The following is a 57671-nucleotide window of genomic DNA, read 5'->3' as shown; positions in this document are numbered from 1 at the left end:
AAACGTGTAATTATCTGGCTGAATTTTAGCTGCATCCCCTTCTTTAGATTCATCAAGAAGCAAGAAACCAAGTTCATTGAAATCAGCTAAAGGAACATCAATATAGGCACCATATTTGCCAAAATTTTCAAAATCAACGCCATCAGGCCAAGCCCCCATACGAGAAGTGATTGAACCGTCTGCACTACCCCATAGCCAAATCGCTAAATTCTTGTAATTACCATCGCTACGATAATAATTAATACGAATTTTTCCTTTTTCAAGTGGAGCATAGTAATTAGCATTGTAATTTTCATCAAACCAAACTTCATTCATGTCCTGGCTAATGAGATTAACTAATTTGTCACCTGAAACATTATCACCCTTGCTATTATTGATCAATAGCCCAACCTTATGACGATTAGCATTTACCAATTTCACATCAAGATAATAACCATAAGCATCACGTTTAGCATTTGAAAAATTAAGAGCTCCGTTTGGCCAAGACTCAGATGGGTGTTCAACATCTTCCCAAGTCCATAAACCAAGATTAGCTAAATCATCTGATGGCAATGTCTTAAAATGAATGCGAAGCGTATTTTCAGCAATTGGTTCTTCTTCTGTCTGAGTAATAAATGCTGATGTAATAGCACCTGTAGAAACTTTTAGAAGCATAGTACCACCTTTAGAAATCGCTGGCGCCTCAATATCAAGATAATATTGACCGTCTTGGCCAAGGACTGCTTGATAAGTGTTTCCTGTGTAATAATCAGTCACACTTGCTGCTTCAGTCAAAAGCAAATGAAGTTTTTGCGATTGGTCTTTGAGATTGTAGAGAATGTAAGCCGCATCTGAGTCATTAGCTCGTTTTGCAAGTAGCCATCCTTGACTGTCATTTACAGCTACAGTACTGTGGCTACCACGCGCTAACAATTCACTGTTATCGCGACGGAAAGCTAATAATTTTTGATAGTGCTCTAAAACTTCATTATCAGTTACATCATTCCAATCAAATTCATAACGATTGTCATAATAAGGCCAATTGTTTGCACCAGATTGTCCCAGTTCCTCACCATAATAAATGACTGGTTGCCCTTTAGCAGTTAACAAAAGCGTTGCTGCTAATTTGAGTTTATTTAAATCACCACCGATACTATACAAGAAACCATCTTCATCATGACTACCAAGAAATTGTGCCAAGGTATAAGCACTAGTCAGCGCATCATTTCTAGCAATTAGTTCATCATTAGCTTCTTTCAAACGACCATTGACTAATAATTTAGCAATGTCTTTAAAGCCAAAGTCAAGCAAACTATCCATGCTACCAGTTCCTAAATCACCTTTGGTATCTTTGTAATTAGCTCCCCAACTTTCTCCAACCAAGTGGAAATCAGCATCTTTTAGCGCTAGCTCATTTTTAAAATATTGCCATGTCGTATCATCAACGTGTTTAACAGTATCAACACGAAAAGCGTAGATACTATTTCCTTTTGCAGTTGTAGATTTTTCAAGCCACGCTGTTTGCCAAGCAACTAATTGCTCACGCACAGCTTTTTCTTCTGTTTTAAAATCAGGTAGGCCAGATTGTGACCCTTGAATATCATCACCCTTATCTTCTTCTGGCGTACGTACCATACCAGCAAATTTATCTTCTGTACCATAACCTGAGTGATTTAGCACCACATCAACAATGATATTAATACCACGCTCTGCTGCCTGATCAATTAATTCATGGAAATCATCAAGTGTTCCAAGATGAGGGTTGAGTTTTTCAAAATCATCAGCCCAATAGCCATGATAAGCATAATACTCTTTACCAGCTTCAGTGCTAACATTTTGTGGAACATTTTCAACAATTGGTGTCACCCAGATACTTGTTACGCCTAATTGTTTGAGGTAGTCAAGTTTTGCTGTAACCCCTTTAAAATCACCACCTTTGTATACCCCCGCTTGATTAACAGCTTTAGCATAATCTTGATGATAAGGATCATCATTGCTTGGATCCCCATTGTAAAAACGGTCAGTTAACATGAAGTAAATCACTTGTTCATCCCAGTCGACTTCATTAGCCTGCTTAACACGCTTGGTTACAGTGACCGAAACCGTCGTATCATAATAACCATTATCTTTATCAAAGACTCGAACAGGAAGACTATAATTTCCGGGTTGAGTATCTGAAGTTGCCGTAATCGTTACACGATTGAGCTCAGGTGAAATTTCAATAATACCACCACCGATTTGAGTCGTATCAACTTGCATGCGCGTGATGTCAACATTTTCCGGATTAGTAACTGTCACATCAATCAAATCTGTTTCATTATAATTAAACGGACGATAACTACTTGCCGATACTGAAACATTGTGTACTCCAGGAGTAGCTTTTGAAAAGTCCTGTCCTGTAACCGTAGCTACATAATAAGGATTCGTATAGACTGTGGCATCGTCATTATGTAAGAAAATCTGACTATGAATCTCTCGATCAGAAAAGGCCATATCAAGAGTTTTATTACCAGACTTGTCAGGATCATTTTGATTAACTAACAAGAAACCAATATTAGAATCTAACAATTTTGACAGAGGAAGGTCAATATAGCGTCCGTAAGCACCTTCTTGTGTGAAATCAAGAGCATCTGTTGGCCATGTGACAAATTGCTCAGCTACATCTCCCCAAGCCCATAAGCCCCATCCATCATAATTACCGTCATCACGCTTGTAATTAATACGAATGATACGGTCATCAGCTAATGGCTTATAGCTATAAGTCGTAAAATCTGAAGTAACCCAAACTTCATTAGCATCCTTAAATAAAGGTTTAATACTTTGGTCTGAATCACTGGTCTTCTCGCCATTCTTTAGTAAAAGGTAGCCAATATCACCGTGACTTGCCGCTTGCTTAAGGTCAATGTAGTAGCCAAACTCATCTTTCTGATTAGCAGAAAATGGTCTTGCTGCTGCAGGCCAATTATTACCATCAGAAGGTTCAGCTACAGCACCCCAAGTCCACAAGCCATACTGCGCATAATTATCATCTGTTACTGCTTGGAAGTGAACTCGAATCGTATTTTCAGCAATCGGAGGATTTGATACTTGACTGTCAGATTGAGGAGAATTTAGAAGATTAATCTGATTAGCAGTCTCAGTAGTGGTTTCACTAGTAGAAGACTCTGGACCTACTGTTCCTGAATTACTTAGCTCATTAACAGCTTGATTAGCTTGAGTTTTTGAAGTAGTTTCTGAAGTTTGTAAATCTTGTTCAACTTCTTGTTCTGTAGCAACTGTTGACTGAGACTCAGTCTCATCAATCGATTTAGTAGGCACGTTAGTTTCTGTGTTTAAAGTTTCATTAGCTACTTCAGTAGACTCAGAAGGTTTTTGCTGTTCAGTCACAGAAAGTGAGTTATCACTTATTAGCTCTTCATCTACTAGTTGAGCATTTACCTGATCTGCAGAAACGCTTGTTATCCCAGCGCCCCAAAAAAGTGCAGTCGCAATTGCAACCGAAGCGACACCAACTTTTAGCTTACGAATCCCAAAGTACTCCCGCTTTTCTGGGAAAGAAAGCCGACTTATCTTTTTCATTGAAGACCTCCGTCTTAAATTAGTAGTATTTTATGCTTTCAGTATACAAAATACTTTATATTTACGCAAGCGTTTTCGTAAAATAAATATTATATTTAAAAATAATTATTATGGTAAATAATTAGATACTAAGAGGAATATAGTGCAATCGATTGCTTTTGGACACAATAAAAAAGGGTAGAACTTTTTCTACCCTTTTTTTAACTTAATAATTTGTAATTTCTGGTCGATCGTGAACGTTGCTTTTTTTGCCTTGACGAGCCTTTAAAACAGCTTCGACATCAGCTGTTGTAACACCAGTTTCAACTAGCATAACTGCCAAATGATATAAAACATCGGCTGTTTCGTTGGCGATTTCATCTTTATCAGCATTTTTAGCTGCGATAACAACTTCAGTTGCTTCTTCACCGACTTTTTTCAAAATCTTATCTAACCCTTTATTATAAAGATAATTCGTATAAGAACCTTCTTTAGGATTTTCCTTACGGTCTAAAGCTTCTTTGTATAATGTTTCTAACATTTTCTAGTCCTTTCTGTCTTTTACAAAATATCATTGAAAAAGCAGCTGTATGCTCCAGTATGGCAAGCAGCACCTTCTTGCTTCACCGAAACAAGTAAAGTATCACAATCACAATCAGCTTTTATTGATTTCACATATTGGAAGTGACCACTAGTTGCTCCTTTATGCCAAAGTTCATTGCGTGAGCGACTCCAATAATGCATCTGTTTTGTCTCTAATGTTAAACGGTAAGCTTCTTCATTCATATAAGCCAGCATCAAGACTTGTCCAGTTTGATAATCAGTGACAATAACTGGAATAAGTCCTCCCTGTTTAGCAAAATCAAGTTTGATATCACTCATTGTCTCACCTCGATTCCCGCTTTTGCCATAGCTGATTTAGTATCTGCAATTGACACTTCACCATAGTGGAAAATAGAAGCAGCAAGCGCCCCCGTAGCTGTTGTTTTTTCAAAAACTTCCACCATATGTTCAATATTTCCAGCACCACCTGAAGCAATAATCGGAACATTAACCACATCAGCAACTGCATTTAACATATCTAAATCAAATCCAGACTTAGTGCCATCTTTATCCATACTTGTGAGAAGAATTTCACCCGCACCAAGACTAACCACTTTTTTGGCCCATTCAATCAAATCAATGCCAGTATCCTTACGACCACCAGCCACATAAACATGCCAAGTGCCATCATCTTCTTTACGAGCATCAATAGCTGAGACAACACATTGATTACCAAATTTTTCAGCGCAATCTTTAATAAGCTGTGGATTAGCGACCGCTGATGAATTAACTGCAACTTTATCAGCGCCTGCTTTGAGCATTTTATTCATATCCTCAACAGAGCGAATACCTCCGCCAACTGTAAACGGAATAAAAACTTGATCCGCAACACGTTTCACCATATCAACCGTTGTATCACGTTTTTCGTGTGTCGCCGTAATGTCTAAGAAAACTAATTCGTCACAACCTGCTTCATAGTAGGCACGCGCTGCATCAACAGGATCACCAACATCTGTTAAATTAACAAAATTAACCCCTTTGACCACACGCCCATCTTTAACATCAAGACAAGGAATAATGCGTTTTTTCAGCATAGACTATCCTCCAAAAGCTTTCAATTCTTCAAGGCTAATATTACCGTTATAGTAAGCTTTACCAACGATTGTGCCAGCAACACCAATTTCTTGTAATTTCACCAAATCATCCTTTTCGGCAATACCACCTGATGCGATGACTTTAGCCGTTGTTAATTCAGCAACCAAGCGCTCATAATGTTCAAAATTAGGTCCTGTTAGTGTCCCATCTCGATCCACATCAGTGTAAACAAAGAGAGTCACCCCAATTTTTTCCATAGCTTTTGCTAGGCTAATATAATCAACATTACTTGTTTCTAACCAACCCTCAGTGGCTACGTAACCATTTTTGGCATCAATACCAACGACAATTTTGTCACTACCGAATTTTTCTAAAGCTGCTTTGACAAAATCTGGGTTCTTCACTGCCATTGAACCGATAATCACACGGTCAATTCCCACAGCCAAATAATCTTCAATCTGTTCAAGCGTGCGGATACCTCCGCCAACTTCAACACCAAGGCCAGATTCTTTTTTTAATTTAGCGATCAAATCACGGTTAGTTGCTCGACCATCAAGAGCACCATCTAAATCCACAACATGAATAAATTCAATCCCTGCCTGCGCAAAAATTTTTGCTTGGCCAAGTACATCAGGATTGACAATCGTCTTTTGATTAAAATCACCTTTAAAAAGACGAACCGCCTGTCCTTCTTTAATATCAATAGCTGGAAGAATCTGCATATTAAACTCCTTTTTCTTTTTAAAAACAGTCCCTAAACAATAAACCTAGGTCTAATAATCTGCTTATTTCTCACAAAGCGCAATAAACTTTTTAAGAATGCCCAAGCCAACATCACCAGATTTTTCTGGGTGGAATTGTGCTCCGTAGACATTATCTTTGTGAATCATAGCTGGTACATCAATCCCATAATCAGCAGTCACATCAATGTATTCTTTCGGAACATCTGTAAAATAACTGTGAACAAAATAGACAGATTGATTTTCTAGTCCTTCTGTTAATGGGCTAGTGTGTTTAATCGTCAAATTATTCCAGCCCATGTGTGGCACTGGTCTATTTTTAGTCGCTTGTATTTCACGACAAACGCCCGGAATAAAACCAAAACCAGCTGTTTCTTGGTGTTCTAAACCAATTTCTGTCAAGACTTGCATGCCAAGACAAATTCCCAACAAAGGCGTTCCTTTAGCAACTGCTTCCTTAATCACAGGAACCAAGCCACGTTTAGTCAACTCAGCCATAGCAGCTGGATAAGCTCCAACCCCTGGCAAAATCAGACCACTAGCAGCTAAAATTTTACTTGGATTGCTGGATAATTCAGCCTGAACACCAATTTTTTTCAAAGCCCGTAAGACATTAGCAGTATTTCCTGCATCATAATCAATAACAATAATCATTAGCTTAGTTATCAAGCCTTGTAAACACCACTATATAAAGGCGTTTTGGCTGATTTTCCTTTCTATTTTCTATTAAAGTGAACCTTTTGTAGAATTAACACCATGAATTTCTGGGTTAATCGTAATAGCTTCGCGAAGTGCACGACCAGTCGCTTTGAACAAGCTTTCTGATTTATGGTGGTTATTTTTACCATGTAAAATCTTCAAGTGCAAATTCATTTGAACATTGAAAGCAAAAGCTTGGAAAAATTCCTCAACAAGTTCTGTATCAAAATTGCCTAGTTTTGGATTATCAAATTCACAATCAAACACAAGATAGCTTCGTCCCGACAAATCAAGACTTGCCATTCCCAATGTTTCATCCATAGGAACAAATGATGTTCCATATCGATTGATACCAGCTTTATCTCCCAAAGCTTCTTTCAAAGCTTGTCCTAAAACAATTCCCACATCTTCAACAGTGTGGTGACTATCGACATAAAGATCTCCATCAGCTTTAACCACAAGAGAAATGCGACTATGTCTTGCAAAAAGGGTTAACATATGGTCAAAGAAACCAACACCAGTATCGATATCAACTGGTTCTTGAGCGTCCAAGTTGAGACTCAATTTAATTTTGGTTTCAAAGGTATTACGTTCAATTTCTGCTTGTCTCATAATAACTCCTTTTCCTTCAATCATTTATAATGAGTTACTTTACTTATCTTGATTATCTAAAATCTCAATAACTTTATATAAATCAGCTTCATTAATTTGGTAAGGGGCTTCTTTTCGAACAATTGGTTTGGCACAAAAAGCAATCCCAATGCCAGCTGTTTTAATCATCGGCAAATCATTAGCACCATCACCCATTGCAATGGTTTGACTTAATTCTAAGTCATTTTCAGCAGCCCATTTAATAAGACTTGCTTTCTTGACATCTTTAGTAACCACATCCCCAAGAACTTTTCCTGTCAAAAAGCCATCTTTGACTTCTAAACGATTAGCTTTGACATAATCAAGACCGATACGCTTAGCCAAAACATCTACAGTTTCATGAAAACCACCTGATACAACAGCCACTTTATAACCACGACGATGAAGCTCAGCTACCAATTTTTCGGCACCATTTGTAAAATGCATGCGAGCAAGCACTTTATCAAAGATACTTTCTGGCAAACCTTTTAATAAACCAACACGTTCATCTAAAGCTTGTTTGAAATCTAGCTCGCCATTCATGGCACGAGCAGTGATGTCAGCGATTTTTTCACCAACTCCTGCCTCTTCACCTAATAAATCAATACCTTCTTCTTGAATGAGGGTTGAATCCACATCCATTACTAACAAACCATTTACTTTAGTCATGACGCACCTCAATTGCTTTAGCGTGAGCTTGCAAACCTTCTGCATAAGCGAGCGTTGTAATATCGTGACTAGCTGCATTAACTGCCGCTTTAGAATACTGCATATATTGGATACGTTTCACAAAATCATGCACTCCAAGCGCTGATGAAAAGCGACTAGTGCTTGTTGTTGGTAAGACGTGGTTTGCACCTGCATAGTAATCTCCAATAGGTTCACTTGTAAAATGACCTAGGAAAATTGAACCTGCATTTTGAACCTTATCAAGGTAGTCATAAGCATTGTCCATTGCTAATTCCAAATGCTCTGGAGCGACCTGATTCATCAAATCAAACATAGCTTCAACAGAATCAGCAATAATAATACGACCATTATTTTCAACTGACGCACGTGCAATTTCTTCACGTGGCAAAGTTTTAAGCTGCTCATCAATCTCTTTTTCAACAGCGTCAGCCAAGTCAGCTGAATCAGTCACCAAAATAGCACGGGCACGCACATCATGTTCTGCTTGAGAAAGCAAATCCGCTGCAACGTATTTAGGATTAGCTGAGCTATCTGCAATTACTCCAATTTCAGAAGGTCCCGCAATCATATCAATGCCTACTAAGCCATAAACCATTTTCTTAGCTGTTGCAACAAAAATATTTCCAGGTCCAGTAATCTTATCTACTCGAGGAATCGTTTCTGTACCATATGCCAAAGCAGCAACACCTTGAGCACCACCAACTTGGTAAATCTTATCAACACCTGCAAGTGATGCAGCGACCAAAATAGCTGGTTCAAAATGTTTTTGCGGTGGCGTAATCATAATGATTTCCTTAACACCAGCAATTTTAGCAGGAATCACATTCATCAAGACTGATGATGGATAGGCAGCTGTTCCTCCAGGAACATAAACACCAGCGCGTTCGATTGGACGAATCAATTGACCACGAAGGACACCGTCTGTTGGTTGATCTTCAAATCCTGATTCTAATTGTTGCTTGTGATAACTTTCAATATTGGCTTTTGCATTTTTAAGAGCTTCTAAAACCTCAGCATCAATCTCTTCAAAAGCTTGATCAATCAAGTCTTGGCTAACTTCAAAATCATCCAAAACAATCTTATCGAATTTTTCTGAGTAAGCTTTAAGAGCTTTATCACCATTTGCTTTGACATCTTCCAAAATGTGACGAACCGCATCATCGACATCAAGGTTTTCTTTGCTTAATTCAAGTTGTTCTTGGTAGAGAATTTTTGAAATTTCTTCTGTCGTTCCTGTTAAACGTTTCATTTAAAAGCTACCTCCTCATTTCCGACGATACTTTCCAATTTTTGGATAAATGGCATAATTTCAGGATTATTTTTCAAAGCCGCTTTGTTCACAATCAAGCGAGCAGAGATACGGCAAATATCTTCGTAAACTTTAAGACCATTTGCCACTAAAGTATTTCCTGTTTCAACAATATCAACAATGGCATCCGCTAAGCCAATAACAGGAGCAATCTCGACACTACCTTGGATAGAGATAATTTCGACGTCTTCTCCTTTTTTATTAAAATAGTCTGTGGCAATTGTTGGGTATTTTGTGGCAATACGTTTACGCTTGTGATCATGTGGCTTATAGTCATCTGTTGAAGCGACTGAAAATTTACACAAACCAAAATTCAAATCTAGCATTTCAAGATAGCCAATTGGGTGTTCAATAAGTAAATCTTTTCCGACTACACCAAGATCAGCTACACCGTGACGAACATAAGTTGTGACATCTGGTGCCTTAACAAGTAAAAAACGGAATTTTTTATCTGGACTTTCAAAAATTAAGTTACGTCCCTTGTCTGCCATAAAAGACATGTCAAATCCAGCTTTTTCCAAAAGTTTTACCGTATCCTTTTCAATACGCCCTTTGGTTAAAGCAATGGTAATTTGATTTTCCATTTAGGCACCTCCTTCTAAACTATCGTGCACTGCTTGGTAAATAGCATCGATATCAACTGCCCAACCAACAGCTGTTAACTTTTTAGCTTCAAAGCGTTCAAAAAGTTTATCGTAACGACCACCTGAAGCAAAGGCATCTGGAACCTTATCACCAAAGACCTTAAACATGACACCAGTGTAATATGGCATTGATGGAATTTGCGCCAAATCAATATTACTTTCTGGTAAAATATCAGAAACTTGTTCAAGAAGTTCTTCCAAATCTGTCAACGCTGCCAAGATTGCCTCATTTTTAACAAGCTTACGAGCTTCGTTGAGGACTTGATGACTTTCACCAAAAAGATATGGTAAATTTTTCAAAAAGTCATCAAATTCACTTGGATACTTCTTAGTCAACTCATTTAGCTGTGTGATATTTTTATCTTTAAGAGCAACATCAAGCTCTTTTTCAGCCGCAGCTGGCAAATTCAAATCTTCAAAAATCGTTTGTAAAATTCCAGCATGTGAAAATTCAAATTGATAAGAGGGAATATCCGCTTTATCAAGCGATGCTTTGGCTGAAGCAATTGCCTCGTAAACCGCTTCTTTAGCAGGATAACCAACAATTTCAATCCCAGCTTGCGTGTGTTCGTTCATCAATCCACGCATTTCTTCATTGTATTTAAAAACTTTGCCAGAATATGAAAACTTGATTGGTGTTTCAACTTGCGTCGAAGCAATGACACGACCAATTTGACTGGTAATATCTGGACGAAGTGTCAACAGTTCACCGCTTTTATCAAAAAAATTGTAATTATTTTTAGTAATGGTATCACTAAAGACTTCGAAATGTTCCAAGGTAGGTGTTTCAATGCGATTAAAACCTTGACTCATCAAAAAGTCACTAATATCTCGTTCAATTTTGTAGGTCACACGTGCTCGTTTGAATAATTTATCGTGCATTCCTACAGGTAATGTTGTCTTCTTCATTCAATCACTCCTCAAATCATTTCACATTAAAGTGCTAAAAAATCCTTAATTGCCTTAAGCACTTCTTCCATTTCATCTTGTCTTCCAATCGAAATACGTAAATGATTTTTAATACGTTCAACTTTTGGGAAATAACGGACATAAATATTTTTCGCTTGCAAGTAGTTAAATAGCTTACCTGCACTATTTTTAGGACATTTCGCTAAAACAAAGTTTGTTTTAGAATCTAAAACCGTAAAATCTAAAAATCTTAATTCTTTGGTAAACCAATCTCTAGTTGTCATGATTTTCTGACAAGTATCTTCGTAATAATCCCAAGACTCAACGGCTGCAAGTGCTAAGTTTTCAGCAATTAAATCAACATTGTAAGGATTCACCGAGTTTTTAACGGCATTGATAACTGCCATTAATTTTGGACTACCCATACCATAACCAACACGAAGACCAGCAAGAGAGGCATCTTTTGAAAATGTACGTGTGATGAAGACATTTTCATATTTTTTAAGCAATGGCAGAGCTGTTTCACCACCAAAGTTGATATAAGCTTCATCAATAACAACCACCACGTCTTGATTTGCACGAATAATCTTTTCTAGCTCATCAAGCGACTTATAAATTCCAGTTGGTGCATTTGGATTAGTAATAATAATGCCACCATTATCTGCGATATAATCGTTTGAATCAATTTCAAAATCACTAGTTAACGGAATTTCATGATAATTGACGTGATATAAATCTGCCCATACCTTGTAAAATCCATAAGTCAAATCAGGAAATAGAACTGGCTCATCGCTATTGAAAAATGCTAAGAATGCCATTGATAAAATATCATCAGAACCATTACCAACAATAATTTGATCTGGATCAAGGCCATGTTGCTTAGCGAGTGCAATACGCAATGATTTTTGATCTAATGTTGAATATTTTCGCAATTGATGGACGTCAAAATGCGCAAAAACTTCTGCTACTTTTGGACTTGGTCCGTAAGCATTTTCGTTTGTATTTAATTTAATTAAATTTTCACCGCTTGGTTGACTTCCGGCAACATAAGGTTCAATCTCTCTCAATCCTTTGATAGTTGTCATAATATGTTCCTTTCTATTTTCTGATATAAAAAAGACGCCCTCGCAAAAAACTTTGCAAGGACGTTAAAAACGTGGTTCCACCTCTGATTCAACAGCCAGTCGCCTAGACTGTTCTCATGAAGTACATGACTTCTATTCCGTAACGTGGAATCACCCGTCGTGCACTACTAACTGATAAAAACAGCATTCGCACACGCACTCAAGAATGTGTCGCCCAAGGATTGCACGCTTTTCTCACCACCAAGCACTCTCTGTCTGTTGTCTCAGGCTTTTTCTATCGTCGCTTTTTTATATTAAAGTTATTTTACAAGAAAATTCTGAAAATAGCAAGCCATATTTTCGGATTTTTTATATTTATTTAAATTCCTGTAAATATTGTATAAATACCAATAAATTATGTATAAAAAAAGACAATCCAAGGATTGTCTTTTTAACTTTATTTAGAAACGAATTTGTTCACGTGTCTTTTCATATGATGATACAAAACGATCAGTAACACCTGGTTCAACTGTTTCAAGAGCATATGAGATTTCATCAAATGATGCTTGATAATCGTTGTCTACTTCAAAAAGATGCAAAGCATGTTCGAAACTACTTTGAACACTTGGCTCAAAGCTACGGTAACGATTTGAGTATTGTAACAGTTGTTCAGTTAATGTTGCGTTTTGGACAACTTGGTAAGTTGATTCTTCAAGATTAGCGATTGCTGCTGTCGCAACATCTGTCAAACGAGAAACAGCTTCAATGTCAATACGTCCACGGCTAAGTTCATCAATCAATACTTCTAACTGTTTGCTTGTTGTAAAGAATGCACTCAAGAAATCTTGAGGAATTCCTGGCAAGTTACGTTTTTCCATATAACGTTTAATTGAATGCAAACGATTAATGTATTGATCCAAGCTTTGACGAGCAACACTTTCAATCTGTTCAATGTTCTTAACTTGTTCAAAGACTTGCATTTGACCTTCTTCAACCGCATCAAGAGTTTTCAATGTGCGATCAAAAATCAATTGAAGCTCTGAGAATGGTTTATCTTGATTATCAAATACTTCAACGATTGGCAAGGTTTCTTGTTCAATTTCATCCAAGTTTTTAGTAAATGAACGAAGGCTAAGATTTTCATTGTCATGCAAGATATATTTGTGAGACAAACGTTTGATTTCGTGTTCCAATTTTTCATTATTGGCTTTAGCATGTGCCAAATAATCTGGAATGATTTTACTGTCTTTAAGCGCAGCTTTGTGAGCAGCAATTTCACGTTCAAACAATTCATACAATGAATCAATTTTTTCTTGAATGTGTTCATTTTCATCACGCGCACGATCCAAGTCCAAAGTTACAAGTTCAGAAGAATTTGCACGAATGGCATCACGAACTTCTTGGAAGCGAGATTCAATATCTTTTTCAGCAAAGTGATAATTTTGTTCAAGCAGACGACGGTAACCTTGTTCCAAATCATCAAGTTGATCTGGAAAATCATCTTCCAATTTAGCAACAATTGCTGGAATTTGCTCTGAAATTTGACCAAGTGCAATAGTGTGTTCTTCAGCACGGTCAAGCACTTCTGAAGCTTCAACTGGGTCACCAGTTGAGTTAAGAGTTACAAATTGAGAAAACTCAGTTTCAATATTCTTCAATTGTTTTTCAACTTCAGGCATTGTTGAACCAAAATTGTCTTCTTTTTCTGAAATAGATGCTTGAAGTGTTTCATACAAGTCCAAAGCATGTTTAACTCGAGCACTGTTCTTTTCTTCTTGTTCTTTCAAAACAGCAAGTGCTTCTCGAATAGCTTTGATATCTTCTTCAACCAAATTCAATTGGCTTTCAACATTATCAATTTCATGTTTAGCACTAATAAATTTGAAACTATCATTAAGATCTTCTGCTTCAAAAATATGATTTTCAATATCTGAAAATGAATTCAATGAAAGGTCAACCCATTTTTGGTTCCATTCACGAAATGTTGTTTGACTTTGCCCGATAAGATGAAGATTTTTAACAGCTTCTACTTCTTCATTGACTGGTAATCCAAATAACGATTGCTTTCTTTCTTCCAAACTTGCAATCAATGAATCATTTCGTTTGCGTACAATAACGCCAACTAAATAAGCAATAATAACTAAAACAACTATTGCTACAAGCAGTAAAATAATTCCGCTCGACATTTAAAACTCCTTATAAATTGTCTTTTTTATCGTAAAAAATAGCTATAACATTACGATTATAACATACTTAGAGGTTGTGTGCAGTATTTTTATGTTAATATTCGATTAAATATCAAGGGTACTATAAACCGCATTTTCTTCGATGAACTCACGACGTGGTTCAACCTTATCTCCCATAAGCATATCAAAAATCTTATCTGCTTCGGCAGCGTCATCAACAGAGACACGCGCCATTAAACGATTTTCTGGATCCATTGTGGTTGCCCAGAGTTGGTGATCATCCATTTCTCCAAGACCTTTGTATCGTTGAACAGATGGTTTTGAACGACCATTGCTATAACGTTCAATCGCTGCTTGTAGTTCAACTTCTTGGTTAGCTCCAGGTTGGATATATTCTTTAATTTCGCTACCAACTTTAACACCATAAATTGGTGGTTGCGCGATGTAAACATAACCTGCCTCCAATACAGGACGCATGAAACGATAAATCAATGTCAAAAGCAACGTGCGAATGTGAGCACCATCGACATCGGCATCGGTCATGATAACAAGTTTATGGTAGCGTGCCTTAGTAACGTCAAAATCAGCTCCGAAACCTGTTCCCATAGCAGTAAACAAACTACGGATTTCTTCGTTAGCAAGAATTTTATCCATACTTGCTTTTTCAACGTTCAAGATTTTACCACGAATTGGTAGAATTGCTTGGTGCTCGCGGTCACGTCCTGATTTTGCAGAACCACCCGCAGAGTCCCCTTCGACGATGAACAATTCATTCATTGTTGCGTCGTTTGAAGAACAGTCAGCCAATTTACCAGGAAGGTTTGAAATTTCAAGTCCTGATTTCTTACGTGTTACTTCACGCGCACGTTTAGCAGCGATACGCGCTTTAGAAGCAAGAATACCTTTTTCAACGATTTTCTTAGCGATTTGAGGATTTTCTAACAAGAAACGTCCAAAAGCATCGCTAAACAAACGGTTCGTAATCTTAACAACTTCTGAGTTACCAAGTTTTGTTTTGGTTTGTCCTTCAAATTGTGGATTAGGGTGTTTAACAGAAATAACAGCTGTTAAACCTTCGCGGACATCATCACCTGTTAAATTATCGTCTTTTTCTTTCAACAGTTTGTTTTGACGAGCATAATCGTTAATCACACGTGTCAAGGCTGTACGGAAACCTTGCTCGTGAGTACCACCTTCATGCGTGTGAATGTTATTCGCAAAACTCATCACTGTCTCATGATAGCCAGTTGTGTATTGCATAGCAACTTCAACTGAGATACCGTCCATTTCACCGTCAGTATAAATTGGTGTATCAAAGATGACATCTTTATTTTCGTTAATAAATTCAACGTAACTTGAGATACCACCTTCGTAGTGATAATGCTGTTCTTGTTCGATACCTTCACGTTTATCAGTAATTGAAATACGTAAACCGCGGTTCAAGAAAGCAAGTTCTTGAATACGTTTAGCTAATTTATCAAAATCAAATACTGTTGTTTCTGTGAAAATTTCACCGTCTGGAGTAAAGTGAACTGTTGTCCCGTGACGATCTGTATCTCCAATAACTTTCAAATCATCAACGACATGACCACGGCGGTATTCTTGATAATGGATTTTACCATCACGATAAACCGAAACATCCAATTGTGTTGAAAGGGCGTTAACAACAGATGAACCTACTCCGTGTAGACCACCTGAAACTTTATAACCGCCTCCACCGAATTTACCTCCGGCATGCAAGACTGTAAAGACTGTTTCAACGGCTGGACGACCAGTTTTTTCTTGAATATCTACCGGAATACCGCGTCCATCATCGACAACTGTAATTGAATTATCTTTCTCAATGAAAACCTCAATGTGTGTTGCAAATCCTGCTAAGGCTTCATCGATTGAGTTATCAACGATTTCCCAGACTAAGTGGTGCAAACCTTCTTTTGAAGTTGAACCGATATACATACCTGGGCGCATACGTACAGCTTCAAGTCCTTCTAAGACCTGAATCTGACTGGCGTCGTACTCTTTCGCTAATTCTGCTAAATTTTTATTTTCTTCCGTCATTTACTTCACTATCTCCAATAAGGATTTTTTTCCATCAACTAACAAGGTATCAAAGCCTGCAGCTTGGCCGGCTTCTTTATCAATTTCACGATCTCCAATAACCAAAGCATTATCAATCTTATACTTCTTCTTAAGGTATAACATTGATTCTGGGTTAGGTTTACGAGCAAAGCCGCTTTCTGAAGTAACGACTTCTGTGAAATAAGGAAGTACCTTTGTTTTTTCTAAAATATCAAGGACTTGCTTATTACGATGAGAAACCAAAAAATTTCTCCCACCGCTTGCCACAATTGCCTGCAAAACTTCGCTGGCGCCCGTAAAAAGAACCGGTGTTCTCAAATAATCAGCTTCTAATGCTTTATATGCTTTCAAAAATTGTGGTTGGTTTGGGATAAATTTCTTAACAGCGGCATCTGTTGATTCTTTTAGCTTTTCATAAACGTCATCGTGTGACGCTTGGCATCCAAAATCAGCTAAAGTTTTCACAAAAGCCTGAGTGGACATTTCATAATTATCGAGTAAAGTGCCACCCAAATCCCAGATATAATCATGGTAATTCATAACCAATATTATATCACATTTTTACATTTTTTTATAGTCTCTACCTAATCAATTTCTGGCACTAAAAAAGGTTTGGGAAATGTCCCAAACCAACTTAGTTTAATAACGTTCACTTCTTCTGAAATGTTCTTCAATTTCTTGCTCATGATGCAAATTATTTTGGTAACTCATCGATAAAATCAAACCAACACAAATCAAATTAGAGATCAATGATGAACCACCTTGTGAAATGAATGGCAAAGGAATACCAGTCAAAGGTAGAATACCAATAGCTGCGCCAATATTTTCGAAAATATGGAACAAAATCATCATGATAAATCCTGTTGAGATGTAAGTGTAGAATCGATTATTTGATTCAAAAGTCACACGAAGCATTCGATAAATCAAAACAAGATACAAAGTCATGACAACCGCACAGCCAATAAAACCAAAATCTTCTGCAATGACAGTGAAAATCATATCACTTTCACGAACTGGGACTGAAAGATCAATCACGTTAAAACCTTTACCACCAAGTCCTCCACTACCAATCGAAATCATACCTTGTGTTTGTTGATAAGCGATTGACTTAGCGTATGAAAAAGGATCTAACCAAGCCGAAATACGGTTGATTTGATAAGTATCCATCCCCAATCCATAGAAAATATCTTTGCCATGTGGTGATAGAAAAAGTGCTAAAAATCCACCAATGATTACCGTTACAGCAATAACAACAGGTAAGATAATCCACCAAGAAATTCCAGACAGCAAAATCAAACCTGCTAAAATAGCTGAGAAAACCATGGCTGTCCCAAGGTCTTTTTGCAAACCGAGTAAAACCATTACTGGCAAGGTAATCAGCGCAAAAATTCCAAGCAACTTCCAATCATTTTTCAAGTTGTCCTCAGGAACTTTTTGACGGAACCAAATCGATGCCCTAGCAAGCATCAAAATGTAGGAAACCTTCATAAACTCAGAGGGTTGAAATAAGGTCACAGACCCAATGGTCACCCAGTTTTTTGCTCCGGTTGATTCTACTAATTCAGGACTATAAAAAATCAATGGTAAAATCATCAAAGCCAATCCCAAGCCATACAGATAAGGGGTGATTTTCCATAAAAATTCAGTACTAAAGAGCATGACAACAAAGGCAACTACACAACCTAAAAAGATCCAAGCACCTTGTTGTGCCATTACTTTTGCAATTGTTTTAGGGTAGTCATTTGAAGTTGCAATGTAAATAGCTACCAAACCAATCAGCAAAAGAAAAAAAACAGGTAAAATTACAGAATAGTCGATACGACTATCAATAGAATATTTTTTTCTTGCCATCTTACTTCCTTCGTTTCTAGTCAAAAAATATTATATCATTTTTTAGTTAGAATTGAGGAAAAATACTGGTGAAAATAGGAGAATTTTTCAGAAAAAATTAATCAAGTTTTTTCAAGTATTTTTATAGGTATTTTCAGGAAAAAAAGACTAGCAACTAAGCATAATTCTGATAAAATACTCAATTTTTTTCAGGACAAATTTCGGGCTGTCTCATTTTGTAATACATAAAAAGCCCTTGAAATCAAGGACTTTCAAGCCAGCTTATATCTCCCCTGCCGGAATCGAACCAGCAACTACTCCTTAGGAGGGAGTTGTTATATCCATTGAACTAAGGGGAGCTATGAAAAAATCTGTCACTAGGACAGATTTTTATCATCGAATATTTATCGTCAAAATTAACGACGGATTTCTTTAATACGAGCAGCTTTACCTTGCAATGCACGCAAGTAGTAAAGTTTAGCACGACGTACTTTACCGTGACGAACAACTTCGATTTTTTCTACACGTGGAGTGTGAACTGGGAATGTACGTTCAACACCGATACCACTTGAAATTTTACGAACTGTGTACATTTCTGAGATCCCTTGACCTTTACGTGAAATAACCACACCTTCGAAAATTTGGATACGTTCGCGGCTTCCTTCAACAACTTTTGCGTGAACACGAACAGTATCACCAGGTTGGAATGCAGGGATGTCAGTACGTAATTGACCTTCAGTCAAACTTTGAATTAATGGATTCATTTATTTATTCTCCTATCTTACTAATCTTAAGTGCTTGTCCCAGCGGATTAGCCGTATTTTAGTGCGTCCATTACACACTCTACGTATTTTACCAAAAAACACCATAGCTGTAAAGCGAAATGAGTGATTTTTTTGAGTGTTTTTACTAGAAAGTAAGAACTTCTTGCCCAGTGTAGATAGAATGCTTACGATTAAGGCTATAAGCAAAAATCATGACCAAAGTAAAATAAGGAAGATTCGCAAAACCAAAGACTTCTCCGCCAATAAAAATCGGTGCTAAGAAAGTATTTGTCGCACTTCCAAATACACTAATATAACCAGCTGCCGCAACAAGTTCAACCGGCAATCCAAAAATATTAGCCAAAACCACACCAAGTGATGCTCCAATAGCAAAGAGCGGTGTTACTTCTCCACCTTGAAAACCAACCGCTAAGGTGGCCACTGTTAACAAGAGCTTCAAAAGCCAATCATAAAAATAAATGTCTTTTCCAGAAAAGCTTGCCTCAATCAGATTTGTTCCAAGTCCAGAATAACGTCCATGATAAAGCATTAAGAAAATAAGACTTAATAGAATACCGCCAAATAAAATACGATAATAAGGATTATCCATAACTTCTTTAGCTTTTTGCTTAGCGTAGGTCAAAAATGCTGCAAAAACATTTCCCACTAACCCAAAAATAATTCCTAACAAGGCTAAACGACAAAAGACTGAGGCATTAAGAGGCAAAGAAACATTCACAAAATGAGAAAATTTTTCTAATCCCAATGCGTGTGATGTCGCGCTTGCTACAAATGACGCAATTGTCATCGGAACAAGAGCTGGCAATTGTAACTTGCCAAGAACTAAGATTTCAAGTGCGAAGAAAACAGCAGCTAAAGGTGTTTGAAATAAACCAGCAAACCCAGCAGCCATACCAGTCACTAAAAAGACGCGTGAACTATTTCTAAATGAGAAAAAAGGACTAAAAGCATGTGAAATGGTTGCACCAAGTTGAACGGCTACTCCTTCACGTCCAGCACTACCTCCAAAAAGGTGAGTTAACCAGGTTGCAACTGTCACTAGAGGCAACATTACCAGTGGAATGTCTTTTTCTTTTCCCTGACCAACCTCAAAGACTAGTCCCATTCCTTTACTGGCTCTTGCATCAGCCTTTTGATAAAGAAAAACAATCACAAGACCAATCAATCCTAAAAAAGGAATCACATAATTGAAATGCTCAGTTCTAAAAGCACTTAGCATCAGTAAAACACGTCCAAAAACAGTATCGACACAACCTACCAAGATACCAATAACAAAACTAGCACCAATTATTTTCAAAAGAATTCCATAAGAATAATCTTGATTTTCTTTTAGCTTTTTAATCATCAAAGACACCTCTTAAGCTAAGTCGTCGCTTAAACGTTTAGCTTGATAATCGCGTGAATTTTTCATGATATCTGCAAAAGTATTGACAAGTGTTGCTTCAAAATCTTTGTTTTGAACACGATTTGCTACTTTGTTTAAGACGACATCTTCACGACTAGTGTCTAAAATAGGTTTTCCAGTAGCTTTTTTATAAGCTGCTACTTGATTCACCAAAGTCATACGTTTTTCAAGAAGAGCCACCAACTCTTGATCCACCTGGTCAATTTCTTGACGGATTACATCCAATTCTTTTACTGACATGTTTACCTAACCTTATCTTTCCAATTTTCTACTATAAAATCACTTTTTCTTTTTTCGTTTGAAATAACTTCCTAACAAACTGATAGAAACAAACACCATAAAAAGTACAATAATACGTTTTATATTCCCTGCCACAACAGCATCTCCACCTAAAGCATATAATAAGCTACTGGGAGCCACTCCAATCGTAACATAGAAAAACCATCTACGCCATGGCAATTTGATCTTTGCTACATGATAATTGATTAAAATGGTTGGAATTACAGGAATCATATAACCTATCATAATCCCAAGTTCTTGATTTTCAACAGCGTCAATGACATTTTTTAAGCTAGCAAAATGTTTTTTGAGCTTTATATCATTATCCGTCAAATCAATCATTTCTAAAATTTTGACAAAAACAAAATTTCCTAAAACGTTAGCTGACAGATTCATCAAAAAACCAATCACTGGACCATAAATCAAGCCATTAAAAACAGCAAAAATAGCATTGGACATAAATGGTATAGCCGCTGTGACTGCTGTTAAAAATAGCAAAAGCGTAGCATTTAACAGATTCTTTGTCCTTAACTGCATCAAAAACTGTGATAAAGCTACTTTAGAACTAGATTGCCAAAAAGTGACAATAAGTTGCCAATGCCTAACGACATAGATTATAAAATAGCTAGCAATACTAAGCAGACCCAAAATCACTAAGAATTTGCGCAGCTGACTGTATCTGTACTTATGTTTTTTCATATCGCTTCCATTATAAAGAAAAGTTTATAGCTTGACAAGAAAACTTTGGAGATAATCCCTTCTTTTAGAAAATTTAGGTTAACCAACCGAACCTTCCATACTCATAGTAATGAGGCTGTTCATTTCAACAGCATATTCCATAGGAAGTTCTTTAGTAATTGGCTCCATAAAACCATTAACAATCATAGCTGTTGCTTCTTCTTCTGAAATTCCTCGGCTCATCATGTAATAAAGTTGTTCTTCTGAAACTTTTGAAACTTTAGCTTCGTGTTCTAAAGAAACATTTGAATTATGAATTTCATTAAAAGGTATCGTATCAGAACTAGATTCTTCATCCATCAAAATTGTATCGCATTCAATATGAGATTTCGAGCCACTGCTATTTTTTCCAAAATAGACCGAACCGCGATAATCAGTCTTACCACCATCTTTAGCCACTGATTTTGAAATCAAGGTTGACGAAGTATGAGGAGCATTGTGATAAACTTTACAGCCTGCATCCAAATGTTGCCCATAATTAGCAAAAGCCATAGAAAGAACAGAAGTTTTAGCATGTGGGCCATTTAAAATCGAACAAGGGTATTTCATGTTGACCTTGCTACCAAGGTTACCATCAATCCATTCTAGCATACCATTCTCTTCAACCCTACCACGTTCAGTAACAAGGTTATAGACATTGTCAGACCAATTTTGCATGGTTGTATAACGAAAGCTTGCATCGCGTTTGACAACAATTTCTACAGTTGCAGCATGTAGGCTATTTGTCGTGTAATTGGGAGCTGTACACCCTTCAATATATTGAATAGAGGCTCCTTCATCCACAATAATTAAGCTTCGTTCAAATTGCCCCGCATTTTCCCCATTAATACGAAAATAAGTCTGTACTGGAATATCACACTGAACACCTTTTGGCACATAAATAAAAGTTCCACCTGACCAAACGGCACCATTTAAAGCGGCAAACTTGTGTTCACTATTTGAAACAATCTTTCCAAAATATTCTTTAAACAGTTCGGGATATTCTTGAAGTGCCGTATCAGTATCAGTGAAAATGATTCCTTGTTTTTGAAACTCTTCTTTCATATTGTGATAAACCACTTCAGATTCGTATTGTGCAACAGCACCAGATAAATAGTCGCGTTCTGCCTGTGGGATACCAAGACGTTCAAACGTTTCCTTAATCTTATCAGGAACATCATCCCAATCATTAACTTTTTTATCAGATAGCTTTTGAAAATAAATCACATCATCAAAATCAATTCCTGACAAGTCTGGTCCAAAGTCTGGCATTGGCAATTTATAAAACAGCTCCAAACTCTTCAAACGATAATCAAGCATCCATTGTGGTTCATGCTTGTATGCTGATATTTGACGTACAATTTCCTCGGTCAATCCCTTACCTGTTGAATAAGTTGGGGTAAGCTCATCGTGAAAACCATAATCGTAATCTCTATTTTTGGCCATATGACCACCTCACTTTATATAACATTCTTTATGAAAGAGAGAAAAAAAGAGATTGGAGCACACTCCAACCTCTTTTAGCTATTAGTTTACTTTTTCAGAAATAGTTTCTGCGAAAGCTTCTAGATTTGCAATATCTTCATCTTCTGCAGCCAAGTCAACTTTAACTGAATCAGCACCTTTTGTGGCACCAGTCAATGCAAATTGAGCTTCAAATTCATCAACTGCTTTACAGAAGTAATCATAGAAAGTATCACCAGATCCAACTACACCGAAGATTTTATCTGTCAAATCAACATCTGCAAGATCTTCGTAAAAATCAACGATTTCATCTGGTAATTCACCATCACCATAAGTGTATGAAGCAACGATAGCAACATCAGCATCTTCAAAATCAGCTGCGTCTACTGTTGTACATTCATCAACTTCGACAGTGTGTCCAAGTTCTTCAAATTTATTTCCTACGATGTCAGCAATTTCTTCAGTATTTCCTGTCATGCTGGCGTAGACAATCTTAACTAAAGCCATAGTTCCCTCCAAACATAAATTACCACTATTGTAGCATATTTTTACAAAAATGTTTTATATAAATCGTCAATTTTAGATAATAAATCAGCTTTTTGAGCTTCTGTCGTAAATGATGCACGAATAGCATTTTTATTAAATGTTAGAAAATCAGCTGTGGTCACCCCAAAATACTTAACAAAAAGAGCATACTCTTTAGTCAAGTCGGTATCAGAAACCGTACGATTGTCGGTATTGATAGTAATCTTAGCGCCAGCATTTTTTAAAGCAAGAAATGGAAATTCATCTATAGATTTAGCGGCTTTAGTTTGAAGGTTACTTGTTAAACAAAGTTCTGCTGTCACACCTCTATCAATAAACTCTTGAATCAGTTCAGGCTGGTTATAGATGGCAGTTGTATGCCCAATTCGTTTAATATCTAAAGCCATCGTTTCAGCTATATAGTGGGCACAACCACATTCTCCAGCATGGAAAGTCAAGGGAAGACCCAGTTTTTGCGTGTAACGAATCAATTCTTCCAATTCAGCTGGTGGAAAATCCAATTCATTTCCAGCAAAGTCAAAGCCAACCAAACCTTTTTCAGCTAAGGAAACAACATGATCAAAGATATCTCGCGTCACATGTGCAGGTGACTGTTTCATGCCACAGACAAGAACTTTGGCAACAATTCCAAATTCTTCTTCTGCCTGCTTGAGTCCTGACAGAACCGCTTCTACTGTCTCAGACGCTGTCAAACCTTCATCCATTGAAAACTCAGGTGCAAAACGAATTTCAGTATAAATGACATTTTCCTGCGCAGCCTGTCTAGCCACATCATATGCTGCTAAATGAAGAGCTTCTTTAGTCTGTAAAAGCGGACGAATAAAATCAAATGCTTTGAGATAATCCATAAGAGATTCAGCAGTTGCCGGAGCAACAACGAGTTCCTTTAAGGCATCATCAGAATCTGGAAGGGAAATTCCTGCCATCGCTGCCAACTGACGAATCGTCCCCAAAGAAATAGACCCATCTAAGTGACAGTGTAATTCTGCTTTTGCTAAATCTTTTAATGCTGTTGTATCCAAGTTAGCCTCCCTAATTAAATTTTTTAGCTACTATCTTAACATATTCTGTTTACTTTGCAAAGAATTTTTAACAAAAAAATGCATCTAAATTATCTGAGTTTTATCTTACTTAACAAAAGGAATAAAACATCAATTACCCCTTCCAAAAACGACTAAGCTTCTACATTTTCAAAAAGCCTTACTAGCACCTCACAGTCTTTTCATGCTATAATAAGATAAAACTCTAGCTTATAAAGGAATTAAATATGAATACATTTGAAGAAATTTTAGAAAAAATAAAAGCTTACGATACTATTATCATTCACCGTCACCAAAGACCTGATCCTGATGCACTTGGAAGTCAGGCTGGTTTACGTGAATTGATTAAACATAATTTTCCAAATAAAAAAGTTTTGGCAACAGGTTTTGAAGAACCAACACTTGCTTGGATAACAAGCATGGATCAGGTGAATGATAGCGACTATGACGGAGCCTTGGTCATCGTAACTGATACTGCAAATACACCTCGTATCGATGATGACCGTTATACAAATGGTGACTGTCTCATCAAAATCGACCACCATCCAAATGATGATGCCTATGGTGATTTACTTTATGTCAATACCAAAGCTTCAAGTGCCAGTGAAATCATCTCAGATTTTGCTTTCTCAACAAACTTAAAAATTTCCTCTGAAGCTGCAAGACTCCTTTATTCAGGTATTGTCGGAGACACTGGACGTTTCTTATATCCAGCTACAAGCAGCAAAACCTTCTTGATTGCAAGTAAACTTCGTGACTATGATTTTGATTTTTCTGGTCTCGCTCGTCAAATGGACTCTATTTCATTTAAAATCGCTAAACTCCAAGGCTTCGTCTACGATAACCTTGAAGTTGATGAGAATGGAGCTGCGCGAGTTGTGCTAACGCAAGAAACAATGAAAAAATATAATGTCACAGAAGCCGAAACGTCTGCGATTGTCGGTGCTCCAGGTCGAATCGACTGTGTTGAATCATGGGCTATTTTTGTTGAACAAGCTGATGGCAACTACCGTGTTCGCTTGCGCAGTAAATCTCATGTAATCAACGAAATTGCTAAACGCCACGATGGTGGGGGCCATCCTCTAGCTAGCGGAGCAAACTCATACAGTCTTGAGGAAAATGAGCAAATCTACCAAGAAATCCAAGATTTACTCCGTTCTAAAAACTAGTCTCAGCCCCGCTATATCACACTTCTTAACATTTATATTTCAATTCAATTAATTTGCACAAAAGCCTTGTCAAAAATTGCATTATTTGATAAACTATAGAAGTTAAAATAACTATGGTGCTGAAAAAGGCCATGGCAGAAAGGAAATCTTTTAACAATGAAACAAAATATCCACCCAGAATACCGTCCAGTAGTATTCATGGACACAACTACTGGTTACAAATTCCTTAGCGGTTCTACAAAAGCTTCTGACGAAACTGTAGAATTTGAAGGCGCTACTTACCCACTTGTACGTGTGGAAATCTCATCAGATTCTCACCCATTCTACACTGGTCGCCAAAAATTCACTCAAGCAGATGGTCGTGTGGATCGCTTCAACAAAAAATACGGTTTCACAAAATAATAACTGTATTTTACTACAGAAAAAGTCGCTTCTTTCTGAGAGCGACTTTTTTATTATTCAAAATTACAATTATTTTTGCTATAATAACAACGAGGGCGCAAAAGTCTCCTTTGCTTTCGTGTTGCAACTGGCATTGTATTCATTTGCTTTCGCCCTTGATTTTCGAAAGGTAAAACGTTAGCTAATATAGCTAACGTTTTTTCTTTGTTTATAATAAAAAAGTTCCTAATCATACCTGATTAAGAACTCTCATTTAGTGAATAAAGGCTATCCAAGCTTCATCTTCTGCTAAAACCTCCGAACTTGTATAAGAGCCTCGATATTTATTCCAAACGTGATTAGGATTAGTTGTTTGTGGTGCTTCTTGATTCGTTTGTTCCTCTTGAGTTTCTTCAGAACTAGCTTGAGTTTGATCAGTCACAACTGGCTCATCATAAGTCGTTAAACCATATTGTTCAATTAAGGCATTTAACTTATCAGCATATGAGGTATCTGTGGCATAGCGACCGGTAAGTGCAGCTGTAGCATCTTGGTAAGATGAAGTATTCGATTTCCAAGTATCTGAATAAAGACTCCAACTTAATAAATTAGCATAATCATTCAGCGAATCAGCTAAGTTGTTATAAGAACGAAAATCCTGATCCACTTCATAAGTATTTCCACTACCATCATCTTCCCATGTCTGCATGGTTACAGAATTACCATTATAAGCCCCTTTAATCCCGAAGAAATTATAATATGGCTCCTGGCTAAGCGCTGATTGACCGCTATTTGATTCCAAAACTGCTTGAGCAATCATAACTGAAGCATAAAGATTACGATCTTGGCCAATTTGTCGAGCTGTTTCGCCGATACTTGCAATAAAATCAGACGTAGCTGTTGGAGAAACTTGACCTGATTCAGCAATAACAGCGTGAGCTGCATGTCTGAAAGTGAGGTTAATTCCCAAAGTAATACAAGTAACTAAGGTCGAACAAGCTAAAAAGAATTTTGTAACTTGTTTTTCTTTCACGGGGCCTCCTAAAATGTAAGTGCTATCTCAGTTCATTATAGCAAAGTTTTAATAAGCTGGCAACGCAAGCACAAGTATTCAGAAAAAGCTATTTTATTTTCTTAACACTCAAAAAGGCCTGAATCATTTGATTCAAGCCTTAATATATTTTAATGAGCAACAAGGTCTTGAGCGATTTCTTGACCTGATTCTTTTGCTGGGAAGTAAGTTGGCCAGTTATCCATTTCTTTTAGGATTTCATCTTGGCTGCTATTTCCCCAGAAGAGATGGAAATGTTCAGCTTTTGTTGATGAAATGTTGTGGTCACTAAATTGAACATACTTGAAGTCACCAGCGTCTTTATCATCTGTTTCGAACAAGTAACGTACACCGCGATTTCCTTTTTCGTATTTTACAATTTTATAACCATCATATTTATACGTAAAGGTGTGTTTTTCACCATTTTGAACAAAAGTGATTGTGTTCTTTTTACCATCAATATTAATTTGTTCAACATCTGTCTTGTATCCAGTTGTGTAATAATCTTTAACTTCTTGAGCAGTTTGTTTGCCTTTAGAAGCTTGAGCTTTATAATCCCAAACAGGGTCAAGTGTTCCATCAACTAGGTATGGATAAACAGATTGCCATTTTCCTGACCAATCACTTAATTTACGGTCAGTAACATCTTTATCTTTGAAATAACCATGTTGAACAGTCTTCGTATCATCCGTTTCAGCTTTGATTTCTTTACCTTTGACATCTGTTGTTAATTTCAAAGCTTTCAAATTTTCTCGCATCACTGAGAAATAATCTTCACCCGCTTTGATTTGTTTGTTTGTCAAACTTTCTAATGGATTCAAAACTTTTGTCTTAACACCTGCTTCATCGGCTAAAGTTGAAGCCACTTTACTTGAAGCATTTTCTTCAAAGTAAATATACTTAATGTCGTATTTTTTAACATATTTTGTAAGACTTGCAATACGTTTAGCTGATGGTTCTACTTCTGGTGAGATACCAGCAATTGAAATTTGATTCAATCCATAATCAAGAGCTAAATAACCAAAAGCAGCGTGTTGCGTAACAAAGCTTTTTTGTTTAGCATCTGACAATCCATCCGTATACTCCTTATCAAGAGTATTAAGTTTGTCAATATAAGCAGCTGCATTAGCCTTAAATGTATCAGCTTTATCAGGATATTTCGCCACAAAAGCATCACGAATATTTTCAACTAAAGTGACGGCACGTTTTGGTGACAACCATACGTGTGGATCATATTGGTGGCTGTGACCTTCTTCTTCGTGTTCTTCGCCTTCTTCTTCAGCTGTTCCAGCCATGAGAAGCATGTCACCACTTGCTCTAACAACGGTTAAATCTTTTGATTTAACAGATTTCTGAACTTTTTTAACCCACATTTCCATACTATCGTCCATGTAGACAAACATATCAGCATCTGAAATAGTAGCTACATTTTTAGTTGAAGGTTCAAAATCATGCGGCTCTGTTCCTGCCTTAATCAACATTGTAACATCAGCTGTATCTCCTGAAACAGCCTTAGTAAATTCGTAGACAGGATAGAAAGTTGTCACCACTTTAATCTTGTCATCCGCTGCAACCTGCTTAATGTGGCTAACTTGCCAAACAAGCAAAAGTGCAAGTACATTTATCAATAAAAGAAATCTCTTCTTCATGTCGGCTCCTTTTCTTAACTAGTTAATAGTTTACCAGTAAAGTATAGTCGAACTTTCAACTTTTTGCAAGCTTTTTTTGTAAATTTTTTAGGCTTTCAAAAAAATCCTCTGAAAGATATTCAGAGGATTCGTTATTAGTCACTTACTGAGAAGCGATTTGTCATTAAATTACTTGCATCAAAAAGAATTTTATTCAAAAGTTTTTGTGTTTCTTCTTGGATGTAATCACTCATAGCTTGGTTTTCAGCATCAAAATCAACAGTCTCACCTTTAGCTAAAGCTTCGTCAACACGTTTGATACGCGCATGTCCTGCTGCCATTGTTTTCTCAACATAAGCTTCAATATCGCCTTCGTGTTGGTGGAAATGTGGATCTGCAATGGCTGCAATTAAGCGATTAGCCCAATAGAATGAATCAGTTGAGACATTTTCAGCAGTATTTGCAAAATAATCTGGTGTTGTGGAAATCTGAGTGAAGAATGGCACCATTGTTCCAAATGGCATTGAACCATAAGCCAACCATTGAATACCTGTTGTATCATGTGGTTGATCTGGACGCAATTGAAGAATAGCAGTTTGGCTTGTGCGGTTGATACCGATTGTACGGAAAGTACGTTGTGTCACGGCATTACCTTCTGGACCATATGGATCAAACTCTGTGTCTTGGTAGTGATTACTCAAAACATATTTGACATCTTCAATAGTGATTTTACGGTAAGGTTTTTGAGCCCATGGGATAAAGAAACTACGTGGATCTTGCTCAATTTCAGGATTCAAGAAACGTTGCATTGCCCAAGCACGTGGTGTGTTGTAGTGACGGTCTTTATCTCGTTGGCTACCAAAAGCGTAGCGAGGATTAAAGTGCTCATTTGAGTAAGTCAAATCCAGATTATTATCTTCGATGAATTCACGCAAGTCACTTGAATACATGTAATCATCTGGGTTGTTAAATTCAAAATGATCAATACCAAGTTGATTTGGATTTGTAACATAACAATCATCTGGCACACGACGTGCAATCCAGTGATGTCCACCAACAGTTTCTAACCACCAAATTTCGTCAAGGTCAGAGATGGCAACACCGTTTGATTCATAAGTACCGTATTTTTCTAGGATAGCACCGAGGCGTTCTACCCCTTCACGCGCTGTACGGACATAAGGAAGTACCAATGTTAGCATATCTTCTTCCCCAATACCAGATTCAACCAACGGATCTGCTCCCAAAACACGCGCATTTGTTGTGATTGTTTCTGTCTCACTCATTGCAACATTTGCTTCATTAATACCTGCTTCTCCCCAGATACCATCTTTACGTAAAGCATCTGGTACTGAAGTGTAACGCATTGGATTGTCAGGTAAATCAATCTCAAATGAAGATAAAACTGATTTGTAGTGACGTGGTTGATCTTCAGGATTTACCACGATAAATTGTTTCGGTGTGAAGTCTCCACTTTGAGAATCTTCAGTACGAGCAATGATAGTTGATCCATCATATGACGCTTTTTTACCGACCAATATAGTTGTACAAGCCATAATAAACTCTCTCCTTATTTTTTCTATAATTCATTTGCAATTTTATTGATTTTACGTAATCGATGGTTGACACCGCTTTTGGTTAAGGTGCCTTCCAAATGATCCGCAATTTGTTGAATCGAGTAATCAGGATTTTCAACACGAATTTTAGCCACTTGTTGAAGTTCAATTGGCAACGTTTCAAGGCCAACGGTATCCATGATTTTGATGATATTATTGATGGTCTTCATGCTTGCTGTGACGGTTTTAGCAATATTTGCTGTCTCTGCATTATTAGCACGGTTAACATCATTACGTGTTTCACGCATAATCTTAACTTCTTCAAAAATATCCTTACATTCCATGGCTCCAATGACAATTAGAAAATCCATAATATCTTCAGCCTTTTGAAGATAGGTCACTGCACCATTTTTATGTTCGATAACCTTGGCATCAAGGATAAATTTTCGCATCAAGTTTGCCAAATCTTCAGCGTGATCTTGATAAACTGAAAAGATTTCCAGTTGGTACTTGCCAGACTCTGGGTCACGAATAGTACCCGTTGCTAGGAAAGCTCCACGTAAATAAGCACGTCCCTTGTCATCATCTTCAAGGATACTTGGATTAATGCCCATTTCAATACCAAAGAAAGAATCCGCCAATTGCAAATCTGTTAAAATCTCTCTGACATTTGTTGCCACAAACACATTATAAACACGATTTTTGCGTAGATTCGTCTTTTGATGGTACTTAATTTCAGGCTGAACATGGTAAATCGTCTCAATCAATTCATAGATATGACGAGCAATTTTAGCATTTTCTGTCGTAATAGACAAGGTCAAACCTGCACCCGTCAAGCCAAGGTTACCAGACATCTTAATAATAGCTGATAATTCACTCTTATCGAATCGCGACAAATTCAACAATTCTTCTTTAACTTTTACTGTAAAACTCATCGCTTCTTCATCCTCACAAGGTTCATTAATTCTTCAACGACATAGTCGCCATTGTGAAAAGCTCCGCCATTTTCTAAACGTAAGAAATCAGAGGAAATCACTCGTTTGACTTGCTTACGAAGCCCTGCAAAATCATGCTCAACTTGAACCAAATATTCATCAAATTTATTGTGATCCATATAATCTTGCGGTACTTTTTCGATGTTAACTAAGACCGTGTCAATGACGTCTTTTCCAAGGTGACGATTGAGCACCTCAACGTGGTTAGCATCTGTAAAATGCTCTGTTTCACCATACTGTGTCATGATGTTACAAACATAAGCCACTTCAGTTTTCGTCTCAAGAAGGGCCTGCTTAATTTCAGGAATAACCAAGTTTGGCAAAATAGATGTAAATAAAGATCCAGGACCAAGCACAATCATATCACTGTTCATGATGGCATCGACTACTTTTCGACTAGCTGTTGGTTCGTCGTCATTATAAGTATTTGTGACATACACATGATCAATCATTCCTTGATAATCAGCAATATGACTCTCTCCTGCAACTTCATGACCATCTTTAAAGACAGCATGTAAAGTCAATGGATTCTCACTGGCTGGGTAAATTTTTCCTGTAACGTGGAAAAATTTTGTCAAAATCTGCATGGCACTATAGGTCGAACCTTCCATCTCGGCAAGACCAGAAATAATGAGGTTGCCAAGTGGATGCCCTGCTAGTGGGCCATCGCCTTCAGCAAAGCGATATTGAAAGACTTTTTCATAAAACTTAGGCATATCACTCATAGCCACAAGGACATTTCTAAGGTCTCCTGGTGGTGTCAGTTGCATGACCGAACGCAAAGTACCTGAACTACCTCCATCATCAGCAACCGTTACGATGGCTGTAATATCGACTTCTTCATGCCTTAAACTATTTAAAATAACAGGAATCCCTGTTCCTCCACCGATAACGGTAATTTTAGGTTTTCTCATGAACGGTTCACAGTCTCCTTGCGACGATTTTTATCACGGTGAGTTTCATTGACTACCCAATCCCTTTTAAGCTCTTCAGCCAAACGATGAGCAAATGCAACACTACGGTGTTGACCACCTGTACATCCAATAGCAATCGTTAAAACAGATTTTCCTTCTTTTTGGTAACCAGGTAAGATTGGTTTGATGAGGCCAATCAAATGTTGGTAAAAATCTTCTGATTCTTCGTGATTCATAACATAATCATAGACTTCTTTTTCTAGACCTGTTTGATTACGAAGTTCAGGTTTATAATATGGGTTTGGCAAAAAACGAACATCAAATACCAAGTCGGCATCTAATGGCAAACCATATTTGAAACCAAAACTCATGACTTCAATACGAAATGAGGCTTGATTTTCATCACTTGAAAATTGTTCAGAAATGGTTTTACGTAATTGACGTGGAGTCAATTCTGTCGTATCAACCACATTTTGACTCAAGTTTTTCAAAGGGGCTAACAATTCACGTTCTAATTTGATGCCATCTAAAATTCGACCATCTGCTGCTAGCGGGTGGCTACGGCGTGTTTCTTTGTAGCGCGCCACAAGTTCACCATCTGTTGCATCCAAGAATAGAATCTTGAAGTCGATTTTAGGATTAGAGTCAATCTTATCTAAAACAGAAGTAATTTCATTAAAGAAGAGGCGACTACGCATATCCACTACAAGAGCTACGCGATTATTATCGCTTGATTGTTCAATCAATTCAATAAATTTTGGCACCAAAGTCGGTGGCATATTATCAATAGTAAAATACCCTAAATCTTCAAAGGATTGAATGGCCACTGTCTTACCAGCACCACTCATCCCAGTTACAATAACTAAGTTAATCTCTTTATCAGACATTTTCTTCGCTCCCTCTCATTTTTTCAATTTGACCCACTAAACGCGCCTGTTCTTCCTGCATACTCACCAATTGTTTTGTCAGAGAAGCTAGCATTTCCGTTTGTAATTTTTGAATTTCCAATAAATCTGACTGATCTTGCTGAACCAAGTGATCCAATTTGGTGTGCAATAAGCGGATGCCTTCCTCTGATACCTTATTGACATTGTAATCATTCTTAGCTTGTAAACGATCGTAATCAGAAGCTCGATTTTGACTCATCATAATCAGCGGTGCTTGAATAGCTGCTAGAGTTGATAAAGCAAGGTTCAATAAGATAAAAGGATATTTGTCAAAGGCAATTCCAAAAGGCTGCATAACGTTCAAAGCCATCCAAACACCCATAAAACAAATAAATGTGATGATGAAGGTCCAAGACCCACCAAAACGAGCCACATCATCTGCAATCCGTTGCCCGAAGGTAATCTTTCGATCCAATTGATCTTGAACATCTAAAGCTGTATAACCTTGATGTTTTGTTGCATCGTAAACAGCCTCACGAACATAATCATTTTTACGATTAGCTTTATCAATAATTTCTTCTAAAAACAAAAGACGATAATAAGTCAGATTCTTATGGCTTATAAAAGCACCTTCTGTAATATCAGGATGCTGTCGCTTAATAATCTCTTGCAATCTAATATCCAAAGAATTGATTAAAACGCCTTCTTCTACTGGATAATAGTGGTGATCAATGCTATCTTGCATTAGCTGTTTTTGGCTCATAAGATCCTTCTTTCTGTCTGTTCCATTATATCAAAAATAACATAAAAAAGCTGACTTCTCAGCCCTTTTATGTTAATCTTCTCGATCAATAATAACACCCATGACAGTGAGGTGACCATTACTAACTAAAGTCAAAACAAGACGAGCCAAGTCTTTAGCTGGCATTGAAAAATCTGACTTAATCCACCACATCAAGGTACCGGTAAAAATACTCGTTAAATAAGCAACAATAAAATCGGTTGGAACTTGCTCACCAGATTCTGTAACGTTTAGCTTAGCTAATAGATGATCATATTTTTCATGCACCAAACTTCCAAATTCTTCTTGCATGACTTCTTGTGAAATGCTTTTTAGAACGATTTTAGCAATCGCAGCATTCTTTTCTAATCCATGATAAAACTCAGTCAAAAGCTTTTCAGCTCGCTTAACTTTTACCCTCTCACCATTTGTAATCTGAGCCGCATCAATCATATCTGACATTTGTTCAAGAACTTGTTGCTGAATACCTTTTTGAAGATCATCTTTGTCAGCATAATGCGCATAAAAAGTTGCCCGATTAATCATGGCTTCATCAGCAATATCTTGCACAGTAATTTTCTCATAAGGCTTTTCGCTGAGCAATTTAGCAAAGGCATCAAAAATCAATTTTTCAGTTCTCAAATAACGAATATCAGTAAGTTTCATGAGCTCTTCCTCCGAGATAAACAACAGATTGTCGGGAATGTGTTGCTTAAGCAACAAAAGTTAAAAAATTAGCGATTGCAATTGACAATGAGTGTTCTATAATACTATTATAACAAACACTCTGTTGAATAAGCAACAGCTTGTTGTGACATTAACAGTGTGTTAGATAAGATAAGAAAGGATTGAAATAGTGTTAAAGAACTGTCGACGTAACTACATTATTCGTTGCTAGATAATGAGTCATTTTTAGGAATGATATTTATCTACTACCTTCTAACACTTTTAGGTTTTTTATTAATGTATAAAGCAGGTATAGATGTCGGGTCGACCACTGTTAAAGTTGTCATCTTCGACGATAATTATCAATTACTATTTTCACGTTATGAGCGTCACTTTTCCGATGTTAAAACAGCAACCATCAAAGTTTTAAACGAAGCCATTTCTGAAATTGGCGACCAAACGGTCAGTATTGCCATAACTGGTTCTGGAGGCATGGGCTTAGCTGACGTGGCTAAGATTCCTTTTGTCCAAGAAGTTATTGCTGCAACAACCACTGTTGAAAAATTCATCCCAGAAACTGATGTTGTGATTGAACTTGGTGGTGAAGATGCCAAAATGACTTTCTTTGGTGATACCCTCGAACAACGCATGAACGGAACATGTGCCGGTGGTACTGGTGCCTTCATTGACCAAATGGCTGGCCTCCTAAAAACTGACGCCAATGGTGTCAATGAACTCGCTAAGGGCTATGAAACCATTTATCCAATTGCCAGTCGTTGCGGGGTATTTGCTAAAACTGACGTGCAACCATTGATTAACGAAGGAGCTCGAAAAGAAGATATTGCTGCTTCTATTTTCCAAGCTGTTGTTAACCAAACCATCGCTGGACTAGCTTCTGGTCGTAAAATCACTGGAAACATCGCTTTTCTTGGTGGACCACTCTTTTTTATGAGTGAACTTCGTAAGCGTTTCATCGAAACCCTAAATATTACACCAGAGCACGTTATTTTCCCTGAAAATCCACAACTCTTCGTAGCTATGGGAGCTGCTTTAGACCAAGATCAAGCTCAATTGACGCTATCAGAAATCATTCATAACCTTGAAAATAATACGTCAAAATCATTAGTTCCTAAAAATACTCTCGACGTTCTTTTCAAAGATCAGGCTGAATTAGATGCTTGGCGTGCTCGTCACGATGAAGCAAGTGTAGAATACAAGGATATTGCGACTGCTTCAGGTCCTCTTTTCCTTGGAATCGATGCTGGATCAACTACCTCAAAAGTTGTCCTTACCGACCCAGACGGAGCTATCCTCTTCCAACACTATGGTAACAACCAAGGACAACCTCTTGAAAATGTTATTTCTATCCTAAAAGAGCTCTATCACCAATTGCCACAAGACGCTTTTATCGCCCGCTCTTGTGTTACAGGATATGGTGAAAACCTTATCAAAGCTGCACTTCACGTTGATTACGGTGAAGTTGAAACAGTGGCTCACTTTAAAGCTGCCAACTACTTCAACCCTGGTGTTGATTTTATCCTCGATATTGGGGGACAAGACATGAAAGCCATGAGTGTTCGCGATGGTGCTCTATCAAGTATTCAATTAAATGAAGCTTGTTCTTCAGGATGCGGTTCATTTATCGAAACTTTCGCCAAATCCCTCAAATATGATGTCAAAGATTTTGCCAAAGTCGCACTTCTTGCCAAACATCCCGTTGACCTTGGTTCAAGATGTACTGTCTTTATGAACTCAAAAGTAAAACAAGTTCAAAAAGAAGGGGCAACAGTTGCCGATATTTCAGCAGGACTTTCTTATTCTGTTATTAAAAACGCCCTCTATAAAGTTATCAAACTCAAACGTCCTGAAGATTTAGGCGAAAAAATCGTTGTACAAGGTGGAACATTCTATAACGAAGCCGTTCTTCGTGCCTTTGAACTCGTCAGCGAACGCGAAGTTGTTCGACCAAGCATCGCTGGACTTATGGGAGCGTATGGCTGTGCTATCATCGCTAAAGAAAAATACGAAGATGAAATAGCCAATCAAGAACCCGCTCTTGAAGTTAGTGCGGTTCAGTAAAGGAGGTAAAGCATGACTGAAACATTACTGACAGCCAATCGCAACAAATCAAGCCTAATGGGGTTAGAAGAACTCGATCAATTTACCACTCAAAAAGAATTCACACGTTGTGGCATGTGTGAAAATAACTGTGCCTTGACCGTTACAATCTTTAACGATGGTTCAAAATTTGTTACTGGTAACCGTTGTGAACGCGGAGCTGAAAAAGTCACTAAAATTAAATTTGACCGTAGCAACCAAAAAGAAAATCTGGTCGATTACAAATACAAAAAACTCTTCAAGTTCAAAGCTTTATCAAAACGCGATGCTGTCCATGGTATCGTCGGGATCCCTCGTGTGCTAAACATGTATGAAAATTACCCACTTTGGCATACTGTTCTTACTGATTTAGGTTTTCGTGTTCAAATCTCACCAAAATCAGACAAACGTTTATTTGAAAAAGGAATTGAAACTATTCCAAGTGATACAGTTTGTTATCCTGCCAAGATGGTTCATGGTCACATTCAAAGTTTAATTGACCGTAAAGTTGATGCCATTTTCTATCCTAGTGTCATCTACGAGCAAATTGAAAATAGCAAAGCACCTAACCACTACAACTGCCCAATCGTTCAAAGTTATCCAGAAGTCATTGAAAAAAATATGGACCCGATTCGTAATGGTGAAGTGAACTATTTCCACCCATTTGTGAATCTTGCTGACCACGAATCAGTTGTCAAATCACTTGCCAAGAGCTTTGCAGATTATGATGATATTACTATCGATGATATTCGAAATGCCGTTGAACATGGTTACCAAGTCTTAGCTGACTTCAAAAAAGATTTACAAGACAAAGCTGATGAACTTCTTAGTCGACTAGCTCTTAACAATGAAAAAGCAATTGTTCTTTCTGGACGCCCATATCACCTTGACCCTGAAATCAATCACGGGATTGCTAATATTATTACGCAAGAAGGTTTCCACGTTTTAACTGAAGATATGGTATCAGGTTTAGAAGAGGTAGCTGGTCTACGCGTGGTTAACCAGTGGGTCTATCACTCACGTTTATACGCTGCTGCTAAAGTAGTCTCTAAAAATCCTAATCTTGAATTAGTTCAACTCAATAGCTTTGGTTGCGGACTTGATGCAGTGACAACAGACCAAGTCGAAGAAATCATGCGAGCTCACAATAAACTCTATACAGTGCTAAAAATCGATGAAGGAAGCAACCTCGGTGCTATCCGTATTCGTCTTCGTTCCCTCAAAGCAGCCGTTGAAGAACGTGATAAGAAAGCTAAAAAAGCCAATCTCAATCACATTTTCAACCAAGCTCCTCAATTCAATGCTGCAACTGAAGAAGAAATCAAAGAACCTGTCTTTACTAAAGACATGAAAAAACGCCACACTCTTCTTATGCCAATGCTTTCACCAATTCACCAAAACGGTCTTATTGAAGAAGCCTTCAAACAAGCCGGTTATAATGTTGTCATTCTACCAGCTATGGACCGTAAAGCCGTTGATGTTGGTCTAAAATTTGTTCATAACGATGCCTGCTACCCTGCCATCATTACCATTGGTCAATTAATTGAAGCTCTTCAAAGCGGTAAATACGACCTCGATAATACCAGTGTTATGATGACACAAACAGGTGGTGGCTGCCGTGCAACAAACTATATCCCACTCTTACGAAAAGCCTTAAAAGATGCTGGATATCCTCAGATTCCTGTTGTTTCTGTTTCTATGGGAAATCAAGGTACCGAAGAAACACCTGGTTGGAATATCACTTTACCATTTGTGAAACGTCTGCTTATCAGTGTTCTCTACGGTGACCTCTTTGAACGCGTTCTTTACCGTGTCCGACCATATGAAGCTGTTCCAGGTTCTGCCAACGCTTTGTATGAAAAATGGTTAGAAATTGCCCGTAAAAATATCAAATCAGGCTCATACTTCGAGTTCAATCACAATATGAAACGTATCATCAAAGAGTTTGACACACTTGAAACCATTGATTTTGGACAAAAACCACGAGTTGGTGTGGTTGGAGAAATTTTAGTTAAATATGCTCCTACAGCAAATAACGATATCGTTGCTATCATTGAAAATGAAGGTGGCGAAGCTGTTGTTCCTGACTTGATTGGCTTTATGAATTACTCACTTTTTAACCAAATCTGGAAAGCTGACGAACTCAACATGAGCCAAAAATCAAAACGCTTAGCTAAGCTTGGTATCGATGCTATCAATCTTCTTGAGAAGCCAATGAACAAAGCACTTGAAAAATCTGAGCGCTTTGAAGGTATTGAATCCATTTACGATATTGCAAAAGGTGCTGCAAAAGTCGTTTCAATCGGTAATCACACCGGTGAAGGCTGGTTCTTGACGGGTGAAATGATTGAATTGCTTAACAACGGTGTTAAAAATATCGTTTGTTTGCAACCATTTGGATGTCTTCCAAATCACATTGTTGGTAAAGGCATGTTAAAAGAACTTCGCCGACAATTCAAAGGGGCTAATATCTCACCAATCGATTACGACCCAGGCTCATCTGAAGTTAACCAATTGAATCGTATTCGCTTGATGATGACAACAGCTAAAAAGATGCAAAAAGCTTCTTTAGTCAATTCTAAATAAATAAAAAATGAAAAAAGTTCGCCGAGAGAGTAGCGAACTTTTTTCGTGTCAAATAATATTAAGAGAACATCTAGTCGAGATAAGCGATGACTTCAATTTCTACCTTGACGTCTTTTGGCAAACGAGCAACTTCAACAGCAGAGCGCGCTGGGAAATCAGCTTTAAAGGCCGTAGCGTACACTTCATTAAATGGAACAAAGTCATCCATGTCACTTAAGAAACATGTTGTTTTGACCACATGGTCAAAATCAGTACCTGCTTCTGCTAAAATAGCAGAAATATTTTTAAGGACTTGTTTGGTTTGTTCTTGAATGCTTGTACCAATAACTTCGCCTGTTTCAGGTGACAAAGGAACTTGGCCTGAAGCAAAAAGGAAGTTACCAACAACTTTTCCTTGAACGTAAGGACCAATTGCTGCTGGCGCTTTGTCCGTATGAATTGTTTTCGCCATAAATTTTCACCTTCTCTCAAATAGATTAGGATTATTATAACAAAATATTCTGAAAATTGAAACATATTAATGAATAAAAATCCAATTATTTTAAAATATTTACAAAAAAGTGATTTGTTTATATAATAGAAGGCGTGCATAATCAAAAGTACTACTTTTGGACTGGTTCGAAAACTCCCAGAATAAAAAACTAGCTATCTATCTATTGACAAGCTCTTCTTAGAGCGTCTTTTTTGAGTAGCTTTGTTTTTTATAAAACAAGGCTATTTTTTATTTTCTATAAAAATTTCTTAGGAAAGGAGGACAAAATGACCAAACAAAAAATTATTATCGATTGTGATCCTGGTATCGACGACACCCTTGCTCTGCTTTATGCTTTAAAACATCCTGAATTGGAAGTTGTTGCTATTACCATTGTCGCTGGAAATTGCCCAACAGATCTTGGCATTAAAAATGCTTTTACAAGTCTAGAACTCCTCAATCGTCTAGATATTCCAGTCTACAAAGGTGCTGATGCCCCTTTAAAACGCGACTATGTTTCTGCCCAAGACACACATGGTATGGATGGCCTCGGGGAAAATGATTTTGAGCTCAAGCATACGCCTTGCGTTCAAGAAAAATCAGCAGAGCAATTCTTAGCTGATTACTTTAAAACACCTCAAAATACTTCTATCATCGCCCTTGGGCCTTTAACTAACATCGCCAAAGCTCTTGAGATTAACCCAGAACTCGGCAAAAACTGTCACCGCTTTGTCAGCATGGGTGGTAATTTCAAATCACACGGTAACTGTTCACCAGTCGCTGAATATAATTACTGGTGTGACCCTCATGCCGCACAAATCACTTTTCAACGCTTAGGACGTAAAGTGGAAATGGTCGGTCTTGATGTTACTCGTCACATTGTATTAACCCCAAATCACTTAGAATATATGAGTCGTATTAACGCTGAAATGACATCATTCATCACTAACATTACCCGCTTTTACTTTGATTTTCACTGGGAATACGAACATATTATCGGTTGTGTCATTAATGACCCGCTGGCCTTAGCATATTTCGTTAATAGCGACGTTTGTTCTGGATTCGATGCCTATACTGATGTTGTGACTGAAGGTATCGCTCTTGGTCAAACAGTCGTGGACCAATATGATTTTTACCACAAACCTAAAAATAGCACAATCCTAACGCAAGTAAACCCTGCTTTATTCTGGCAAGATTTTCTAACCGTACTTTTAGATGCACAAAGAGACATCATTCAAGATGATCTTAAAAATCTACAGTTAGAAAGTTAAATCATGAAACAATCATCTACTCGACTTATTTCATTTATGGCCATCGCCATTGCTATTAACTACATTGGTGCAAATATTGCACTCTTTCTGCGCTTACCAATCTACCTTGACATGATTGGAACTTTATTGGTTGCTGTCGTCTTTGGACCGTGGTTGGGTGCTGGCGCTGCTATTATTAGCGCACTTATTAGTTGGATGACAACCGACATCTTTGCTATCTATTTTGCGCCTGTTGCTATTGTTGCTGCCTTTATCACAGGTTTCCTCGTTAAGGAAACAAGCAAAACAAAAGAATTAATCTGGAAAAGTCTTTTTGTCTCACTTCCTGGAACCATTGTATCATCAAGTATCACAGTAATTCTTTTCCATGGTATTACCTCAAGTGGCTCAGGAATCTTAGCACAAATTTTACATGGTCTTGGCATCGATATGACAGTAAGTCTCGTCTTCGTACAAGCCATTACTGACTACGCTGATCGCCTTATCAGCCTTATCCTAGTATTTGCCATTATCAAATCTCTTAAAACCTTTGCACCAAACCTTATGGCTGCTAAAGGGTAAAGACACATAAAGACCAGCTTTTAACAAGCTGGTCTTTTCTTATTTCAAAGTTTGACAAGTAATCGAAGCAACCGCTTCATGCTTTCCTAAGTCTGAAAAATGTTCCTGCAAAGCTCTGATAAAAAAAGTATTGCAGAAAAAGAAATCACCTGATAGTCTTTCAACCCTATCAGAAAATGCTTCTTGCCAAGCATTTAAATCCTGCTCAACTAGACCTACCTGTTGCTTAATTTGTGCTAAGAGTGACTGCGACACTCTTTTAAGGTCCAGTGCAATACAAAATGTCTTATCAAAAAAGGTAATTTTCGCGATATAAGTTATCATGTTAATCACCTCTCCTAAGGAGATTTTAGCAAAGCTTTCTTAAATAAACTTAAAAAGCCTAAACTTCAAACGTTCAGGCTTTTTGTATTTTTTATTTTTAAGGTTTAATGCGGTGTAGCATACGTGGGAATGGAATAGCTTCACGGATGTGTTTAGTTCCAGCTACGAATGTTACCATACGTTCGATTCCAATACCAAATCCAGCGTGTGGCACTGAACCGTATTTACGAAGGTCAAGATAGAATTCGTATTCTGATTTATCCATTCCGAGAGCGTCCATTTTAGCAACAAGTGTATCGTAATCATCTTCACGGACAGATCCGCCGATGATTTCTCCATACCCTTCTGGTGCAAGAAGGTCAGCACACAAAACGCGTTCTGGGTTACCAGGAACTGGTTTCATGTAGAAGGCTTTGAAGCTTGCTGGATAGTTAATAACAAATGTTGGAACACCAAAGTAGTTTGAAATCCAAGTTTCATGTGGTGAACCGAAGTCATCACCGTGTTCTAGGTGTTCATAATCAGCATCTTCATCATTTTCGTGTTCTTGAAGAAGATCGATAGCATCATCGTAAGAAACACGTTTGAATGGTTCTGCAATGTATTTTTTAAGCAAATCAACATCACGTTCCAAAATTTCAAGAGCTTGAGGAGCACGATCAAGAACACCTTGAATAAGTGCTTTAACATAAGCTTCTTGAAGGTCAAGTGATTCTTCGTGTGATAGGAATGAATATTCAGCATCCATCATCCAGAACTCAGTCAAGTGACGACGAGTTTTTGATTTTTCAGCACGGAATACAGGACCAAAGTCAAAGACACGACCAAGAGCCATAGCTCCAGCTTCAAGATATAATTGACCTGATTGACTCAAGTAAGCAGGTGTACCGAAGTAGTCTGTTTCAAACAATTCTGTTGAATCTTCAGCAGCGTTTCCAGACAAGATTGGGCTATCAAATTTGATGAAACCATTTTTATCAAAGAAATCATATGTAGCGTAGATGATAGCGTTACGGATTTGCATAATAGCCATTTGTTTACGAGAACGCAACCACAAGTGACGGTGATCCATAAGGAAGTCAGTACCGTGTTCTTTTGGAGTGATTGGGTAATCTTCTGAGTGACCTACAATTTTAAGGTCAGTCACATCAAGTTCGTAACCAAATTTTGAACGTGAATCTTCTTTAACGATACCAGTGATAAGGATAGAAGTTTCTTGGCTAAGGTGTTTAATAGTGTTGAATTTTTCAGTTCCTTCTTCTTCACCATATTTTTCAATAAAGTTTGGTTTGAAAGCAACTGCTTGGAAGAACGCTGTCCCATCACGAAGTTGTAAGAAAGCAATTTTTCCTTTTCCTGATTTGTTAGCTACCCAAGCCCCAATTGTGACTTCTTCGCCAACATGATTTTTAACATCAATAATTGATACGTAATCTTTAGACATAATTCCTCTTTTCAAATATTACTCTGACACATTTGTCAGTTTAATCTTATTAATTTTAGTTTTAGAGCTACTGATAGTAACGTGATAAGTCATCTCTTTCTTACCTCCGTCCCAATCTTGGCAATACGTCAAATCAAATTCTTGCTGACCAGCTTTTTTGACTCTTCCAGTGATGCGATTGTAACCACCTGAACCGAGTCGATTATCCTTACTTGGATAAGATTGATAAATAACGTCATCAAGTGTCAAACTACTTTTATCCACCTTACTAACAACCCAAGTATAGCCAGTCGTACTATTACTAGCCAAATCGATTTCAAAACGCATACCTTTAGAAGAAATTGAGTAATCCCCCAGTTTGGTTAATTCTGGAGAATTTGGTTTAAAATGAATACCGAGTCCAACTGCAACGATTCCTGAAAAAGCAACTAATGCAATAATAAGTTTTCGTTTTTTGGACATCTTATTTTTCCATAAAGGCTTTCAAACGTCTTATAGCTTCTTTCAAAGTATCCAAATCTGTTGCATAGCTCAAGCGAACATTTTCAGGAGCACCAAAACCAGCACCTGTAACAAGAGCTAAGTCTGCTTCTTCAAGAATAGCTGTTGTAAAGGCAGTGACATCAGTGTAACCTTTCATTTCCATTGCTTTTGTCACATTAGGGAATAGGTAGAAAGCACCTTGAGGTTTAATCACTTCAAACCCAGGGACTTCACAAAGCAATGGGTAGATTGTATTAAGACGTTCTTCAAATGCTTGACGCATAGCTTCAATAGAATCTTGTGGTCCTGTAAGAGCTTCGATTGCTGCATATTGTGAAACAGCAGTCAAGTTAGATGTTGTTTGACTGATAACTTTTGACATGCCTGAGATGATGTCTTCATTACCAACTGCAAAACCTACACGCCAACCAGTCATGGCATAAGTTTTTGATGTACCATTTACGACAACTGTTTGATTTCTGATTGCTTCAGAAATTGATGAAATAGGTGTGAACTCATTTCCATTATATACCAAACGACCATAAATATCGTCTGCCAAGATTAAGATATTGTGTTCAACAGCCCAATTACCAATTGCTTCTAATTCTTCGCGGCTATAAATCATACCAGTTGGATTAGATGGTGAATTCAACAAAAGAACTTTTGTTTTATCAGTACGAGCAGCTTCAAGTTGTTCTACAGTAGCTTTAAAATCATTTGCTTCGGTTGTTGCAACTGTCACTGGAACACCATCAACCATTTTAACTTGATCGACATAAGACACCCAACATGGTGTTGGAATAATAACTTCATCGCCTGGATTAAGAACAGTTGTAAAGAAAGTATAAAGAATGTATTTTGCACCTGTCGCTACAACGACTTGATTACGATTAACTGAATAACCGTAGAAATTTTCCATGTAGGTATTAATAGCATCCTTCAATTCTGGAAGTCCAGAAGCAACAGTATAAAAGCTAGCTTTACCATTTTGAATAGCTTCAATTGCAGCATCTTGGATATTCTTAGGAGTTACAAAATCAGGTTCTCCCAAAGTTAGTGATAGAATATCACGACCTTGTGCTTTCAAGGCTTTGGCACGCGCACTTGCTGCTAAAGTCACACTTTCTTTCATGTTCAACACGCGATTTGATAAGTTTGTCATATGCCCTCCTTCTTCACGAGCTCACTTGTTTCAAAATTCACAAGATAATAACCATCAGTAGCTGTAACTTCCCAAATAGGGGTCTTACCATCAATTCCGTAAACGACTTTTGAAATACCAGCCGCTCCATTTGCTGCTGCTACTTGCTCAGCTTGTTTACGACTAATCCCATCATTTACAGAATAAACAAATACCTTACCATTGTCTTCACCGACAGCGACAATCTTCTGTTCGCCTGATGCTGTCGTTCCAAAAACACTATAGTATGTCTTAGAACCGTTGTAAAGGTCAACAGAAGACGTTTTAACTAAGTCAGCTTTTTCAATGGCTACTTGGGTCGCCAATTTTTCTGCTCTCTGTCTTGGCTGTATCGCCAAATCCAAAACAGATGCAGCAGAAATCAAGAGAACTAATAAAATCAAGCTAAAACCAAGTAAATATTGTTTTACTGGAGTTAATTTTTTCATTTACTTCTCCCTTTTTGTTTATCCCTTTTATTATAGCAGAAAATTCTTTATTTCAGTGAGACTCTTTGAAAATTTTTGATGAGAAATGTAAAATTCTTCAGCTAAAGCATCACTAATTATTTTTCCGTACGATTTTGTTAAAATTCTTGAGTCTAGTAAAAGCACAGCCGAACGTTGATTGTCGCGTCTCATAGTCCTTCCAATAGCCTGTTTTAATTTCAAAATTGCTAAAGGCAAGGAATAATCATTAAATGGTGACTTTGCTTGAGCAAGCAGGTGATTGCTAATTTTCTGAACGAATAAATCTTTAGGATTTTCAAATGGCAAACGTGTAATCACCTCAATCATTTTATCTGATTGCACAAAGTCTACACCTTCCCAGAACGCTCCGGTTCCAAGAAGAATGTGACTTTCACCTCGTTCAAAACGACGTTTAACATTATAAGCTGTTCCGTTTTTCTCTTGTGTTAAGTGGTGAAGTTCCATCTCATCTAGAAGATTGGAAACATCAAGCATAGCTTTTTTAGAATTAAACAGCACTAACATCTGTTCATCCAATTGCCTGATCTGATAAATTCGCTCTGCGATTACTTTAGCGTAGTCTTCATCAGAAATCTCAGCAATATTTGGCATTTCCTCATCAATCCAAATACGCTGTGACTCTTGCTTATCACGCTCAATGCTCATGTAATGATACTGCTCGAAACCAAGTAAATCAGCTAAGCTCACTTGAGGGCTGATATGTAATGTTGCTGAAATCATGTAAGTCTTGCGAGTTTCCGGTAAAAAATCGCTGAAATTCAAAAGCTCGTCACTACTTGCATTTAAGTAGGTTTGACGTTTTTCATTTTCATAACTTGTCTCAAACCAAAAGTCTGTAAATGGCTGTGCAAATAAGGCTAGTAAATCTTCCAAACAAAGATATCGCCAGTCAGAATTAACAGCAACTAATTCTTTTGCGGCTTGCTCAAGGCGATGAGCATCTTCTGTTGTCACGAAAGATTCTTGATCTTGATAAAAACGCGTGGCAAGATGACTTAATTGGAAAGACAGACTTTCAATTAAGCGTTTTTCAAGCGTTGGTAAAGCAGCATCCAATTGTTTTTCAAGTTTTTGCACCAATTGCGTCACGTTAACACGACGGCGTGAAAATTGTTCCAAATTCAGAATTAATTTTTGAGCTTCATCGAAAACCAAAACTTTTTTAGCCGCAAAGGCTTTATCATCTTGGACACGTTCTAAAAAGTAAGCATGGTTGATGATTAAAAGTTTGCTGTGCTTAGCATTTTCATAAGTACGATTCCAGAAATCAACATCTTTATAAAGTGATTTTTCACTCAAATTACCATCGTGCTTAATCTGTTCAAAGAAAGCTTCAAAGCGCTGCTTTTGTCGAATTTCGTCTAAATCCCCTGTTAAGGTCTCAGTCAACCAAACAAGCAACTGCATCTTGTAGCGATTCACCAAACGATTATCACCTTCTCTATGCAAGCTTTCTGCAAAAGTATCTAGCTTAATATAGTTTCCAGGACCTTTAATAGATTGGCAAGGAATATGAAAGACCTCTTGAATTTGCTTAGCTTCATTAGCCATAATCTGATCTTGCAAAATCTTAGTTGGTACAGAAACAATGATTTGCTCATCTTGAACCATCTGCAAAAGAGGTAAAAGGTAACCATAGGTCTTTCCAAGACCAGCCTGCGCTTCTAAAAATGACACTTTGGATGATTGAAAATCATCTTTAACCATTTGAGCAAATTGGCTTTGTTTCTTACGGGCATCTAAACCCAAAAGAGCCATATTAAGGTCAAAGTCTTCTGATAACTTACGTTCACTACCAATAGCCTTATCACGTCGTAAAATAAGTCCTCCAACTTCTTGGTAATTTTTTTTTGACATGACTTTTGCCTTTTTAAAACTCTCTTCAAGTAGCATGCCCGTTTCAAATAGAAGATTATCTGCTAATGGTAATAACTGCTCTAAAAGTCCTTTTGGCAAGCTTTCCATTTTTTCTTTTAGCTTCAACAATAACTGAGCTGTTGCATAAGCATCAGAAATCGCTGTGTGAGCATCAGTTAAATCAAGTTGTAAAACTTCTGCTAAATGACCTAGCGTGTATTTTTCAAGGGTCGGATAAAAAACTTGTGACAACTCTACCGTATCAACAAGCGGCGTACGCAATTCGTAGCCTTCTAAGAATAATTTTTCTGCTAAAAGATTGGCATCAAATTTCACATTGTGAGCAACAAAGACACAATCTGAAATCAAGTGATAAATCTCTTGAGCAACTTGTGAAAAATCTGGCGCCTTAGCCAATTGCTCATCAGTTATCCCTGTTAAATGAATAATGTGTTCAGACAAAGCTTCATGCGGATTAACATCCGTCTGATAAGTCTTCACAATTTGATTATTTTCAATAATGACAATGCCAACCTGAATAATTTCTGCCATTGCGTGGGCACCCGTTGCCTCCAAATCTACAACAGCATATTTTTGAGAATTAACTTGCATCATAACATATAGATTATACCATTTTTAAGACACACATTCACCTAATCTCAAAAATAAGATATTGAAAAAAGCCCTTTTGAGAAAAGACATTATATGACTTTTAAAGACTTTTTTGATAAACTTTTTCTATGAAGATTTATAGACTATTAAACCACGTTGCACGTGAAAATACTTACTTATTGGTCAATGATCAAGCTATCATTGTTGTTGACCCAGGTAGTGATACCGACAAAATTAAAGAAAAGATTACCGCTCTTGATAAGCCTGTAGCAGCAATCTTGATTACTCATGCGCATTATGACCACATCATGGGACTTGATGTCATTCGTGATGCTTTTGGACAGCCACCTGTTTATATCTCTGAAAAAGAAGCGTCTTGGCTTTATTCACCCAAAGATAACTTTTCAGGTTTAGATCGCCATGCAGATATGGATGATGTGGTTTTAAAACCAGCTGAACACCATTTCCAATACCAAGACGATTATGCCATTGCTGGTTTTCGTTTTCAAGCTCGTCAAACTCCCGGGCACTCTTGGGGAAGTGTTTCTCTAGTCTTTCCTGATGATGAACTGGTTCTTACAGGCGATGCTCTCTTTAGAGAGACTATTGGGCGAACTGATTTGCCAACTGGAAATAGCAAGCAGCTGCTTGAAAGCATCAAAGATGAACTCTTTAGCTTGCCAAATCATTTCACTGTTTACCCTGGACACGGTCGTGAAACAACTATCGCTCACGAAAAAAACTTTAATCCTTATTTTCAAGCATGATGAAAAACTAAAAAAATTTCTACTCTAATTTTTAGTTTGTTTAGCAGTACTGCTGTTTTAAGTTTTGGTTTTATTCGCCACAAGATTACCAAGCACACCCGAACTCTATGGCAGCTGCTAAATCCGCTAAAATCACTAAAGACTATCTATTCTTTGAAAGCAAAGGAAGTACAAAAGCCAATATTATCTTTTACCAAGGTGCCCTTGTCGAAGAAAAAGCTTATGCTGGCTTAGCAAAAGACTTATCAAAGATAGGATATGACGTCTATATTTTGAAAACACCACTAAATCTTCCAATCCTTTCAAGTCAAAAAGCTTTATCTGTCATCAAAGCTAAAAAATGTTTATCTTGCTGGTCACTCTCTTGGTGGCGTTGTTGCTTGTATGAAAGCAAACTCTATAAAATCAGATAATATTTCTGGCTTAATCTTACTTGCAAGCTACCCTTCAGAAAAAAGTTAATCTTTCTAAACGTCATTTGAAAGTCTTATCAATCACAGCTAGTAATGATAAAATTCTCAAATGGGACCAATACAAATCAGCTAAAAAAAGCTGTCAAGCGATACAACCTACCTATCTATTTTTGGTGGATATCACAGTGAATTTGGAGATTACGGTCACCAAGCAAAAGATAGCAATGCAACTATCTCACCAAAAAATCAAGAAAAACAAATTGCTACTGCTATCTCAAACTTTGTAAACTAAAAACAACCTCTGATTTTCAGAAGTTGTTTTTCTATGTTAAATTTTAAGATAACGTCTCATTGAAATAACTGAACCAAGAGATCCAATAAGAATACCAACTAAGAACATACCACCAATAATCATTGGAAGGAATGAATCAGCAGGATACAATGTTAAACCTTGTACTTCAAATTGTGGATTAACTGATGCATAAACAGCTTTGTAAGCAAAGTAGATAACAATTGATGGTACAATTGCTCCAAGTAATCCTACCCAAGCACCTTCAAAGAAGAATGGGCCACGGATATAAGAATTTTTAGCACCAACTAAACGCATGATTTCAATATCGCGATGACGAGACATGATTGTCATGCGGATTGTATTTGAAATCAAGAAGATAGCTACGATAACCAAAAGAACTGTTCCGGCAAATCCCCATGTACGGATAAATTTAGACACTTTGAAAAGTTGATCTGAGTTTGATCCACCGTAATCGACAGATTCAACGCCTTCAATTTTAGAAATCTTATTAGCTATTTTTTTAACTTTAGCAGCTGATGTTGCTTCTACAACGTAGACATCTTGCAATGGGTTTGAGTCACCATCAAACATTGCCCAATCATCACCGTAAGTTTCTTTTAATTTGGCTAATTGCTCATCTTTACTTGAGAATTTGACAGATTTAACACCAGAAAGAGCATCGATTTGGTCATAAACTTGGTGGAAAGCATCGTTTTGAACAGTTTCACCAACTTCATTTGTTTTTGTTTCTGAGTTATCAGCTGAGTTAACATCTAAATAAACGTTAATTTGAATATTGTTTTCAATACCTTGAGCAATTTTTTCAACGTTCATCAATACAGCAGCGAAAATACCAACCAAAGTTAAAGTAATTGCAACTGAACTAACTGAAGCAATGGTCATCCAAATGTTACGTTTCAAACTTTTAATGGATTCCCATAAGTGGCGGAAAAAGTTTCTAATCATTATATCCGTATTCTCCTTCCTCTTCATCACGGACAATACGTCCTTCTTCGATAGCGATAACGCGATGGCGAAGATTATCAACGATTTGTTTGTTGTGAGTTGCCATTAGAACGGTTGTCCCTTGAAGGTTAATACGTTCTAACAATTGCATGATTTCCCAAGAAATTTCTGGGTCAAGGTTACCAGTTGGTTCGTCAGCAATCAAAACTTTTGGATTGTTAACGATGGCACGCGCAATTGCCACACGTTGTTGTTCACCACCAGAGAGTTGATCAGGGAATGAACGCATTTTGTGTTTAAGCCCGACAAGCTCAAGCACTTCAGGCACACGTTTTTTGATTTCACGTGGCTTTTCACCAATTACTTGCATGGCATAAGCAACGTTTTCAAAAACAGTCTTCTTAGGAAGAAGTTTGTAGTCTTGGAAGACAACGCCAATGCTACGACGCAAAATTGGGATTTGACGTTTTTTCATTTTTGTAAGGTTAAATTCTCCAACTTTAAGTGTTCCAGCAGAGACTTTTTCTTCGCGGTAAAGCAATTTAATGAAACTTGATTTACCAGCACCAGAAGGACCAACAATATAAACAAATTCACCTGGATTGACAGACACGTTAATGTCTCTCAAAGCAGTTGTTGAGCGGTGATACTTTTTAGTTACACCTTTCATTTCAATTAATGCCATTTGTATTTTCCTTTACGATTTTGTTATCCTAAAATTTTACTTTCGAGTTAATCAATACGCCATTTCAAGAAAGCGTCGATGAAGCCGTCAATGTCACCATCCATGACTTTATCAACTTGAGCAACTTCATATCCAGTACGGTGGTCTTTAACCATTGTATATGGAGTGAAGACGTATGAACGGATTTGACTTCCCCAAGTGATTTCTTTTTTATCACCTTTAAGAGCATCCACTTCTTGCGCTTTTTTCTCTTGTTCTAATTGATAAAGTTTTGCTTGCAACATTTTCATAGCGCGATCACGGTTACCGTATTGAGTACGGTCAACAGTTGACGCAACAACGATTCCTGTTGGAATGTGGGTCAAACGAACACCAGTAGAAACCTTATTGACGTTTTGTCCACCAGCACCACCAGAACGGAAAGTATCCATCTTGATATCATCATCACGAATTTCAACTTCAATCGTATCATCCAATTCTGGCATTACTTCGACAGAAGAGAATGATGTGTGACGACGTTTAGCTGAATCAAATGGTGAGATACGAACCAAACGGTGAACACCCATTTCAGATTTCAAAAGCCCATAAGCATTTGGACCTTCAAAAGAAAGAGTTACTGACTTGATTCCGGCTTCATCACCAGCTTGATAGTCAAGTGTTTCAACTTTAAAGCCTTTGGCATTTCCATAACGTGTATACATACGGAAAAGCATGTCAGCCCAGTCTTGAGCTTCCGTACCACCTGATCCCGGGTGAATTTCCAAGATGGCGTTGTTGCGGTCATAAGGTTCTGATAATAGAAGTGTCATTTCATAACTTGTCATAATTTTATCAAGTTTTTCAAGACTTTCTTCCAAATCCGCTTGAACAGAATCATCTTCGTCTAACATTTCCAAGTAAAGCTCTGTTTCATCCGAGAGCTCTTGCATTTGGTTAAATGTTTCATAAGTTTGTTTCAAACTATTTAATTCTTGAGATGTTTTCTGTGCTGCAATATTATCATTCCAAAAATCTGGCTCAGTCATTTTATTTTCAAGAAGCGCAATGTCTTCTTCCAAACGATCTAAGTCAAAGAGACCTCCTGAAGCTAGTCAACTTCTCTTGATTTTCTACTATTTTTTGGCGGATTTCAGCCACTTCCATGAGATAACTCCTTTATTTAAGATATTAAGTTCGTTAAACGAGTATAACAAAAATAGGAATTTTGACGAAGAGCTCTTAAGCTCTAGGAAAAATTATCTTTTTTGCACAACTCGTAGAACGTATTCAGTTAACATAAGATATTAAGTCCGTTAAGAAAGCAAGATGAAAATAGGAATTTTCACTCTGCTTTTTAGACTTAATTAATCAAATCTATAATCAGTTTATCTTTACTTTTTGACGCTTTTATAGATTTCCTTACTGCCTTTTTATTTTATCATAAAGGCAGTAAAATTGCTATTGGCTACCATTAGCAGCCATTTTCTTTACCTAGCTTAGGCTACTCTTCCTAAAACAATTACTTTTCAATATGACAATGCCTTTAAACTTCTTTTTCAATTACTTGCACAGCTTCGGTTAAACTATCAACTAAAAGGCTAGCTTGTGATTGATCAATGCCAAATACTTTATCACGAATGGCAATCACTCGCACACCTGCAGCTACTCCAGCTTGAATTCCTTTTTGACTATCTTCAATAATAACAATATTACCTTTATCGAATCCTAATTTAGCACAAGCAGCATTGTAAATTGCAGGATTTGGTTTACCTTCTTTAAAATCATCACCTGTCAAAATGTAGGTAAAATATTCAATCAAACCACATTTCGTCAAAGCTCGTTCAACATCTTTTCGCACAGTGTTTGAAGCCAATGCTAAGACAAATCCTTTTGCCTTTAAATCAGCTAAAACTTTTTTAGCATCTGGAAAAACTAATTGGCTATAATCTGGTCGATGAACATTTTTATAAGCAGTGTACTCTGCTTCCAAAGCTTTTGTATCATAGTCTGAAATCTTATCGCCTAAAATTTTTTCCCAGAACTGATCCATCCGTCCACCTACAAAAAATTTAGGTGGCAAATGCTTGATAGAAATGCCTTTACTTCCTAAAAATGCCTCACGACGGTCAAAATAAAAATTCTCAGTGTTAAATAAAACACCATCCATATCAAATATAATTGCTTTAATCATGAAAGCCTCCCCAGACTATTCTATCATAAAACGTTTCAAAGATTTTCAGAAAGTAAAAAAAGGGAGTGGAACAGAAATCGGTAATTTCAAAGAAATTCGATTTCGTCGTTCCACCCCCGCAAAGTTAAGTAGGGTTGTAAAAGTTGATTTATCAACGCATTAGAACCCACTTAACCACTGCGTTTTGCATATTCTAACTACGTAAATAAAGAGGTTGAGGAATTTTGTCCTAGCCTATCTATTTACACTAAATTGCTTTTTCATCTTGTCCAAGTAAACGTTGTACAGCTTTGACAATTTCTGTCAAAACTACCATGAGCAAGCTTCCGATGATGACTGCTAACCATTGTGTCACACTCAAGTGTGAAACGTGGAATAATTGGTTAAATCCAGGTACTGCAATAGTTACCATCAATAGTAGGAAGGCTACTGGAATTGCCCAGTTAAAGGTTCTATTTCTGAAAGCTCCAACTGTAAAGATTGATTGGTAAACAGATTTAACGTTAAAGGCATGAAGCAATTGAATCAAACCAAGGGTAGCAAATGCCATTGTCAAAGCATCTTCGTGCATCATACGATTTGAAGCATGTTCTGGGAACATCAATGCCCATCCGTAAACACCTAAAACAAGTAAGGTTTGGAAAATACCTTGATAGATAATCGCTCCCATAACCCCACCATCAAAGAAGTTTGATTTACGTCCACGAGGTTTGTGAGTCATCACATCTGGTTCAGCTGGTTCAACACCAAGCGCAATCGCTGGTAGCGTATCTGTTACCAAGTTAATCCATAGAAGGTGAACAGGTTGAAGAACGTCCCAACCAAATAGTGTTGCAAAGAAGATTGTGAAGACTTCAGCCATGTTAGCTGAAAGAAGGTATTGAATTGATTTTTGAATATTAGAGAAGACTTTACGTCCTTCTTCAACGGCAACGATAATCGTTGCAAAGTTATCGTCAGCAAGGACCATATCAGAAGCTCCTTTAGAAACTTCTGTACCAGTAATCCCCATACCGATACCGATATCAGCTGTCTTAAGTGATGGCGCATCATTAACACCATCACCAGTCATGGCAACAACTTTACCTTCATTTTGCCATGCTTTTACGATACGAACTTTGTGTTCAGGAGACACACGCGCATAAACTGAGTATTGTTTGAAGACTTTTTGGAATTCTTCATCTGACAATTCATTAAGTTCAGCACCAGTGAAGACATGATCTTGACCATCGTCTTCGATAATACCAAGACGTTTAGCAATAGCTTCTGCTGTATCTTGGTGGTCACCAGTAATCATAATTGGACGAATACCAGCTTCTTTAGCGACAGCAACAGCTTTAGCTGCTTCTGGACGTTCTGGGTCAATCATTCCGACAAGACCTGAGAAAATCAAATCAGATTCAACAATTTCTGATTCAAGTGTTGGCACTTCAGAGACGTATTTGTAAGCCATCATCAAGACACGAAGAGCTTGTTTGGCAAGATCTTTATTAACTGTCAAAATAGCTTTTTTCTCAGCATCAGTGATGTCACGAACTTGGCCATTTTCTTCAATACGTGTCACACGTTTTAGCAATTGATCTGGTGCCCCTTTGACCGCAACAAAATATTTACCATCAGCTTCTTTATGAATAGTTGACATCAATTTACGGTCTGAATCAAATGGTAGTTCTGCTACACGAGGTTCATTTTTTAGCACTTCACGAATATCAAAACTGTGATCAAGCCCAAATTGAACAAGTGCTGTTTCAGTAGGGTCACCAATCAATTTACCATTTGGATCAATTTTTGTATCATTTGCAAAGTTCATCACACGAAGTGTGTTGTTATCAGCTGCAATTTCGCTAGTAGCATTTTGCAATTGACCATTTGTGTACACTTTTTCAACTGTCATTTGGTTCATTGTCAATGTCCCTGTTTTATCTGAGGCAATGATTTCTGTAGAACCAAGTGTTTCAACAGCTGGCAATTTACGAACGATAGAATTACGTTTGGCTAAGGTTGTTGTCCCCATTGACAAAACAATTGTTACGATGGCTGGAAGTCCTTCTGGAATAGCAGCAACAGCAAGAGCAACGGCAACCATCAATCCATTAAGCGGAGCTTCGCCGCGGACAAAAACACCGATAAGGAAAGTAACAGCAGCAATCCCAACGATCAAGTAAGTCAATACTTTAGACAATTGGTTAAGGCTTTGTTTAAGTGGTGTATCTGTTTCGTCAGCATTAGCAAGCATGTCAGCAATTTTACCAACTTCAGTGTACATACCAGTATTGACAACAACACCGACACCACGTCCGTATGTGACGTTTGAGTTTTGGTAAGCCATGTTTACACGGTCACCAATTCCCGCATCCGCTGGAACTTCTACAGACAAATCTTTATCAACTGGAACTGATTCCCCTGTCAAAGCTGCTTCTTCAATTTTTAATGATGCAGCTTCTAAAAGACGCATATCAGCTGGGACAACATCACCTGCTTCAAGCATGACAATGTCGCCTGGAACTAATTCACGTGAATCAATTTCCACCACATGGCCATCACGACGAACACGCGCAATTTGACTTGACATGTCCTTAAGGGCTTCAATAGCTGCTTCTGCTTGACCTTCTTGGTAAACACCAAAAGCCGCGTTCAAGATAACAACTGCAAGAATGATTAAAGCATCTGTTAAACCGTGCATTCCTTCTGTGATAACAGAAAGAGCCGCTGCAACCAACAAGATGATAATCATCAAATCCTTGAATTGATCGATGAATTTGGCAAATAAGCCACGTTTTTCACCTTCATCAAGTTCATTGTGACCAAATTCGTCTAAGCGTTTTTGTGCTTCAGCTGTAGACAAACCTTCACGTGATGAATTTAGAGCATCCAATGTTTCATCTTTGCTCTGTGTGTAAAACAGAGCTTTACTTTGTTCTTTAGACAAAATAGCTTCCTCCTATGGTCTCCTCTATAGAAAAAGAGACCTGTTTTTTTAAAACAAGTCTCGCTGTTTAAGATTATGCCGGAAATCAGTGATTTCGTAATGACGACATAAACGCGATTTTTCAGTCGCAAATTGCGCACTGAATTTTTATCATTTAGTTTCGTGTTCACTCTAAACAACCTTGCTAAAAATTGGACTAATGTTCAGCAAAGCAAGGTAACGATAGAGATAGCAAAAATAAATGTAAAAATCGCCTGCTACTCCCTTGAATACAGAGTAATCATATCAATTTTCAAAACGTTTGTCAACTAAACGCATGAGCCTCAAGGCTTGATATATCAAGCTTTGGTTAGGCTTACAACCACTTGATTTCTAGCTGATAATTAGCAAAAACATTATCGCCTTCAAGTTGTTTCAATTGATAATGAATTTTAAGATTTTGTTGGTCAACATCCAACTCATAGACACTGGTTTGTGTTTGTAAATGTTGCAAACCAACTGGGGTAGGAATGGCAACCAAAGCTGGATTTTCACGATGAAATCTCATGATTGATTTTGGTGTTGAAAAACGTGTCATAATCAACTCTTGGTCATTACATTTTAGCATAACCGTTTCTTTTTCTTCATTGGTGTAAGTCAAGTAAATATGACCATTTTTTTCTGTTAATTTGACTGGGTATGATTGCTCAACTAACTCAACTTGTCCATCTAAATCAATTTTATTCTTAATATGAAGTTTCATTTAATGTAAGCTTCTTCCTTTCTCTAAAATTATACCAATTCTTTCCTCGTAAAGCCAATAATAACGCTGTCTTAACGCTTAATAGCAGATGAACGAAGTAAACTTGTTCCTGTAAAGATTGCAATGAAAATAATAAGAACTTTAAAATTATTGATATCAAGCTGGCTAAGGAAAAATGCAGCAGTCAATACCCCAAAAGAACCACCAACAATGATTCCAAGGACTCCTGGCCAATTCACACGTCCAGATTTAATAAAATCTGTCGTACTTGCCGACATAATAACAGCTGCATCAAGCATCATCACTGGAAGGGCAATCGACGGATTAATCCCAAGCATTGAAAAGAAAATCAACTCAGGAGCATAATTACCAAGTCCCATCGTCATCAAAATACCAATTGTGAAATTAAAAGCAATCCCAAGCACAAGCCAGATACCGTGAAGCCCATGAACACCATCACTCATACCAGCTCCTGGATTAACAATCATACGATAAACCATGATAAAAGCTGCAACAATCAACAAAGTTCCGAGCACTCTTTGAACACGGCGCGTATCCCAATTTTTTGTGATTCGTGTACCAACAAAAGCTCCTGCAAATGAGGCTGTAGCCATTGTCAGTAAAGTTGGCAACTCTACCTTAACAATCGTGATAAAGCAAAGCGCCTCAATCAATACCGGAATAACGTGTGCTGTCGATAAGGTTGCAGGTATCTGCTTGTCATCCTTAATTAACTTTGTCGCTTTAAAAAGGGCTGTGCTTGTAGCAAAAGTCCCAATTCCTAATGTATCTAATAAATCTGTCAAGTAACCAATCCATAGTCCTGTCCAGAATTTTTCCTTTAAATTAATCTTATTTTTTTTGGCATGATAAAAGATATTTCCCAAAACCCAAACGATTAGGAATACCAAAAAAAGTTGGATTAAACGTAAAATAAGTTCATTTGTCATAAACTCCATTATAAGCAATTTTTTAACTTTCGTAAACATAAACCTTTTAAAAGTTAAGCCAATATTATTTTTGGCATTTTTGTTATAATGAAACTATGAATGAAAAAGTATTTCGTGACCCTGTTCACAATTATATAACTATCAATCATCCGGTCATTTATGA

52 protein-coding genes, 1 tRNA gene, 2 pseudogenes and 1 riboswitch (2 of these 56 running past the window's edge) are annotated in these 57671 nt (G+C 37.4%); of the genes and pseudogenes, 9 read left to right on the top strand and 46 right to left on the bottom strand.

From position 1 onward, the window contains the following. The 24 genes from BLP98_RS01120 to add form a co-directional block, all read right to left on the bottom strand. Positions 1-3558 carry the 5' portion of a pullulanase gene (locus BLP98_RS01120; protein WP_074481514.1) on the bottom strand. 3093 nt of this gene lie to the left of the window's left edge, so the window shows 3558 of its 6651 coding nt (coding positions 1-3558); its start codon is at positions 3556-3558; its stop codon lies off the left edge, out of view. A gap of 205 nt (positions 3559-3763) precedes the next feature. Beyond that, positions 3764-4078: a phosphoribosyl-ATP diphosphatase gene (hisE, locus tag BLP98_RS01115; RefSeq protein ID WP_074481513.1), complete on the bottom strand. Its 315-nt coding sequence runs from the start codon at positions 4076-4078 to the stop codon at positions 3764-3766. A 20-nt stretch (positions 4079-4098) separates the two neighbouring features. Beyond that, entirely contained in the window at positions 4099-4419 is a 321-nt protein-coding gene (hisI, locus tag BLP98_RS01110; RefSeq protein WP_074481512.1) for a phosphoribosyl-AMP cyclohydrolase, read from the bottom strand. After that, positions 4416-5174, bottom strand: coding sequence for an imidazole glycerol phosphate synthase subunit HisF (gene hisF / locus BLP98_RS01105; RefSeq protein ID WP_074481511.1), 759 nt, complete (start codon positions 5172-5174; stop codon positions 4416-4418). The genes hisI and hisF overlap by 4 nt, the downstream gene beginning before the upstream one ends. A gap of 3 nt (positions 5175-5177) precedes the next feature. After that, complete coding sequence (hisA, locus tag BLP98_RS01100; RefSeq protein ID WP_074481510.1) at positions 5178-5897, bottom strand: 1-(5-phosphoribosyl)-5-[(5-phosphoribosylamino)methylideneamino]imidazole-4-carboxamide isomerase; 720 nt, start codon at positions 5895-5897, stop codon at positions 5178-5180. A gap of 63 nt (positions 5898-5960) precedes the next feature. After that, positions 5961-6569, bottom strand: a complete 609-nt coding sequence (hisH, locus tag BLP98_RS01095; protein WP_074481509.1) for an imidazole glycerol phosphate synthase subunit HisH — start codon at positions 6567-6569, stop codon at positions 5961-5963. A 72-nt stretch (positions 6570-6641) separates the two neighbouring features. Further along, positions 6642-7226 carry an imidazoleglycerol-phosphate dehydratase HisB gene (gene hisB, locus BLP98_RS01090; protein WP_074481508.1) on the bottom strand — a complete coding sequence of 195 codons (585 nt, stop codon included), beginning with the start codon at positions 7224-7226 and terminating at the stop codon, positions 6642-6644. A 39-nt stretch (positions 7227-7265) separates the two neighbouring features. Further along, a complete protein-coding gene (gene serB, locus BLP98_RS01085; protein WP_074481507.1) occupies positions 7266-7913 on the bottom strand; it encodes a phosphoserine phosphatase SerB in 648 nt (215 codons plus the stop codon). Beyond that, on the bottom strand, positions 7906-9183 hold the full coding sequence (hisD, locus tag BLP98_RS01080) for a histidinol dehydrogenase (protein ID WP_074481506.1): 1278 nt from the start codon (positions 9181-9183) through the stop codon (positions 7906-7908). The genes serB and hisD overlap by 8 nt, the downstream gene beginning before the upstream one ends. Beyond that, complete coding sequence (gene hisG / locus BLP98_RS01075) at positions 9180-9827, bottom strand: ATP phosphoribosyltransferase (RefSeq protein ID WP_074481505.1); 648 nt, start codon at positions 9825-9827, stop codon at positions 9180-9182. The genes hisD and hisG overlap by 4 nt, the downstream gene beginning before the upstream one ends. Then, positions 9828-10796, bottom strand: a complete 969-nt coding sequence (locus tag BLP98_RS01070) for an ATP phosphoribosyltransferase regulatory subunit (protein ID WP_074481504.1) — start codon at positions 10794-10796, stop codon at positions 9828-9830. A 26-nt stretch (positions 10797-10822) separates the two neighbouring features. Further along, the gene (gene hisC / locus BLP98_RS01065; protein ID WP_074481503.1) at positions 10823-11881 is read right to left on the bottom strand and encodes a histidinol-phosphate transaminase; all 1059 of its coding nucleotides are present in this window, start codon (positions 11879-11881) and stop codon (positions 10823-10825) included. A gap of 440 nt (positions 11882-12321) precedes the next feature. Next, positions 12322-14046 carry a septation ring formation regulator EzrA gene (gene ezrA / locus BLP98_RS01060; RefSeq protein ID WP_074481502.1) on the bottom strand — a complete coding sequence of 575 codons (1725 nt, stop codon included), beginning with the start codon at positions 14044-14046 and terminating at the stop codon, positions 12322-12324. Positions 14047-14151: 105 nt separating this feature from the next. Then, the gene (gene gyrB / locus BLP98_RS01055; protein WP_074481501.1) at positions 14152-16104 is read right to left on the bottom strand and encodes a DNA topoisomerase (ATP-hydrolyzing) subunit B; all 1953 of its coding nucleotides are present in this window, start codon (positions 16102-16104) and stop codon (positions 14152-14154) included. After that, positions 16105-16665, bottom strand: a complete 561-nt coding sequence (locus tag BLP98_RS01050; protein WP_074481798.1) for an HAD-IA family hydrolase — start codon at positions 16663-16665, stop codon at positions 16105-16107. A gap of 99 nt (positions 16666-16764) precedes the next feature. Next, positions 16765-17976 (bottom strand): FtsW/RodA/SpoVE family cell cycle protein, encoded by a 1212-nt coding sequence (locus BLP98_RS01045; RefSeq protein ID WP_074481500.1) that lies wholly within the window; start codon positions 17974-17976, stop codon positions 16765-16767. A 266-nt stretch (positions 17977-18242) separates the two neighbouring features. Beyond that, positions 18243-18314, bottom strand: a tRNA-Arg gene (locus tag BLP98_RS01040). Positions 18315-18371: 57 nt separating this feature from the next. Continuing rightward, on the bottom strand, positions 18372-18719 hold the full coding sequence (rplS, locus tag BLP98_RS01035) for a 50S ribosomal protein L19 (protein ID WP_021142699.1): 348 nt from the start codon (positions 18717-18719) through the stop codon (positions 18372-18374). 145 nt (positions 18720-18864) lie between these two features. Beyond that, complete coding sequence (locus tag BLP98_RS01030; protein WP_074481499.1) at positions 18865-20085, bottom strand: voltage-gated chloride channel family protein; 1221 nt, start codon at positions 20083-20085, stop codon at positions 18865-18867. Positions 20086-20097: 12 nt separating this feature from the next. Further along, the gene (locus BLP98_RS01025; RefSeq protein WP_074481498.1) at positions 20098-20385 is read right to left on the bottom strand and encodes a chorismate mutase; all 288 of its coding nucleotides are present in this window, start codon (positions 20383-20385) and stop codon (positions 20098-20100) included. 39 nt (positions 20386-20424) lie between these two features. Continuing rightward, on the bottom strand, positions 20425-21123 hold the full coding sequence (locus BLP98_RS01020) for a VTT domain-containing protein (RefSeq protein ID WP_074481497.1): 699 nt from the start codon (positions 21121-21123) through the stop codon (positions 20425-20427). Between the two features lie 78 nt (positions 21124-21201). After that, the gene (gene sufB, locus BLP98_RS01015) at positions 21202-22587 is read right to left on the bottom strand and encodes a Fe-S cluster assembly protein SufB (RefSeq protein ID WP_074481496.1); all 1386 of its coding nucleotides are present in this window, start codon (positions 22585-22587) and stop codon (positions 21202-21204) included. Positions 22588-22668: 81 nt separating this feature from the next. Then, positions 22669-23112 carry a flavodoxin gene (locus tag BLP98_RS01010; protein ID WP_006532664.1) on the bottom strand — a complete coding sequence of 148 codons (444 nt, stop codon included), beginning with the start codon at positions 23110-23112 and terminating at the stop codon, positions 22669-22671. A gap of 41 nt (positions 23113-23153) precedes the next feature. Next, positions 23154-24173: an adenosine deaminase gene (add, locus tag BLP98_RS01005; protein ID WP_074481495.1), complete on the bottom strand. Its 1020-nt coding sequence runs from the start codon at positions 24171-24173 to the stop codon at positions 23154-23156. Positions 24174-24418: 245 nt separating this feature from the next. Between add and BLP98_RS01000 the strand changes: the two genes are divergently transcribed. Together BLP98_RS01000 and BLP98_RS00995 are read left to right on the top strand one after the other, a co-directional pair. After that, complete coding sequence (locus tag BLP98_RS01000; protein ID WP_074481494.1) at positions 24419-25360, top strand: DHH family phosphoesterase; 942 nt, start codon at positions 24419-24421, stop codon at positions 25358-25360. A gap of 156 nt (positions 25361-25516) precedes the next feature. Then, complete coding sequence (locus tag BLP98_RS00995) at positions 25517-25762, top strand: type B 50S ribosomal protein L31 (RefSeq protein ID WP_021142736.1); 246 nt, start codon at positions 25517-25519, stop codon at positions 25760-25762. A 253-nt stretch (positions 25763-26015) separates the two neighbouring features. On the opposite strand, the gene BLP98_RS00990 is transcribed toward BLP98_RS00995, so the two are convergent. The 8 genes from BLP98_RS00990 to BLP98_RS00955 form a co-directional block, all read right to left on the bottom strand. Continuing rightward, positions 26016-26774, bottom strand: a complete 759-nt coding sequence (locus tag BLP98_RS00990) for a glucosaminidase domain-containing protein (RefSeq protein ID WP_074481493.1) — start codon at positions 26772-26774, stop codon at positions 26016-26018. Between the two features lie 149 nt (positions 26775-26923). Continuing rightward, positions 26924-28441 carry a zinc ABC transporter substrate-binding protein AdcA gene (locus BLP98_RS00985; protein ID WP_074481492.1) on the bottom strand — a complete coding sequence of 506 codons (1518 nt, stop codon included), beginning with the start codon at positions 28439-28441 and terminating at the stop codon, positions 26924-26926. Positions 28442-28575: 134 nt separating this feature from the next. Beyond that, on the bottom strand, positions 28576-29973 hold the full coding sequence (locus BLP98_RS00980; protein WP_074481491.1) for a C69 family dipeptidase: 1398 nt from the start codon (positions 29971-29973) through the stop codon (positions 28576-28578). A gap of 23 nt (positions 29974-29996) precedes the next feature. Further along, complete coding sequence (whiA, locus tag BLP98_RS00975; protein WP_074481490.1) at positions 29997-30908, bottom strand: DNA-binding protein WhiA; 912 nt, start codon at positions 30906-30908, stop codon at positions 29997-29999. Further along, positions 30905-31882 (bottom strand): YvcK family protein, encoded by a 978-nt coding sequence (locus tag BLP98_RS00970; protein ID WP_074481489.1) that lies wholly within the window; start codon positions 31880-31882, stop codon positions 30905-30907. Before BLP98_RS00970 ends, whiA begins: the two co-directional genes overlap by 4 nt. Beyond that, on the bottom strand, positions 31879-32769 hold the full coding sequence (gene rapZ, locus BLP98_RS00965; protein WP_074481488.1) for an RNase adapter RapZ: 891 nt from the start codon (positions 32767-32769) through the stop codon (positions 31879-31881). The genes BLP98_RS00970 and rapZ overlap by 4 nt, the downstream gene beginning before the upstream one ends. Next, a complete protein-coding gene (locus BLP98_RS00960) occupies positions 32762-33532 on the bottom strand; it encodes a DUF1003 domain-containing protein (protein ID WP_074481487.1) in 771 nt (256 codons plus the stop codon). The genes rapZ and BLP98_RS00960 overlap by 8 nt, the downstream gene beginning before the upstream one ends. 72 nt (positions 33533-33604) lie before the next feature. Then, the gene (locus BLP98_RS00955) at positions 33605-34216 is read right to left on the bottom strand and encodes a TetR/AcrR family transcriptional regulator (RefSeq protein WP_074481486.1); all 612 of its coding nucleotides are present in this window, start codon (positions 34214-34216) and stop codon (positions 33605-33607) included. A 297-nt stretch (positions 34217-34513) separates the two neighbouring features. Here BLP98_RS00955 and BLP98_RS09510 point away from each other — a divergent pair, with 297 nt between their 5' ends. Both BLP98_RS09510 and BLP98_RS09505 read left to right on the top strand, forming a co-directional pair. Next, positions 34514-36295 carry an acyl-CoA dehydratase activase gene (locus BLP98_RS09510; protein WP_234792770.1) on the top strand — a complete coding sequence of 594 codons (1782 nt, stop codon included), beginning with the start codon at positions 34514-34516 and terminating at the stop codon, positions 36293-36295. A 48-nt stretch (positions 36296-36343) separates the two neighbouring features. Beyond that, positions 36344-38899: pseudogene (locus BLP98_RS09505) on the top strand (acyl-CoA dehydratase activase-related protein); the annotation flags it as partial. A gap of 70 nt (positions 38900-38969) precedes the next feature. On the opposite strand, the gene BLP98_RS00945 reads toward BLP98_RS09505, so the two are convergent. Further along, positions 38970-39350 carry a RidA family protein gene (locus BLP98_RS00945; protein ID WP_006532694.1) on the bottom strand — a complete coding sequence of 127 codons (381 nt, stop codon included), beginning with the start codon at positions 39348-39350 and terminating at the stop codon, positions 38970-38972. 156 nt (positions 39351-39506) lie between these two features. Then, positions 39507-39550: riboswitch (PreQ1 riboswitch) on the top strand. 108 nt (positions 39551-39658) lie between these two features. Between BLP98_RS00945 and BLP98_RS00940 the strand changes: the two genes are divergently transcribed. Continuing rightward, positions 39659-40642 carry a nucleoside hydrolase gene (locus BLP98_RS00940; protein WP_074481485.1) on the top strand — a complete coding sequence of 328 codons (984 nt, stop codon included), beginning with the start codon at positions 39659-39661 and terminating at the stop codon, positions 40640-40642. A 3-nt stretch (positions 40643-40645) separates the two neighbouring features. Then, entirely contained in the window at positions 40646-41203 is a 558-nt protein-coding gene (locus BLP98_RS00935) for an ECF transporter S component (RefSeq protein ID WP_074481484.1), read from the top strand. 39 nt (positions 41204-41242) lie between these two features. On the opposite strand, the gene BLP98_RS00930 is transcribed toward BLP98_RS00935, so the two are convergent. The 6 genes from BLP98_RS00930 to BLP98_RS00905 form a co-directional block, all read right to left on the bottom strand. Next, positions 41243-41527 (bottom strand): hypothetical protein, encoded by a 285-nt coding sequence (locus BLP98_RS00930; RefSeq protein WP_074481483.1) that lies wholly within the window; start codon positions 41525-41527, stop codon positions 41243-41245. A 97-nt stretch (positions 41528-41624) separates the two neighbouring features. Beyond that, positions 41625-42971, bottom strand: a complete 1347-nt coding sequence (gene asnS, locus BLP98_RS00925) for an asparagine--tRNA ligase (protein ID WP_004232648.1) — start codon at positions 42969-42971, stop codon at positions 41625-41627. 18 nt (positions 42972-42989) lie between these two features. Beyond that, positions 42990-43433, bottom strand: a complete 444-nt coding sequence (locus BLP98_RS00920) for a protease inhibitor I42 family protein (RefSeq protein ID WP_074481482.1) — start codon at positions 43431-43433, stop codon at positions 42990-42992. A 1-nt stretch (position 43434) separates the two neighbouring features. Then, the gene (locus tag BLP98_RS00915) at positions 43435-44616 is read right to left on the bottom strand and encodes a pyridoxal phosphate-dependent aminotransferase (RefSeq protein ID WP_074481481.1); all 1182 of its coding nucleotides are present in this window, start codon (positions 44614-44616) and stop codon (positions 43435-43437) included. Beyond that, positions 44613-45083 (bottom strand): cell wall elongation regulator TseB-like domain-containing protein, encoded by a 471-nt coding sequence (locus BLP98_RS00910; RefSeq protein ID WP_074481480.1) that lies wholly within the window; start codon positions 45081-45083, stop codon positions 44613-44615. The genes BLP98_RS00915 and BLP98_RS00910 overlap by 4 nt, the downstream gene beginning before the upstream one ends. Before the next feature lie 30 nt (positions 45084-45113). Next, a complete protein-coding gene (locus BLP98_RS00905; RefSeq protein ID WP_074481479.1) occupies positions 45114-47597 on the bottom strand; it encodes a bifunctional DnaQ family exonuclease/ATP-dependent helicase in 2484 nt (827 codons plus the stop codon). Between the two features lie 125 nt (positions 47598-47722). Here BLP98_RS00905 and BLP98_RS00900 point away from each other — a divergent pair, with 125 nt between their 5' ends. Continuing rightward, positions 47723-48361 (top strand): MBL fold metallo-hydrolase, encoded by a 639-nt coding sequence (locus BLP98_RS00900; protein ID WP_074481478.1) that lies wholly within the window; start codon positions 47723-47725, stop codon positions 48359-48361. A 131-nt stretch (positions 48362-48492) separates the two neighbouring features. Then, positions 48493-49066: pseudogene (locus BLP98_RS00895) on the top strand (alpha/beta hydrolase). Positions 49067-49102: 36 nt separating this feature from the next. Here the strand turns inward: BLP98_RS00895 and ftsX are convergent. The 7 genes from ftsX to BLP98_RS00860 form a co-directional block, all read right to left on the bottom strand. Next, on the bottom strand, positions 49103-50032 hold the full coding sequence (ftsX, locus tag BLP98_RS00890; RefSeq protein WP_074481477.1) for a permease-like cell division protein FtsX: 930 nt from the start codon (positions 50030-50032) through the stop codon (positions 49103-49105). Then, positions 50025-50717, bottom strand: coding sequence for a cell division ATP-binding protein FtsE (ftsE, locus tag BLP98_RS00885; protein ID WP_074481476.1), 693 nt, complete (start codon positions 50715-50717; stop codon positions 50025-50027). The genes ftsX and ftsE overlap by 8 nt, the downstream gene beginning before the upstream one ends. A gap of 47 nt (positions 50718-50764) precedes the next feature. Next, positions 50765-51860 (bottom strand): peptide chain release factor 2 gene (gene prfB, locus BLP98_RS00880; RefSeq protein WP_142349347.1). Its coding sequence is split into 2 segments (ribosomal slippage): positions 50765-51787 and positions 51789-51860, totalling 1095 coding nucleotides; the frame shifts between segments, so codons are not numbered across the junction. Between the two features lie 379 nt (positions 51861-52239). Further along, a complete protein-coding gene (locus tag BLP98_RS00875; RefSeq protein WP_074481474.1) occupies positions 52240-52887 on the bottom strand; it encodes an HAD family hydrolase in 648 nt (215 codons plus the stop codon). 247 nt (positions 52888-53134) lie between these two features. Next, entirely contained in the window at positions 53135-55816 is a 2682-nt protein-coding gene (locus BLP98_RS00870; protein ID WP_074481473.1) for a cation-translocating P-type ATPase, read from the bottom strand. A 355-nt stretch (positions 55817-56171) separates the two neighbouring features. Then, positions 56172-56558 (bottom strand): YwiB family protein, encoded by a 387-nt coding sequence (locus BLP98_RS00865; protein ID WP_074481472.1) that lies wholly within the window; start codon positions 56556-56558, stop codon positions 56172-56174. A gap of 71 nt (positions 56559-56629) precedes the next feature. Next, entirely contained in the window at positions 56630-57508 is an 879-nt protein-coding gene (locus BLP98_RS00860) for a sulfite exporter TauE/SafE family protein (protein ID WP_074481471.1), read from the bottom strand. A gap of 95 nt (positions 57509-57603) precedes the next feature. Here BLP98_RS00860 and BLP98_RS00855 point away from each other — a divergent pair, with 95 nt between their 5' ends. Continuing rightward, on the top strand, positions 57604-57671 hold the 5' end (the start) of the coding sequence (locus BLP98_RS00855) for an HD domain-containing protein (protein WP_074481470.1). 1234 nt of this gene lie beyond the right edge of the window; the window shows 68 of its 1302 coding nt (coding positions 1-68); its start codon is at positions 57604-57606; its stop codon lies beyond the right edge, outside the window.

Origin of the sequence: Streptococcus equinus, assembly GCF_900104225.1 — a bacterium.
Taxonomy (GTDB): Bacteria; Bacillota; Bacilli; order Lactobacillales; family Streptococcaceae; genus Streptococcus; species Streptococcus equinus_D.
The sequence above is the reverse complement of the archived record's forward strand: the minus strand, read 5'-3'. Positions and strand labels throughout refer to the sequence as shown.

Excerpts from the sequence above, each read along its gene's own strand:
- hisE (WP_074481513.1), bottom strand. The coding sequence starts at position 4,078 with ATGTTAGAAACATTATACAAAGAAGCTTTAGACCGTAAGGAAAATCCT.
- hisI (WP_074481512.1), bottom strand. The coding sequence starts at position 4,419 with ATGAGTGATATCAAACTTGATTTTGCTAAACAGGGAGGACTTATTCCA.
- hisF (WP_074481511.1), bottom strand. The coding sequence starts at position 5,174 with ATGCTGAAAAAACGCATTATTCCTTGTCTTGATGTTAAAGATGGGCGT.
- hisA (WP_074481510.1), bottom strand. The coding sequence starts at position 5,897 with ATGCAGATTCTTCCAGCTATTGATATTAAAGAAGGACAGGCGGTTCGT.
- hisH (WP_074481509.1), bottom strand. The coding sequence starts at position 6,569 with ATGATTATTGTTATTGATTATGATGCAGGAAATACTGCTAATGTCTTA.
- hisB (WP_074481508.1), bottom strand. The coding sequence starts at position 7,226 with ATGAGACAAGCAGAAATTGAACGTAATACCTTTGAAACCAAAATTAAA.
- serB (WP_074481507.1), bottom strand. The coding sequence starts at position 7,913 with ATGACTAAAGTAAATGGTTTGTTAGTAATGGATGTGGATTCAACCCTC.
- hisD (WP_074481506.1), bottom strand. The coding sequence starts at position 9,183 with ATGAAACGTTTAACAGGAACGACAGAAGAAATTTCAAAAATTCTCTAC.
- hisG (WP_074481505.1), bottom strand. The coding sequence starts at position 9,827 with ATGGAAAATCAAATTACCATTGCTTTAACCAAAGGGCGTATTGAAAAG.
- BLP98_RS01070 (WP_074481504.1), bottom strand. The coding sequence starts at position 10,796 with ATGAAGAAGACAACATTACCTGTAGGAATGCACGATAAATTATTCAAA.
- hisC (WP_074481503.1), bottom strand. The coding sequence starts at position 11,881 with ATGACAACTATCAAAGGATTGAGAGAGATTGAACCTTATGTTGCCGGA.
- ezrA (WP_074481502.1), bottom strand. The coding sequence starts at position 14,046 with ATGTCGAGCGGAATTATTTTACTGCTTGTAGCAATAGTTGTTTTAGTT.
- gyrB (WP_074481501.1), bottom strand. The coding sequence starts at position 16,104 with ATGACGGAAGAAAATAAAAATTTAGCAGAATTAGCGAAAGAGTACGAC.
- BLP98_RS01050 (WP_074481798.1), bottom strand. The coding sequence starts at position 16,665 with ATGAATTACCATGATTATATCTGGGATTTGGGTGGCACTTTACTCGAT.
- BLP98_RS01045 (WP_074481500.1), bottom strand. The coding sequence starts at position 17,976 with ATGGCAAGAAAAAAATATTCTATTGATAGTCGTATCGACTATTCTGTA.
- rplS (WP_021142699.1), bottom strand. The coding sequence starts at position 18,719 with ATGAATCCATTAATTCAAAGTTTGACTGAAGGTCAATTACGTACTGAC.
- BLP98_RS01030 (WP_074481499.1), bottom strand. The coding sequence starts at position 20,085 with ATGATTAAAAAGCTAAAAGAAAATCAAGATTATTCTTATGGAATTCTT.
- BLP98_RS01025 (WP_074481498.1), bottom strand. The coding sequence starts at position 20,385 with ATGTCAGTAAAAGAATTGGATGTAATCCGTCAAGAAATTGACCAGGTG.
- BLP98_RS01020 (WP_074481497.1), bottom strand. The coding sequence starts at position 21,123 with ATGAAAAAACATAAGTACAGATACAGTCAGCTGCGCAAATTCTTAGTG.
- sufB (WP_074481496.1), bottom strand. The coding sequence starts at position 22,587 with ATGGCCAAAAATAGAGATTACGATTATGGTTTTCACGATGAGCTTACC.
- BLP98_RS01010 (WP_006532664.1), bottom strand. The coding sequence starts at position 23,112 with ATGGCTTTAGTTAAGATTGTCTACGCCAGCATGACAGGAAATACTGAA.
- BLP98_RS01000 (WP_074481494.1), top strand. The coding sequence starts at position 24,419 with ATGAATACATTTGAAGAAATTTTAGAAAAAATAAAAGCTTACGATACT.
- BLP98_RS00995 (WP_021142736.1), top strand. The coding sequence starts at position 25,517 with ATGAAACAAAATATCCACCCAGAATACCGTCCAGTAGTATTCATGGAC.
- BLP98_RS00985 (WP_074481492.1), bottom strand. The coding sequence starts at position 28,441 with ATGAAGAAGAGATTTCTTTTATTGATAAATGTACTTGCACTTTTGCTT.
- BLP98_RS00980 (WP_074481491.1), bottom strand. The coding sequence starts at position 29,973 with ATGGCTTGTACAACTATATTGGTCGGTAAAAAAGCGTCATATGATGGA.
- whiA (WP_074481490.1), bottom strand. The coding sequence starts at position 30,908 with ATGAGTTTTACAGTAAAAGTTAAAGAAGAATTGTTGAATTTGTCGCGA.
- BLP98_RS00970 (WP_074481489.1), bottom strand. The coding sequence starts at position 31,882 with ATGAGAAAACCTAAAATTACCGTTATCGGTGGAGGAACAGGGATTCCT.
- rapZ (WP_074481488.1), bottom strand. The coding sequence starts at position 32,769 with ATGTCTGATAAAGAGATTAACTTAGTTATTGTAACTGGGATGAGTGGT.
- BLP98_RS00960 (WP_074481487.1), bottom strand. The coding sequence starts at position 33,532 with ATGAGCCAAAAACAGCTAATGCAAGATAGCATTGATCACCACTATTAT.
- BLP98_RS00955 (WP_074481486.1), bottom strand. The coding sequence starts at position 34,216 with ATGAAACTTACTGATATTCGTTATTTGAGAACTGAAAAATTGATTTTT.
- BLP98_RS09510 (WP_234792770.1), top strand. The coding sequence starts at position 34,514 with ATGTATAAAGCAGGTATAGATGTCGGGTCGACCACTGTTAAAGTTGTC.
- BLP98_RS00945 (WP_006532694.1), bottom strand. The coding sequence starts at position 39,350 with ATGGCGAAAACAATTCATACGGACAAAGCGCCAGCAGCAATTGGTCCT.
- BLP98_RS00940 (WP_074481485.1), top strand. The coding sequence starts at position 39,659 with ATGACCAAACAAAAAATTATTATCGATTGTGATCCTGGTATCGACGAC.
- BLP98_RS00935 (WP_074481484.1), top strand. The coding sequence starts at position 40,646 with ATGAAACAATCATCTACTCGACTTATTTCATTTATGGCCATCGCCATT.
- BLP98_RS00930 (WP_074481483.1), bottom strand. The coding sequence starts at position 41,527 with ATGATAACTTATATCGCGAAAATTACCTTTTTTGATAAGACATTTTGT.
- asnS (WP_004232648.1), bottom strand. The coding sequence starts at position 42,971 with ATGTCTAAAGATTACGTATCAATTATTGATGTTAAAAATCATGTTGGC.
- BLP98_RS00920 (WP_074481482.1), bottom strand. The coding sequence starts at position 43,433 with ATGTCCAAAAAACGAAAACTTATTATTGCATTAGTTGCTTTTTCAGGA.
- BLP98_RS00915 (WP_074481481.1), bottom strand. The coding sequence starts at position 44,616 with ATGACAAACTTATCAAATCGCGTGTTGAACATGAAAGAAAGTGTGACT.
- BLP98_RS00910 (WP_074481480.1), bottom strand. The coding sequence starts at position 45,083 with ATGAAAAAATTAACTCCAGTAAAACAATATTTACTTGGTTTTAGCTTG.
- BLP98_RS00905 (WP_074481479.1), bottom strand. The coding sequence starts at position 47,597 with ATGATGCAAGTTAATTCTCAAAAATATGCTGTTGTAGATTTGGAGGCA.
- BLP98_RS00900 (WP_074481478.1), top strand. The coding sequence starts at position 47,723 with ATGAAGATTTATAGACTATTAAACCACGTTGCACGTGAAAATACTTAC.
- ftsX (WP_074481477.1), bottom strand. The coding sequence starts at position 50,032 with ATGATTAGAAACTTTTTCCGCCACTTATGGGAATCCATTAAAAGTTTG.
- ftsE (WP_074481476.1), bottom strand. The coding sequence starts at position 50,717 with ATGGCATTAATTGAAATGAAAGGTGTAACTAAAAAGTATCACCGCTCA.
- BLP98_RS00875 (WP_074481474.1), bottom strand. The coding sequence starts at position 52,887 with ATGATTAAAGCAATTATATTTGATATGGATGGTGTTTTATTTAACACT.
- BLP98_RS00865 (WP_074481472.1), bottom strand. The coding sequence starts at position 56,558 with ATGAAACTTCATATTAAGAATAAAATTGATTTAGATGGACAAGTTGAG.
- BLP98_RS00860 (WP_074481471.1), bottom strand. The coding sequence starts at position 57,508 with ATGACAAATGAACTTATTTTACGTTTAATCCAACTTTTTTTGGTATTC.